46 protein-coding genes and 3 pseudogenes (1 of these 49 running past the window's edge) are annotated in these 57,671 nt (G+C 68.3%); 24 read left to right on the top strand and 25 right to left on the bottom strand.

The window, feature by feature from the left end:
- Both BCD48_RS30610 and BCD48_RS30605 read right to left on the bottom strand, forming a co-directional pair.
- A protein-coding gene (locus BCD48_RS30610) for a hypothetical protein (protein WP_131804129.1) crosses the window boundary here: on the bottom strand, nucleotides 1-604 show its 5' portion. It extends 494 nt beyond the left edge of the window; 604 of the gene's 1,098 nt are visible here — the first part of the coding sequence; the start codon lies at nucleotides 602-604; its stop codon lies beyond the left edge, outside the window.
- On the bottom strand, nucleotides 601-933 hold the full coding sequence (locus BCD48_RS30605) for a PadR family transcriptional regulator (RefSeq protein ID WP_071051860.1): 333 nt from the start codon (nucleotides 931-933) through the stop codon (nucleotides 601-603). Before BCD48_RS30605 ends, BCD48_RS30610 begins: the two co-directional genes overlap by 4 nt.
- A gap of 269 nt (nucleotides 934-1,202) precedes the next feature.
- On the opposite strand from BCD48_RS30605, the gene BCD48_RS51640 reads away from it, so the two are divergent.
- The 3 genes from BCD48_RS51640 (at nucleotide 1,203) to BCD48_RS30595 (ending at nucleotide 4,578) form a co-directional block, all read left to right on the top strand.
- A complete protein-coding gene (locus BCD48_RS51640) occupies nucleotides 1,203-2,252 on the top strand; it encodes a hypothetical protein (RefSeq protein ID WP_157910587.1) in 1,050 nt (349 codons plus the stop codon).
- Between the two features lie 247 nt (nucleotides 2,253-2,499).
- Entirely contained in the window at nucleotides 2,500-3,450 is a 951-nt protein-coding gene (locus tag BCD48_RS30600; protein WP_071051859.1) for a LysR family transcriptional regulator, read from the top strand.
- A gap of 291 nt (nucleotides 3,451-3,741) precedes the next feature.
- Nucleotides 3,742-4,578 carry an MBL fold metallo-hydrolase gene (locus BCD48_RS30595; RefSeq protein WP_071051858.1) on the top strand — a complete coding sequence of 279 codons (837 nt, stop codon included), beginning with the start codon at nucleotides 3,742-3,744 and terminating at the stop codon, nucleotides 4,576-4,578.
- A gap of 122 nt (nucleotides 4,579-4,700) precedes the next feature.
- Here the strand turns inward: BCD48_RS30595 and BCD48_RS30590 are convergent, their stop codons facing one another.
- Nucleotides 4,701-5,285, bottom strand: a complete 585-nt coding sequence (locus BCD48_RS30590) for a dihydrofolate reductase family protein (protein ID WP_071051857.1) — start codon at nucleotides 5,283-5,285, stop codon at nucleotides 4,701-4,703.
- A 264-nt stretch (nucleotides 5,286-5,549) separates the two neighbouring features.
- Between BCD48_RS30590 and BCD48_RS30585 the strand changes: the two genes are divergently transcribed.
- Entirely contained in the window at nucleotides 5,550-6,788 is a 1,239-nt protein-coding gene (locus tag BCD48_RS30585) for a sensor domain-containing phosphodiesterase (RefSeq protein ID WP_071051856.1), read from the top strand.
- A gap of 103 nt (nucleotides 6,789-6,891) precedes the next feature.
- Here BCD48_RS30585 and BCD48_RS30580 read toward each other — a convergent pair whose 3' ends face one another.
- Nucleotides 6,892-8,424 (bottom strand): MFS transporter, encoded by a 1,533-nt coding sequence (locus BCD48_RS30580; protein ID WP_071051855.1) that lies wholly within the window; start codon nucleotides 8,422-8,424, stop codon nucleotides 6,892-6,894.
- Between the two features lie 91 nt (nucleotides 8,425-8,515).
- On the opposite strand from BCD48_RS30580, the gene BCD48_RS30575 reads away from it, so the two are divergent.
- Together BCD48_RS30575 and BCD48_RS30570 are read left to right on the top strand one after the other, a co-directional pair.
- A complete protein-coding gene (locus BCD48_RS30575) occupies nucleotides 8,516-9,106 on the top strand; it encodes a TetR/AcrR family transcriptional regulator (RefSeq protein WP_071051854.1) in 591 nt (196 codons plus the stop codon).
- Between the two features lie 115 nt (nucleotides 9,107-9,221).
- On the top strand, nucleotides 9,222-9,458 hold the full coding sequence (locus BCD48_RS30570) for a VOC family protein (protein ID WP_071051853.1): 237 nt from the start codon (nucleotides 9,222-9,224) through the stop codon (nucleotides 9,456-9,458).
- A gap of 44 nt (nucleotides 9,459-9,502) precedes the next feature.
- Here BCD48_RS30570 and BCD48_RS30565 read toward each other — a convergent pair whose 3' ends face one another.
- Nucleotides 9,503-10,693, bottom strand: a complete 1,191-nt coding sequence (locus BCD48_RS30565; protein ID WP_071051852.1) for a cytochrome P450 — start codon at nucleotides 10,691-10,693, stop codon at nucleotides 9,503-9,505.
- 216 nt (nucleotides 10,694-10,909) lie between these two features.
- Here BCD48_RS30565 and BCD48_RS30560 point away from each other — a divergent pair, with 216 nt between their 5' ends.
- On the top strand, nucleotides 10,910-11,746 hold the full coding sequence (locus BCD48_RS30560) for a TetR/AcrR family transcriptional regulator (protein ID WP_241842121.1): 837 nt from the start codon (nucleotides 10,910-10,912) through the stop codon (nucleotides 11,744-11,746).
- 66 nt (nucleotides 11,747-11,812) lie between these two features.
- On the opposite strand, the gene BCD48_RS30555 is transcribed toward BCD48_RS30560, so the two are convergent.
- The 6 genes from BCD48_RS30555 to BCD48_RS49840 all read right to left on the bottom strand — a co-directional run bounded on the left by BCD48_RS30555 (nucleotide 11,813) and on the right by BCD48_RS49840 (nucleotide 18,498).
- The gene (locus BCD48_RS30555; protein WP_083419446.1) at nucleotides 11,813-13,177 is read right to left on the bottom strand and encodes a low temperature requirement protein A; all 1,365 of its coding nucleotides are present in this window, start codon (nucleotides 13,175-13,177) and stop codon (nucleotides 11,813-11,815) included.
- 645 nt (nucleotides 13,178-13,822) lie between these two features.
- On the bottom strand, nucleotides 13,823-15,094 hold the full coding sequence (locus BCD48_RS30550) for a YhgE/Pip domain-containing protein (RefSeq protein WP_241842120.1): 1,272 nt from the start codon (nucleotides 15,092-15,094) through the stop codon (nucleotides 13,823-13,825).
- A 396-nt stretch (nucleotides 15,095-15,490) separates the two neighbouring features.
- Nucleotides 15,491-15,643, bottom strand: a complete 153-nt coding sequence (locus BCD48_RS49845; protein ID WP_349308061.1) for a hypothetical protein — start codon at nucleotides 15,641-15,643, stop codon at nucleotides 15,491-15,493.
- Between the two features lie 74 nt (nucleotides 15,644-15,717).
- Nucleotides 15,718-16,227, bottom strand: a complete 510-nt coding sequence (locus BCD48_RS30545) for a MarR family winged helix-turn-helix transcriptional regulator (protein WP_241842119.1) — start codon at nucleotides 16,225-16,227, stop codon at nucleotides 15,718-15,720.
- Between the two features lie 77 nt (nucleotides 16,228-16,304).
- Complete coding sequence (locus tag BCD48_RS30540; protein ID WP_083419445.1) at nucleotides 16,305-17,765, bottom strand: MFS transporter; 1,461 nt, start codon at nucleotides 17,763-17,765, stop codon at nucleotides 16,305-16,307.
- Between the two features lie 364 nt (nucleotides 17,766-18,129).
- Entirely contained in the window at nucleotides 18,130-18,498 is a 369-nt protein-coding gene (locus BCD48_RS49840) for a DUF4345 family protein (protein WP_071051848.1), read from the bottom strand.
- Between the two features lie 136 nt (nucleotides 18,499-18,634).
- Here BCD48_RS49840 and BCD48_RS30530 point away from each other — a divergent pair, with 136 nt between their 5' ends.
- Nucleotides 18,635-19,471 (top strand): SMP-30/gluconolactonase/LRE family protein, encoded by an 837-nt coding sequence (locus BCD48_RS30530; RefSeq protein WP_071051847.1) that lies wholly within the window; start codon nucleotides 18,635-18,637, stop codon nucleotides 19,469-19,471.
- A 57-nt stretch (nucleotides 19,472-19,528) separates the two neighbouring features.
- Here the strand turns inward: BCD48_RS30530 and BCD48_RS30525 are convergent, their stop codons facing one another.
- The 6 genes from BCD48_RS30525 to BCD48_RS30505 all read right to left on the bottom strand — a co-directional run bounded on the left by BCD48_RS30525 (nucleotide 19,529) and on the right by BCD48_RS30505 (nucleotide 31,433).
- A complete protein-coding gene (locus BCD48_RS30525; protein WP_071051846.1) occupies nucleotides 19,529-26,113 on the bottom strand; it encodes a wHTH domain-containing protein in 6,585 nt (2,194 codons plus the stop codon).
- Nucleotides 26,114-26,536: 423 nt separating this feature from the next.
- The gene (locus BCD48_RS55075) at nucleotides 26,537-26,947 is read right to left on the bottom strand and encodes an alcohol dehydrogenase catalytic domain-containing protein (protein WP_083419443.1); all 411 of its coding nucleotides are present in this window, start codon (nucleotides 26,945-26,947) and stop codon (nucleotides 26,537-26,539) included.
- Between the two features lie 293 nt (nucleotides 26,948-27,240).
- A complete protein-coding gene (locus tag BCD48_RS30520; RefSeq protein ID WP_071051957.1) occupies nucleotides 27,241-27,906 on the bottom strand; it encodes a nitroreductase family protein in 666 nt (221 codons plus the stop codon).
- Nucleotides 27,907-28,042: 136 nt separating this feature from the next.
- Entirely contained in the window at nucleotides 28,043-29,224 is a 1,182-nt protein-coding gene (locus tag BCD48_RS30515) for a DUF1214 domain-containing protein (RefSeq protein WP_071051845.1), read from the bottom strand.
- 88 nt (nucleotides 29,225-29,312) lie between these two features.
- On the bottom strand, nucleotides 29,313-30,467 hold the full coding sequence (locus BCD48_RS30510) for a sulfotransferase family protein (protein WP_071051844.1): 1,155 nt from the start codon (nucleotides 30,465-30,467) through the stop codon (nucleotides 29,313-29,315).
- A 3-nt stretch (nucleotides 30,468-30,470) separates the two neighbouring features.
- On the bottom strand, nucleotides 30,471-31,433 hold the full coding sequence (locus BCD48_RS30505; RefSeq protein WP_241842118.1) for an NAD-dependent epimerase/dehydratase family protein: 963 nt from the start codon (nucleotides 31,431-31,433) through the stop codon (nucleotides 30,471-30,473).
- Between the two features lie 111 nt (nucleotides 31,434-31,544).
- On the opposite strand from BCD48_RS30505, the gene BCD48_RS30500 reads away from it, so the two are divergent.
- Both BCD48_RS30500 and BCD48_RS30495 read left to right on the top strand, forming a co-directional pair.
- Complete coding sequence (locus BCD48_RS30500) at nucleotides 31,545-32,525, top strand: acyl-CoA thioesterase (RefSeq protein ID WP_071051843.1); 981 nt, start codon at nucleotides 31,545-31,547, stop codon at nucleotides 32,523-32,525.
- Complete coding sequence (locus tag BCD48_RS30495) at nucleotides 32,522-33,130, top strand: VOC family protein (RefSeq protein ID WP_071051842.1); 609 nt, start codon at nucleotides 32,522-32,524, stop codon at nucleotides 33,128-33,130. The genes BCD48_RS30500 and BCD48_RS30495 overlap by 4 nt, the downstream gene beginning before the upstream one ends.
- Nucleotides 33,131-33,138: 8 nt before the next feature.
- Here BCD48_RS30495 and BCD48_RS30490 read toward each other — a convergent pair whose 3' ends face one another.
- Together BCD48_RS30490 and BCD48_RS30485 are read right to left on the bottom strand one after the other, a co-directional pair.
- Nucleotides 33,139-34,500, bottom strand: a complete 1,362-nt coding sequence (locus tag BCD48_RS30490; RefSeq protein ID WP_241842117.1) for a recombinase family protein — start codon at nucleotides 34,498-34,500, stop codon at nucleotides 33,139-33,141.
- Between the two features lie 93 nt (nucleotides 34,501-34,593).
- Nucleotides 34,594-34,884: a MazG nucleotide pyrophosphohydrolase domain-containing protein gene (locus BCD48_RS30485; RefSeq protein WP_071051841.1), complete on the bottom strand. Its 291-nt coding sequence runs from the start codon at nucleotides 34,882-34,884 to the stop codon at nucleotides 34,594-34,596.
- A gap of 11 nt (nucleotides 34,885-34,895) precedes the next feature.
- Here BCD48_RS30485 and BCD48_RS55995 point away from each other — a divergent pair.
- From BCD48_RS55995 to BCD48_RS30465, 5 genes and pseudogenes are all read left to right on the top strand, one after another.
- Nucleotides 34,896-35,387, top strand: a pseudogene (locus BCD48_RS55995) (tyrosine-type recombinase/integrase); the annotation flags it as partial.
- Between the two features lie 468 nt (nucleotides 35,388-35,855).
- On the top strand, nucleotides 35,856-36,167 hold the full coding sequence (locus BCD48_RS54235) for a DUF6262 family protein (RefSeq protein ID WP_071051839.1): 312 nt from the start codon (nucleotides 35,856-35,858) through the stop codon (nucleotides 36,165-36,167).
- Between the two features lie 69 nt (nucleotides 36,168-36,236).
- Nucleotides 36,237-36,437: pseudogene (locus tag BCD48_RS47500) on the top strand (IS3 family transposase); the annotation flags it as partial.
- 9 nt (nucleotides 36,438-36,446) lie between these two features.
- Nucleotides 36,447-36,644 carry an AMP-binding enzyme gene (locus BCD48_RS55070; protein WP_198543464.1) on the top strand — a complete coding sequence of 66 codons (198 nt, stop codon included), beginning with the start codon at nucleotides 36,447-36,449 and terminating at the stop codon, nucleotides 36,642-36,644.
- A 700-nt stretch (nucleotides 36,645-37,344) separates the two neighbouring features.
- Nucleotides 37,345-38,226 carry a helix-turn-helix transcriptional regulator gene (locus BCD48_RS30465; RefSeq protein ID WP_071051837.1) on the top strand — a complete coding sequence of 294 codons (882 nt, stop codon included), beginning with the start codon at nucleotides 37,345-37,347 and terminating at the stop codon, nucleotides 38,224-38,226.
- A gap of 95 nt (nucleotides 38,227-38,321) precedes the next feature.
- Here BCD48_RS30465 and BCD48_RS47490 read toward each other — a convergent pair.
- The 4 genes and pseudogenes from BCD48_RS47490 to BCD48_RS30455 form a co-directional block, all read right to left on the bottom strand.
- Nucleotides 38,322-38,474, bottom strand: a pseudogene (locus BCD48_RS47490) (DDE-type integrase/transposase/recombinase); the annotation flags it as partial.
- Nucleotides 38,458-38,622: a hypothetical protein gene (locus BCD48_RS52565; protein ID WP_198543470.1), complete on the bottom strand. Its 165-nt coding sequence runs from the start codon at nucleotides 38,620-38,622 to the stop codon at nucleotides 38,458-38,460. The gene BCD48_RS52565 and the pseudogene BCD48_RS47490, both read right to left, overlap by 17 nt.
- A complete protein-coding gene (locus BCD48_RS30460) occupies nucleotides 38,606-38,914 on the bottom strand; it encodes a transposase (RefSeq protein WP_071051836.1) in 309 nt (102 codons plus the stop codon). Before BCD48_RS30460 ends, BCD48_RS52565 begins: the two co-directional genes overlap by 17 nt.
- A 116-nt stretch (nucleotides 38,915-39,030) precedes the next feature.
- Nucleotides 39,031-39,258, bottom strand: a complete 228-nt coding sequence (locus BCD48_RS30455) for a hypothetical protein (protein ID WP_131804126.1) — start codon at nucleotides 39,256-39,258, stop codon at nucleotides 39,031-39,033.
- A 735-nt stretch (nucleotides 39,259-39,993) separates the two neighbouring features.
- On the opposite strand from BCD48_RS30455, the gene BCD48_RS30450 reads away from it, so the two are divergent.
- From BCD48_RS30450 to BCD48_RS30435, 4 genes are all read left to right on the top strand, one after another.
- A complete protein-coding gene (locus BCD48_RS30450; protein ID WP_071051834.1) occupies nucleotides 39,994-41,148 on the top strand; it encodes a sugar ABC transporter substrate-binding protein in 1,155 nt (384 codons plus the stop codon).
- An 85-nt stretch (nucleotides 41,149-41,233) separates the two neighbouring features.
- A complete protein-coding gene (locus BCD48_RS30445; protein WP_083419439.1) occupies nucleotides 41,234-42,688 on the top strand; it encodes an ATP-binding cassette domain-containing protein in 1,455 nt (484 codons plus the stop codon).
- Entirely contained in the window at nucleotides 42,688-43,899 is a 1,212-nt protein-coding gene (locus tag BCD48_RS30440) for an ABC transporter permease (RefSeq protein WP_071051832.1), read from the top strand. Before BCD48_RS30445 ends, BCD48_RS30440 begins: the two co-directional genes overlap by 1 nt.
- Before the next feature lie 283 nt (nucleotides 43,900-44,182).
- The gene (locus BCD48_RS30435; RefSeq protein ID WP_071051831.1) at nucleotides 44,183-44,374 is read left to right on the top strand and encodes a hypothetical protein; all 192 of its coding nucleotides are present in this window, start codon (nucleotides 44,183-44,185) and stop codon (nucleotides 44,372-44,374) included.
- 200 nt (nucleotides 44,375-44,574) lie between these two features.
- Here the strand turns inward: BCD48_RS30435 and BCD48_RS30430 are convergent, their stop codons facing one another.
- Both BCD48_RS30430 and BCD48_RS30425 read right to left on the bottom strand, forming a co-directional pair.
- Nucleotides 44,575-49,917, bottom strand: a complete 5,343-nt coding sequence (locus BCD48_RS30430; RefSeq protein ID WP_071051830.1) for a diguanylate cyclase — start codon at nucleotides 49,915-49,917, stop codon at nucleotides 44,575-44,577.
- A gap of 253 nt (nucleotides 49,918-50,170) precedes the next feature.
- Entirely contained in the window at nucleotides 50,171-51,652 is a 1,482-nt protein-coding gene (locus BCD48_RS30425; protein ID WP_071051829.1) for an MFS transporter, read from the bottom strand.
- A gap of 298 nt (nucleotides 51,653-51,950) precedes the next feature.
- Here BCD48_RS30425 and BCD48_RS30420 point away from each other — a divergent pair, with 298 nt between their 5' ends.
- From BCD48_RS30420 to BCD48_RS30400, 5 genes are all read left to right on the top strand, one after another.
- Nucleotides 51,951-52,676, top strand: a complete 726-nt coding sequence (locus BCD48_RS30420) for a TetR family transcriptional regulator (RefSeq protein WP_198543457.1) — start codon at nucleotides 51,951-51,953, stop codon at nucleotides 52,674-52,676.
- A 477-nt stretch (nucleotides 52,677-53,153) separates the two neighbouring features.
- Complete coding sequence (locus BCD48_RS30415) at nucleotides 53,154-53,858, top strand: GntR family transcriptional regulator (RefSeq protein ID WP_083419437.1); 705 nt, start codon at nucleotides 53,154-53,156, stop codon at nucleotides 53,856-53,858.
- A gap of 369 nt (nucleotides 53,859-54,227) precedes the next feature.
- Nucleotides 54,228-55,139 carry an LLM class flavin-dependent oxidoreductase gene (locus BCD48_RS30410; protein WP_071051828.1) on the top strand — a complete coding sequence of 304 codons (912 nt, stop codon included), beginning with the start codon at nucleotides 54,228-54,230 and terminating at the stop codon, nucleotides 55,137-55,139.
- Nucleotides 55,140-55,194: 55 nt separating this feature from the next.
- Nucleotides 55,195-55,884, top strand: a complete 690-nt coding sequence (locus BCD48_RS30405; protein WP_083419436.1) for a GntR family transcriptional regulator — start codon at nucleotides 55,195-55,197, stop codon at nucleotides 55,882-55,884.
- A gap of 288 nt (nucleotides 55,885-56,172) precedes the next feature.
- On the top strand, nucleotides 56,173-57,330 hold the full coding sequence (locus tag BCD48_RS30400) for an NDMA-dependent alcohol dehydrogenase (protein WP_312628323.1): 1,158 nt from the start codon (nucleotides 56,173-56,175) through the stop codon (nucleotides 57,328-57,330).
- Nucleotides 57,331-57,671 lie beyond the last annotated feature (341 nt).

The following is a 57,671-nucleotide window of genomic DNA, read 5'->3' as shown; positions in this document are numbered from 1 at the left end:
GCACCTCTGCGGCGAGCCCGCTTACCTGGACGGCGACCGGCGGCGAGCTGTCGATGAGTGCCGAGACGTTCGCGACGGCGTTCAGCAGCGCGGGCACGACGGCGACCACGGCCAGGCCTTGAGCCACCCGTCGATACCCGAGCAGGAGAGCGACGAAGGCCGGTATCCAGACGAACCCGCTGGTCCACAGGTCGCGCCAGCCGGTATGGAAACCGAACGCGACGGCGAAATCGGGCGGTGCGAGCCCGGGGATTCGCCCATTCAGCCACAGCATGTTCGCCACGGCGAGCGTCGCCGCCACCGAGTGGACGAGCAGCCCGGCGAGAGCGATCAGCCGGACCGCGTCCCCCCAGACCAGATCCCTGGGCGAGGCGCCCGCCCCGCCCAGGTGGGAACGGACCGCGTCGAGACGCAGGCGCACGGCCAGGGCGACCACACTGGCGATCTCGGGCCAGCTCGGCCGCGCGATCTCGGCGAACTCGGGATCGTCGGACTCCGGCACACCGGATAGGAAGGTGTCCACCATGTCGTCCTCCCACGCCTGCCGGTAGGCACGGGGCAGGAGCCTCAGGACGGCGCGGTAACGCTGTTCGAGCATGTTCACGCGGAACCGCCGGCGCTCGCGGCGCGCAGCGCGCGCAGCCGCCGCGAGGCGACGTCGGCGTTGGCGGTCTGGCGCGCCACCTCCGCGGCCAGGGCATCGGCTCCCTGCTCGGTAAGCCGGTAGTACCGACGCAGCCTGCCCTGTTGGATCTCTTCCCGATCCAGCCCGACCAGGCCGTCGGCGACGAGGCGATCCAGCACCCCGTAGAGCGTTCCGACCTTGAGATGCACCCTGCCCTGGGAGAGCTCGCGGACCTCGGCGACGATGCCGTAGCCGTGACACGGCGCACCCACCAGCGCGGTCAGGATGAAGAACGCGGGTTCGGTCATGGTCCGTCCGGTTACCATGCCCGATATATATCGGATTACAGGATATTAGGCAAGGCAGGGGTTCGACGGGAGCCCGTCGGCCTTCTGCGCGAGAACAGCGCCCCGGCCGTCAGGCCTCGGCTTCGAGAATCACCACGCGAGCCCACGCGGGCGGATCTCCAGGACCGCCGGTCTGGGCGCCGTCGCGCAGGAGGCCGGCGATGACGCGCACTGACGCCGTCCTGGTAGTCCGGACCCACACCTCGAGACATGGCTCACGTCAACGCCACGTGGCGGCTGCGCGACGCCGGCACGCGACGCTCTCCGGCGAGCCACCACATCAGAAATATTGGTTAACTGCCATCCGCCGACGCAGCTCCGAATATGTTTGTGCCAGCGATGCTCAGAACGGGGATGCGATGAGCGGTGGCGGCCCTTCCGGCGGAGGCACTCCGCCCGGCGACAGCGGAGACGGCCCTTCCGGCGGAGACGGCCCTTCCGGCGGAGGCGCTCCGCCTGGCGACAGCGGAGACGGCCCTTCCGGGGGAGGCGCTCCGTCCGGCGGGGGCTTTATCCGTCGACTGTCTCGGTCCGAGCAAATTATTGCGGCCATTGCCGGCGCGGTCATTTCGGGCATCTTCGCGCTCATTGCTCTGCGCTTTGCCGGTGGCCAATCCGAAAGTCCGCAGCCAACGGGAACCGCTCAGATATCTCCGGTCAAACTGACCCACGCGCGCGGCAGCTCAGGTATTCTTATTACCCGAACGCCGATTCCCGCAGGATCGCGACCCTCCCTTCCGACATCGATTTGCGACTCAGAAGAGACGGTCCACGCACCTTCGGCTGTCGATGCGATCTCCAATGTCGAATACGTTAACATTCAAGTACTGGACGATGTCGTCGTCAATTTTGGCCGAACGAATGTCAATCTGATCTCCCGGCAACCACCACTGGACGGTTCAGAGGTCGTCTGCAGCGGCGGGGCCATATTTCCAGTCGTATTGAGAATAAATCTGGACGCGAACCCTCCCACCACAGAATACACGAGAAGCAACTCCGACGGGGGAGAGATATCCACCTCGCCGTCACTTCAATTGAATCTCAGCAAGGGCGACACCCTGTCCCTCCTCATCTCGGCCACCACGGATCAGTACGTCAAATGGAGTGGCTCTATCAGCTACTTCGTAGACGGGAAGCCGGAGAACTTCACTCTCGGGGTGCACGAGGTAAGTGGCACTTCGGCGGCAAAGAACAGAGATTCTTACCTCGTGAAAAACGGGGCCTGGGTAACCGAAAAAGAATTCGAGGAAGATCTTGTTTCGCAGAATTCCTCCGGGTAGGTCGTTCGCCGATTGGCCGCCCGCGGCCGGCCAGCACGCACCGGCATCGACGCCTGGAGGACGAATGGGGCTCCGCCCATGCCCCGGCCCTCTCGTCTCAGGAGGAGGTGGCCCGACCGCGGCGTCACCGTGTGCCGGGCGTCATCCAACGGGGTGAGCCACCCGGCGCGCCAGGCGGCCAGCCCGCCTCCACGTCCGATTCATCCGCTGTTGCCGCGGCCCGCCTACAGTGGCCCGGGGAGGCGCGATGGACACCCGGCTGGAGCTCAAGCAGCTGATGTACTTCCTGGCGGTCGCGGACGAAAGGCACTTCGGGCGGGCCGCCGCCAAGCTGTTCATCGGCCAGCCCACGCTGAGCCAGCAGCTGCAGCGCCTCGAGCGCCAGCTCGGCGTGATGTTGCTGGCCAGGACCTCGCACTCGGTGCGCCTCACGCCGGCCGGGGAGGCATTCCGCGTCGAGGCCGAGCAGGTACTGGAACACGCGCAGAAGGCCGTGGACGCGGCGCGCGAGGCCGCGTCCGGCCGGCTGGGCAAGATCACGATCGGCTTCAACTTCGCCGCCGGCCAGCAGGTCCTCCGGCCGACCCTCCGGCGGCTCAACAAGGACTATCCGGAGTTGTCGACGATCCTGTGGGAAGGCCTGAGCGGCCCGCAGCTCACGGCCGTGTCCGACGGCAAGATCGACATAGCGCTCATCTACGCCGCCACGCCGCCCAGGCCGCTGCTGGCCCAGCGGGTCTCGACCGCCTCGCTCGTCGCAATGGTGTCCCGTCACCATCCCTGGGCCGACCGCGAGCAGGTCGACTTCGGCGAGCTCGCCGACCAGCCGATCGTGCTCCTGCGCCGGGAACGCAGCCCCGCCATGCACGACACCGTGTTCGCGGCGGCCGAGCGCCGCGGAATCTCCCTGACGGTCGCGGCCGAGGTCGAGGACAGCGGGGCGACGGCGATGATGGTGGAGACGCTGCAGGCGGTCGCCTTCGTCTCGGATACCCGGCCCCGGCGGCCCACCGACGACCTGGTCGCGATGCCGATCGTCAACCCGGTCCCCCGGGTCGACGTGCGAGCCATCTGGCGCCAGGATTCGCGGCCGGCCGTCGGTGCCTTCCTCGCCAGCCTGGCCGCGGTGGCGCCGTTCCCCTCGCCGCTCGGTGAACGGGAAGGGCACGCCTTCGCCCCGGCGCCCGAAGGCGAGTAGCGCGAGCGGCGCTCGCCTTCGGGCGCCGGCACCGGTCCGGCTCGGGCTCGACCGAACACCTCGGCCGCGTCAACCGTGGGCCGCCAGTTCGTGCGTGGCCGTCCAACCGTCGCACATCGTCGCGACCAGGTTCGTCGAACCGACGGCGCGGAGGTTAACAACTCGAAATCTGGTTCGCGATCGACCGATCGTCGATCTGTGATTGAAGGCCGGTTTCCCCGCTGACACCATTTCCCCGGAACCGACCGGCCGAGGTCGGCTTGAACCCGATCGGGAGAAATGGGACCACACATGCGGTTGACCGTTTTGGGCTGCCGTCAGGGAATGCCCGCGGACGGCCAGGCCAGCTCCGGTTACCTCGTCTCGACGGGGAGGACCAAGCTCCTGCTGGACTGCGGCCCCGGCGCGGCCACTGCGCTCAGCGCGCTCACGCACCCGAGCGAGCTGGACGCGATCATAATCAGCCATCTTCACGCGGATCACTGCTACGACCTGCTGACCCTGGGCAAGACGTTGCTTTCCGGCCGCCTCCGCGACCCGAGACTTCTTCCCACCCTGCGCGGCGCGGCGCAGGTCGAGTGGCCTCCGGTTCCGCTGTACGTGCCGAAAGGCGGCCGGGCCAGGCTCGATATCCTCGCCTCGGCCTTCCCGGTCCCGTCGTTTCCCATGCTGGACCGGTCTTTCGATGTCGCGTTCGTGGTCCACGAGTACGAGCCGGCCGACGCGTTCACCGTCGGCGACTGCGCGATCAGCATGCACGGGTTGAACCACTCACTGCCCAACTGCGGGACGCGCATCGAGAGCCCGGAAGGATCGTTCGCCTTCACCGGGGACACCGCCTACACGCCCGATCTCGTCCCGCTCGCCCAGAACGTCGATCTGCTCCTGTCCGAGGCGACCCTCGAGGAGCCCGACGTGACCTCGCACGGCCACCTCTGCGCGGCCGAGGCAGGCGACGTGGCCGCCGCCGCCGACGTGCGGCAGCTCGTTCTGACCCACTTCGTCACCGCCGACGAGACCTGGCTGAAAGCGCGCAAGGCGGACGCCGAGCGCGCCTTCCGGGGACCGGTCCACCTCGCCGCCCCCGGCCGCACCTTCGATGTTCGTCCCTCGGGAGGGGTTCGTTGATGAGGGGCCAGCCGATGAACGCGGAGCACGCGACCGGCGGCCGGCGGCGGTCGCTGACCGCCGCGGTCGCCCTGATCGCCGCGGCCACGGTGGCCCCCCGCCCATGCTCCCCGTCGCCGGGCTCAGGCCCCGGTCATCGGCGAGGTCTGGCTGGCCGGCCGCGGGGGGAGCGTGGCGCGGTCGGCGTGGCATGAATAGACGATCTCGACCGAACCGCCGGGCAGGGGCCTGGTGCTCTCGAACGTCAGCCCGGCGTCGGGCGAGAGCGCCGGAGTGAGTCGGAGACCGGCTCCGAACAGCAGCGGGACAACGACCAGTTCCAGCGTGTCGAGCGCGCCGAGGACGCGGAACGCATTGATCGTGCGCGGTCCGCCGATGAGGTGGACGTCCCCGCCGCGGTTCGTCGCCCGGATCCGCTCGAGCAGCCGCGCCGGGTCGCTGTCGGCGACGACATCGCTGGGCGTGCCGGGCGGTAGCTGCGAGCCGAGTACGAAGACGTCGAGGCCCGGCCAGGGCCACCGGTCGTTGCTCAGCGCCGGCTCGAAGGTCGTCCGCCCCATCAGCGCCGCCTCGCAGCCGACGAGGAACTCCCTGATCCCGTGGCTTTCCCCGCTGACGAACGCCGGGTCGGCCGTGTGCGCCGGCCACCCGGTCGGCGTCGTCACGAATCCGTCGACACTGATCGCCAACCGCGCCCGAATCCTCATCCGCGTCTCCATTCTGGATCGACTCCGGCCGCCCGCCGCGGCCGTCCCATCCTCTGGTCGGAGCCAACCTCACGATCTCGACACGCCGCGGACGCGGTCGAGGTCCTGGTCGACCCCGCGGACGCGTCACCCGCGGACGCATCGCCCCGCGGACGCTTGGCCAGGGCACAGCGGATGCCGCCAGCACGACCGGTCAGCGCTCACTCAGCGTGGCCGTGTGTGGGGATTGCGTGGTCGGGTAGTTCTGGCATCGAGGGGAGACGGATGTCGAGCTGCCCGACCTGTCTGGGACCGCACACCGAGGTTCGTGAACCGAGCGCGGCCGTCATAGACCTGCTCGAGCTGCTGCGGCGGCGGATGCGGATGGATTTGGCCGGTCTCGGCCGGCTCGACGGGAACCTGCTCATCATGCAGGAGGCCAGCGGCAACGCCCGCATGTTCGGGCTGGCGCCGGGGTGCAGCATGCGCCGCGAACAGGGGCTGTTCGGCCGTGTCCTGACCGGCGAGCTGCCGTCGCTGATCCCGGACACCCACCGCGACCCGCGGACGGCCAACGCCGCCTCTGTCCTCGAACTCGGCATCGGCGCATACGCGGCGATGCCGGTATTCGACGCCGATGGGGCCGTCTACGGTGCGGTCGGGTGCCTGAGCCGGGAGCCGCTGCCCTTCCTCGGGCCCCGCGACATCCGGTTCCTGGGCCTCCTGGCGGATTTCCTCACCGAGTATGTGAGCGACCTGCACGGCATGTGGGAGGCGCGCAGCCGGATGTGGCGCCGCGTCCATGACCTGATCGACGGCGGCGGCCCGCAGATCCACCTTCAGCCCATCGTCGACCTGCACTCCGGCCAGGCCGTCGCGGTGGAGGCACTGTCCCGGTTCCCGGACTCCACCCGCCCGGGATCGCTGTTCGCCGACGCCGCGGCGGTCGGTCTCGGCCCCGAGCTGGAGACGACCGCCGTGCACCGCGCCCTGGCTTTGCTCCCGGATCTCCCTCCCTACGTGCGGCTGGAGGTGAACGCCTCGCCCACGACCGTGACCAGTGGGCTGATCGACGTCCTCCTCTCCACCGGCGCCCCGAGGCGCCTCGCCCTGGAGATCACAGAACATGAGTACGTCGACGAGAACCACGACCTGCTCGCCGCCCTCGCCATCCTGCGGGGTCATGGGGTGCACATCGTCATCGACGACATGGGCACCTGCTACTCGGGCCTCCAGCTCCTGCTCCAGCTACGCCCAGACGTGATCAAAATCGACCGGTACATCGTCCGCGGCATGGCCACCGATCCCGCCCACTGGGCCGTCGCCGAAGGCCTCGCCAGAATCGCCCATGGCATCGGCGCGCAGGTCGTCGCGGAAGGCATCGAATCCGCCGCCGATCTCACCGCCGCACGCACCGCCGGCATCGACTACGGCCAGGGATTCTTCCTCGGCCGCCCCACCGCCGACCTCGACACCGCCTGCCTGGTGACCCGGCCGGCCCTCGTGTCCGCCGGCCAGAGCTGACAGCCCGGCAGGGACTGTTCTGTCAGGACCCGGTGACGCGGACGGCGCCGTCACGCGAACGGCGCCGTCGCGTGGACGGCGCCGGTCACGCGGGAACTGCCGGTCACGCGGGCACGGAGCTGGGCGTCGCCTCCGGCTCAGCGACCAGCGGCAGCGGCCGCGGCCGTCCCGGCAGGGCGGACGCCGCGAGGGCACCGGCCCAGCAGACGGCGGCGCCGACGATGCACCCGATGTGGAACGCCGACAGGAACGAGCTGTGGACGGCGTCGACGAGCGGCCCGCCGCCGGCCCGCGTGGCCACGTCAAGGGCCGCGCCCACCGACGAGGTCGCCTGGGCGAGGAGCCCGGCGGGCAGCTGCGCGAGGCTGGAGTCGCTGAGGTGGCTGACGAAGATCGAGGTGTAGACGCTACCCACCACGGCCACGCCGAGGGTGCCGCCCGCTTCCCGGGTGGCGTCGTTGATCGCCGAACCGACGCCGGCCTTCGCGGGTGGGAGGACGGAGAGGATGGACTCGGTGGCCGGGACCTGGGTGAGGCCGAGACCGAGGCCCATCAGCACCATCTGTCCGACGATCAGCAGGTAGCTCACATCCAGCGGCGACGCGGCGATCCAGGCGAACGAGCCGCCGAGCAGGGTGAGCCCGGTCATCACGACGGGGCGGGTGCCGAACCGGGCCACCAGCACCGGTCCGGCCGCGGAGCCGGCGGCGATGGTGCCCGCGACCGGCAGGATGCGCACACCCGTGGACAGCGGGCCATAACCGCGCACGAACTGGAAGTACTGCGTCACCAGGAAGATGAAGCCGAACAGGGCGAAGAAAGCCACCGTGACCGACATGCTCGCGGCGGTGAACGCCCGGGTGGCGAACACCGACACGTCGAGCATCGGGTGCGCCACGCGGCGCTCGATCATCACGAACACGGCGGCGAGCACGGCGGTCGCGGCGAAGCCGGCGATCGTGAGCGGGGCATGCCAGCCCCGGTGCGGCGCTTCGATGATCGTGTAGACGAGCAGGCCGATCGTCGCGGAGCCGGCGAGCACGCCGGGCACGTCGATGCCGGGAGCCGCCGGGTCGCGCGACTCGGGAACCAGCCAGACCGCGAGCCCCGCGGTGACGATCGCGACGGGTACGAGCGCGACGAACACGCTGCCCCACCAGAAGTTCTCGAGCAGCAGGCCGCCGATGACGGGGCCGGTGGCGACGGCGACGCCGGTGACGGCGCCCCAGATCCCGATGGCCTTGGCCCGCTCGCGCCGGACGGGGAAGGCGTTGGTGATGATCGACAGCGTGGTCGGGAAGATCAACGCCGCGAACACGCCCATCACCGCCCGCGCGGCGGTGAGCTGCCCGGACCCGGTACACAACGCGCCGAGGCCGCTGGCGGCGCCGAAGCCGAGCAGGCCGATGATCAGCGCGGGGCGCCGCCCGAACCGGTCACCAAGGCTGCCAGCGCCCAGCACCAGCGCGGCGAAGGCGAGGTTGTAGGCGTCGACGACCCACTGCAGGTCCCGCGTGCTGGCGCCGATCTCTCGGGTCAGGGACGGCAGCGCGACGTTCACGAGGTTGGTGTCGAGATTGATCGCGAAGGTTGCGAGACACGCGACCGTCAGTACGGCGTATCGGTTGCTCGCCATCCCAGATCCTTAGTGTCGACAGCCTCAATGTTGACAGTGGGTACTTCCGGCATGGTGGACCAAGGAAGTTACCTGTGTCAACATCTAGGTGATGCCTTACCACCACGGGAACCTGCGCGAGGCGCTCATCGCCGCCGCCGCGGAGCTCGCCGCCGAGCACGGCCCCGACGCGGTCGTGCTGCGCGAGGCCGCGCGCCGGGTAGGCGTCTCGCACAACGCCGCGTACCGGCACTTCGCCGACCGCGACGCCCTGCTGCGCGCCGTGTCCGCGAGGGCCATGACCGAGTTCGGCCGGCTGGTGGCCGACCGGGTCACCGAGGCGGCCACCGGCGACAGCATGGAGGCCGCGATGGCCCGGCTCGAGGCATCGGGGCGGGCCTACGTCGAGTTCGCCACGACGCGCCCCGGGCTGTTCCGCATGGTCTGCATCTGGTCGCTTGGCAGCATCACCCCGGACGATGACGTCCGCCATCCCTACGTCCAGCTCTCGGAACGCCTCGACGAGCTCGTCGCCACCGGGGCGATCACCCCTGCCCGGCGCCAGAACGCCGAGATCGGGGCCTGGTCGGCGGTGCACGGCTTCGCCATGCTCGTCCTCGACGGCCCGCTGAGCGCTGCCTCACCCGCCGAGCGAGAGGTCGGCCTCGCCGAGGTCCTCCGCATGGTGCGCGAGGGGATCTAGTGCCGCTTCAACGAACGTTCGCCCCGCGGCCTGCTCCAGCAAGTCAAAGATCAGTCAGAGGGGGCTGCATCCCGTCGAGGTCACCGGCAACCCACACGGCGCCGCGGTCCCCGCCATGTTCGACCGCGGGCACCTGGATCACCTCGCGCTCACCGCCGCGTCGCCGGAGGCCTTCCGCGCCGCCCGCGACCGCCTCGTCGCGCGCGGAATGAGCGACGGCACGGTCGAGGACCTCGGCGCGTTCCACAGCTTCTGGTTCCGTGACCCGGACGGCATGCGGGGCGAGCTAACCCTCATCACCGACCCGGAACTGCGGGACATCCACGAACCTCGCCCCCTGGTGGCGGGCTAGCCGACCCCACCGGTGACCGGACGTGGCCTGACCTCTACGCGGGCTCAGGTCACGATGGGGAGCTTCTCGTAGCCGCGGACCGTGCTGGTGTGCAGGCGCACGGCGTTCTCGTGGTCGACCTCCCAGGTCGGGAAACGCCTCAGGGTCTCCTCGATCGCTACCCGGCTCTCCAGGCGGGCGAGCCCGGCGCCGAGGCAGAAGTGGATGCCGTGGCCGAGGGAGACGTGGCTGTCGACGCGGCGGTGGATGTCGTAGACGTCGGGGCTGTCGTACTCGCGGTCATCGCGGTTGGCCGAGCCGGTCAGCAGAAGGATCTTGGACTTGGCCGGGATCGTGATCCCGTGCAGTTCGACGTCGCGGGTGGTGACCCGGCCCTGGACGGGCGAGGGCGCCTCGTAGCGCAGCGTCTCCTCGACCGCGTTCCGGACGAGGGACGGGTCGGCGGCCAGCTCGGCCCGCTGGTCAGGGTGGGCAGCGAGGATGTCGGCGGCCCAGCCGAGGAGGCGGGCGACGGTCTCTGTGCCAGCCGCGGTGAGCAGGACGGTGAAGTCGGCGGCCTCCCGCGTGGACAGCCGCCGGGTGCCGCCGTCGGCGGCGCGGACCTCGGCCTGGACGAGGGCGGTCATCAGGTCGTCGCGAGGTGCGGCACGCCGGGCCTCGATCTGCTCGGTGAAGTACTCGTGCAGCTTCCTGGCGGCGGCGACGGCGATCTCGTTGGCCATCCCGGCGGTCTCGTCGTGGTAGAAGGTCCCGTCGATCATGTGACGGACCTCTTCGCGGTCCCGCGGGTCGACCCCGATGAGCCGGGAGATGACGATGGAAGGCAGCTGCGCGGCGAAGTCCTGCACGTAGTCGAACCCATCGCCGCCGACCCGAGGATCGAGCAGCTCCGCGCAGGTCTCGCGGATGACACCTTCCAGGCCGCCGACTCGGCGCGGGGTGAAGGCCCGGGAGACCAGCACCCGCAGGGTCGTGTGGGCCGGCGGATCCATGAAGATCATCTGCCCGGTGTCCCAGGGCTCCGGGGTCATGACCTCCAGCACGGTGCCGTAGCGGGAACTGTAGGTGGCCGGGTCCAGGTGGGCGCCGTCGACGTCCTCGAACCGCGCTAACGCGTAGAAGTCGAACTTGTCGTTCCGGTAGACGGGCCGCTCGTCGCGCATCCGCCGCCACAGCGGGTGCGGATCCAGGTCGATCGCCTTGTCGTACGGATCCCAGTACAGATCCTCGGTCACGCTGGCCTTCCTTCGCTCGCGGTGGTCACAGCACGGCGGAGATGGCGAGGCAGCGGTGAGACACCGCCGCTCGACACGGGCACGACTCCCGGTCGGCGGTCGCGAGACCGCGTCCAGGACCGCACACCTCACCCAAGATGCGATCGACGATCGCCTTCCGTGGATGGAGTATGCGATCGCCGATCGCGCACCGTCAAGATGGGTTTGAATAGTGGAATGGAGCGGCGATCACTCGCGGAGACCGGCGGCGACACCCGGCTCGACGCGCCTGAGCGCGAGGCCAGCACACACGCGTGCGACATCGGTTCTTCCACCCCTGGGCCGGCAGCCCCCCGACGCGGGATCGCACCGCCCGAGGCGGGATCGGCCCGCTGGTGGGCCCAGCGGGCGGCATCCGCGAGCAGGCGACGCCCGCGTCCGGGAGGGCTGTCCTCGGACCGCATCGTCGAGGCGGCGCTGGACGTCCTGCGGGAGGGCGGGTTCGACGCGTTGACCCTGCGCTGCGTCGCCGAGCGGCTCGACACCACCATCGCCTCGCTCTACCGGCACATCGCCAGCCGCGACGAGCTGATCGCGCTGATCGCCGACCACGTCATGGGCGACATCCGGCTCGACCGCACCGGCCGAGGCTGGCGGGCCGACGTCGAGGCGTTGATGCGCGACTTCCGCCGGATCAGTCTCGACCAGCCGTTGCCGCCCTCGGCGCGGAGCAGATCGGGCTACGGGCCGAACATGCTGCGCGTCGTCGACGCGGCCCTCGGCCTGTTCCTCGAGGCCGGGCTGAGCGCCGAACAGGCGGGCTACGCGACCATCACGATGCTGGAGCTCATGGCCAGCGCCGTGATCCTGCGGGCCCACCGCGGCCAGGGCCCGGGTGGGGCGATGGGATCCGACGGGTTCGACGAGCTGCTCGACCGGCTACCGGCCGACCAGTTCACCGCCCTGCGCGCGTCCGGGAGCACCTACGTCTCCGCGGGGGCTGACGACGTCTTCGACCACAGCATGGCCATCTTTCTCGACGGCGTGGCCAGCCAGCTCCCCGGAACCCGGTGACGGCGACACCGGAATACCCCTCGACGCCGGTTCCAGCCACTGTGGTGATGGTGCCGGTGTCGGCCCCTATCGGCTGGGTTCCTGGCGGGGTTGCGGGACTGGTTCGGCGAGGTCCGCCGGGGTGAGGTGCGCGAGGCCATCATGGTGGCGGATGACGTCCCGCGATTTGGCAAGGCGGATGTCGTCGAACGCGGTCACGCCGGCCATCGTCACCGCGACCAGCCCGAGTGCGGCGAGCGCGGGCAGATGGCTCAGCGCGGGGATGATCGCGAGCAGCAGCACAGCGACGACCAGCCTCGGCAGATTCGGCTTTCCGACGTTGCGCCACCGGATGGAACTGACACCAATGAGATACAGCGCCGGTCCCAGCCCGAGCGTCACGGCGGCGAGACCCTTGACCGGATCGGTCAGGTCATGGTCGGTCGTGTCCGCGACATAGCCGGCCACCTTCTTTATGCCGAGCGCGGTCGTCAGGATCCCGAGGACCAACAGGAAATGCAGGTAGGTGTAGGTGTCGCGGGCCATCGCCGTCCGGGCTGCGCCGGTTCGTCGGCGCAGGATCCGCTCACCGACGAGCGCGACCACGTCGAAGTACAGCCACCACATCGTCGCCGACACCGCGATCGCCAGCGCCATCGTGGCGAGAACGGCCCAGCTCACCGGATACGCCGCGGCGCCGGCGCCGAGGGCGACGACGGACTCGCCCAGTGCCACGATCACGATCAGCCCGTGCCGCTCGGAGAAGTGCCCCGGGGCATGCACCCGCCAGCCCTCGCCCGCGGTCACGAAGATGCCGCCGTAGTCGACGGCGAGCGCGGCGAGCCAGATCAAGGTCCGAGTCCCGTCGTCGGCGAACGCGCCGACGACGAGCAGGACCGCGGCCACGGCGACGGGCACGGCCGCAACCACGATCTGGCGCAACAGCACGGCATCCCCACGCGCCGCTACCGCGTAAACCAGGAGATGCTCGACGCGGACGACGACGATCGCCAGCGCGAGCACCACCGGGGCGTCAAGGCCGCCGGGCAGGTCGTTCCACGCCTCCGGCACCGCCAGCGACGCCGCGGACATCGCCACCATGGCGGCGATCAACGCCGCCCGCAGCACACCTTCGTCTGCCCGCGCCTGATTGCCCAGCCAGGCGTAGCTGATCCAGGCGAACCACAGGATCGCGAGGAGCAGCAGGCCGCGCAGGGCGCCGCGCGCTGTCGGGTCGTCGGCGACCAGCGCGGTCACCTGGGTGAAGGCGAAGACGAAGACGAGGTCGAAGAAGAGCTCGAGGGTGGTGACCCGGTGCGTGGAGTCGGTCGGGACGATCCGGCCCGTCATCCTCACCGGCGCCCGGCGCCGGCCGGCCGGCGGGGCCGGGACGTCCGGGCTGTCGCCACCGGCGGGGCCAGCGGGCGTGGGTGCCTGGTCCGATGCGGTCACGGGTGGAGTCCTCCCACTGCGGTCACCGACCGTCGTCGGCCGCCGGGAAACGATCCGCCCGCGGCCGGCGGGCGGGCCAGAGGATCGGTCCGCCGAGATAGGCCGCTGTTCATCGGATCTTCCAACCCGGCCCGGCTACTGATCACGTCCGTTTGCGGTCGGCGGCGGCTCGCTTGCCGGCTGTTTCGGCACGCGATCGGTCTCATCGGGGGCGCCGTGTGGTCAGGTCGGGGCTGGGTCGTCCTCCCGGTTGATCGTGAGGTGCTACTGAAGCTGCCTCGTTCGACCACTCCCGAACGGTGCCGCGCGTCGTCACGAGCCGATCATCCCACAACCGCAGCAGGATCGCGGCGGCCCGCCAGCGACCCCGCCGTCCAGCCCGGCCAGCAGCTCCATGTTCCGACGGCCCGACAGATACGGGTAGAACAGAACCTCGGGCTCTCGACGAACCCGCCGACCCCGTCCGGCATGGCCGAGCCCGCGCCGGCCCAGGTCCGGCCGAACAGCACTGAACGAGGAAAGAGCGCACGTCGGCGCCAGATCCACAACATTCAACCGGCCATCAAGTACGCCGATCTAGTCTGCGGCAATGACAGCGAACAAACCGGGCCGGTATTGAGGGTCACCACGACGGGCCCCGTGCTCTCATTCGGTCCGTTCCTGGGCGCGGTAGTCCTGGACGGCGCGGTCGACGTGTGCCAGGAGCTCCGGAGTCATCCGGTGCATGGCCCGGCGGTCGTACCAGCGGACGATCAGGGTGCCCGCGGCGAGCCAGCAGAGCAGGCCGATCGCGGCCGCGACGAGGCCACGGGCCAGGCCCGCGTCGGCCTGGGCATCGAAGTACAGGATGGCCCGGTCGCCGGCGAGGATCTGCCGCAACGGCTCGGCCTCGCTGAGCAGCCGGAAGAAGTCGGGTAGTGCCTCGATGGGCACGGTCCCGCCGGCCGAGGCCAGGCCTGCGTAGACGAACAGCAGGATGGCGACCAGCTGCCCGGGGGTGCCGAGCACCGCGAAGAGCACGATCGTTCCGGCGGCGACGCTGGCCGAGCACAGCCACGCGTAAAGCCACAACAGCAGCGGATTCGGAGCGTCCATGCCCACAGCGCCGGCCGCCACCACGAGCATCAGACCAGTCACCACCGCGGTCAGGACCGCCGCCATCGCCCATTTCGTCAGCAGGGTCCGCCACCGGCTGATCGCTTTCGGCTGGAGCTGGGTCCACCGGGGACCGACCTCGGAGGTGCCGTAGCCGAGCGCCGCGTCCACGGTGGCGTGCAGGATGGTCCCGGTCAGGAACCCGCACATGAGGGTCAGCAGGGCCAGGTAGAAGGCGCTCAGGCCCAGCGCGCTGTTCTGCGGCGGGGGGTGGAACTGGCTGGTCGTGACCGTCACCGGGTGGGCCAGGAACGCCGTCGTCGCGGCGTCCCGGGTCCCCGCACCGGCGGCCGCCGTGAGCTGGCCGCTGATCGTCCGCGAGGCGGCGGCGACAGCGGGTTGCAGGATGCCGGTGGCCAGGCTCGCGCCCAGCGTGCCGGCGCGCGGGTTGGTCAGCAGTTGGATTGCCCCGCCACCCGTCGTCCCGGCCGTCGGCAGACCGGCCGCCGCCAGGAGCGAGGCGGTGAAGTCAGGCGGGATCACGATGGTCGCGTACGCACGCCCGCGGTTCATGGCTCGTTCGGCCTCGGACAGGGTCACGGGCTCCAGGCGCAGCCGGTGGGACACCGCGGGGCTCGCCCGCAGGCCGGCCTCGACCTGCCCGCCGATGTCGAGGTGTTCTGTTCCCAGCGTGGCCCCGCGGTCGCTGTTCACCACCTCGACCGGCAGGCCGCGCACATGAGCCAGCGGGTCTACCGCTGACCCGAGGTACAGCGCGGTCATCGCCGTGACGACGACCGAGGCCAGGATTAGCGGCAGCACCCACACCGGGCGTTGCCGAAGAAGGTCGCGCGCGCGGACCGGAAATTCATCCCGCGGTGTCCCGTTCTCCGGACTCAACAGGCCGTCTCGTTTCACTCAGACCCTCTGGGCCGCTCGGTCTGTGGGCCGACCAAAGGCCGCCAGCCCACCACGGGACGCGCGGACAAGGGTGTTCGCGTGCTCGGCGGGCGCTGCGAGCACCGTGCCGGTCGATACCGCCGCCAGTCCGGTGGGCAACGTCTGTGAGTCACCGTCACCAATGCGGACCCTCCAACATCGAGCTTCGATGTTTGTTGTTCTCAACCTCGAACAAGGGTCAGCGTAGAGCCGGGTTCTTGACGAGCGCTGGACGAAGGCGGGTGCACGCCGGCGACAGATCCACAAGTATTTCACTCTTCATCCAGAACTCCGGGTCCACACCTGGTCCGCGGAACCCCGGGCGACGAGCGCGTCAACGAGCCGGCCGCTGCCGTCACCCGCCACGTCGTCGTCGGTGAAGCCGAGCGCGAGCAGGCTGTTGACGCGCCGAGCACAGAGCCTGCGGCACACCGAGGCCTGCTCGCGCTGGTCCTCGCCGAGCTGCCCTCGACCGCCGACGAGCGGTAACGACCGGAACCGGCGGGTCAGCTGCCGGCTGGCGGCACGTCGGCGGTCGTCGCGGTGGTGGCGGTCGCGTGGTCGAGGGCGTCGTTGAGGGCGCCCAGCTCGGCCGCGAGCGCCTGGACGCGGTCGCGCCCGAACTCGGCGAGCGCCTTCCTGAAGACCTCGCCCCGCAGGGTGCCTTCGTGCAGGTAGGCGCTCTCGCCCTGGGGGGTCGGCCTCAGCAGGCGGCGCCGGGTGCCGGGCACGGGGTGGAGCTCGATGAGCCCACGGCTGATCGCGGACTTCACCTGGCGGCTGACCGTGGACTGCTCCAGCTGCAGCACGTTCTCCAGATCCCCCATCGACGAGGGGCCCATCTCCGTCAGCGCCCACAGGATCCGGAAGCTGGACCGGTCGAGTATCGACCCCTCGGGCGTCTGGACCCGACGCCGGCTGAGCCGCAGGACCTCGCGCCCGATGGCCCGCAGCAGCGTCTCCTCGATGGGCGGCTGCTCCCCCGGCGCGCCGTCCGCTCTGACCTTCGCGCTCACCTGTCCCACCTCGCCTGCGCCCCGTCCGACGTGCCCCGATCATGCTCTCCGCGAGCCGCGGGGCGGGATACGGCGGTTCACACGGCGGAGGGGACGTCCTCCTTGCCGGCGGCCACGACCGCCGCGGCGGTGCCGGCCCTGTCCGGCCGACGGCGGGGGATGAACGCGGCGAGCCCGGCACCGAGGAGGGCCGCGGCGGCGCCGACACCGAAGCACAGCGTGAACGCGCGCTGACTGGGCAGCTCCGTCGGCCCGAAAGCGGTGGTGTTGCTGGTCAGCAGGGTACCCATGAGCGCGGCGGCCACGCTGCTGCCCACCGAGCGGGACAGGGAGTTGAGGCCGACCGCGGCGGCGGCCTTGGCCGCCGGCGTGGCGTCCAGGATGAGGGTGGGCATGGCGGCGTAGCCGATGCCGACGCCGGCCGACGCGACGCACGTGACGATGAGCAGCTGCCACGAGGCGTCCATGAGGAGGGTTCCGAGGCCGTAGCCGGCGGCGATGACGAGGGCGCCGATCATGAGGGTGATCCTGGGGCCGATGCCACCGATCAGCGCGCTGGAGATCGGCGCGAACAGCAGCATCATCAGGCCGGCGGGCGCCATCCACAGCCCGACCGCCTGGATGGACTGCCCAAGACCGTAGCCGGTGCCCTTGGGCAGCCCGAGCAGCTGCGGAATCACGATGGACTGCGCCATCATGCCGAAGCCGACGGCCATGGCGGCGACGTTGGTCATCAGCACCGGCAGCTTCGCGGTGGACCTCAGGTCGACCAGCGGCTCGGGCTGGCGCAGCTCGAAGGCGCCCCAGGCCACCAGCACGACCAGGCCGCCGGCGATGGCGCCGAGCGTGCGGGCACTGCCCCAGCCCCAGTCGGTGGCCTTCGAGATGCCGATCAGGAACACGACCAGTCCCACCGCGAGGCCGAGCGCGCCGACCAGGTCGAAACGGCCGCCGTGGCTGTCGTGGACGTGCGGGATCGCGACGATCGTGAGCACGAGTATGACGGCGGCCACGACCGTCGAGACCCAGAACAGGGTGTGCCAGCTGCCGACATGGACGATCCACGCGGCCAGCGGGAGGCCGATCGCGCCGCCGACACCCAGCGTGGCGCTCATCGTGGCCAGGGCGGTAGGGGCCATACGCGGCGGGGTGATCTCGCGGATGAGCGAGATTCCCACCGGAATGAAGCCCAACGAAACGCCCTGCAGGGCGCGGCCGACCAACATCGGCGTAAGCGTGCTCGAGAGCGCGCACACCAACGACCCCGCGACGAGGAGGGCCGCGCTCACGACGAGGACCCGTTGCTTGCCGAACAGGTCGGCGAGGCGGCCCGCGACGACCATGGCCACCGCGGCGGCCAGCAAGGTGATGGTGACGACCCAGGGGGCGTTGGACGGCGAGGTGCCGAGCAGTTGCGGCAGCTCCGACTGGATCGGGATGACGAGCGTCTGCGTGAAGGAGACCGTCATCCCGCCGGCGCACAGCACGGCTACCGAGACGGCCGGCGGCGTGCTCCTGGCTCCTGCAGCAAGAATCATGGTCTTCCTTCCGCGGGCGTCGACATGCATGCTACATGCATGTAGAGGCGGTGATGTCGCGCACTAGCCACAAGCGGATGGAAATCCTCCACACAGAAAAGATGATCACCTGGGGAGATGTCAGGCCACAACGGAAGGCCGACACGGAACCGGGCGACGGCGACGCGAGCAACGCCAACGCGTGCGGGGACCAAGCCACGTTCCCGGCAGGTCGGCCTTGCCCGGCCGCGGACGGATCTGGGCGGGGGATCTACACGGGAGGATCTCGGCCCGTGGCCGAGGTCCTCACCGCGACGCCGCCTTGTCCCGGGCGCCGGACACGGTCACGCGGGTCGCGCGCCCGCGCCGCGCCGGCCCGTGAGCGTCAGTCGGCCGGTAGCTCCCCCGCCTCGGGCCTGGATACCAGCGCCGCCGTCCCCAGCCCGACCTCCATGGCGAGGGAGAGCCAGAAGATCCAGTCGGTGCGCGGGCGGTCGACCTTCAACGAGACCAGCCGGGCCGCGGCCGCGCCCAGCCAGGTCACGCCGACGGCGGTGCGGGCGGCCGGGGCGCGGCTGACGAGCGCCCATCCGCCGAGAGCCGCGTAGGTACCGCCCAGGCCGGCTCTCGTCTCGGCGCGGCCACGGCCGGTCGTGGCCGGCAGGTCGAGCGCGGTGGCAAACCGAACCGGCATCACGACCCCGGCCGCCCCCGACACCATCAGCGCCGCACTACTGACCCGGCCCGCGTTCATGGCCGAACGCTAGCACGCGCGACACCCCGCCGCGATCATGGCTGAGGAACGGGCACTGAACAACGAGCGATGAGTTCCGGCGCCCCGCTCGGTCTGTCCCAGAACCGAAGAAAGGAAAGGGAGAGGGAGGGACGGCATGAGCGCGCCCGAGGTGCTGATGGACGGCGTCGTGTTCGGTGAGTCACCGCGCTGGCACGATGGACGGATCTGGTTCTCCGACTGGGGAGCGAACCAGGTGATCGCGCTCGGCGCCGGCGGCGGCCACGAGGTGGTGGTGTCCGTCCCCTCGTTCCCGATGTGCATCGACTTCCTGCCCGACGGGCGGCTGCTCGTCGTGGACTCGGCGCGGCGGCGGATCCTGCGCCATGAGCCGGACGGATCCCTGGTCGAGCATGCCGACCTTTCCAAGGTCTCGGAGAAGCCGTGGAACGAGATCGTGGTCGACGACCGGGGCAACGCCTACGTCAACACCATCGGTTTCGACTTTCCCGGCGGGGACTTCGCCCCGGGCCTGGTCGTGCTCGTCACGCCGGAGGGCTGCGTCGACGAGGTCGCCGACGGTCTCGCGTTCCCCAACGGCATGGCGATCAGCCCGGACGGCGCGACGCTCATCGTCGCCGAGTCGTACGCGAACCAGCTCACCGCCTACGACATCGGCGCCGACGGCGGCCTCGGCGACCGGCGCGTGTGGGCGCCGACGCCCGGTGACCACCCCGACGGCATCTGCATGGATGCCGAGGGCGCCGTCTGGTACGCCGACGTCGGCAACCAGCACTGCGTCCGGGTCCGCGAGGGCGGCGAGGTGCTGGCCACGATCGACCTGGACCACGGCGCGTTCGCCTGCGCGCTCAGCCGCGGCGAGGACCCTCGCCTGTTCGTCGTCGGCCAGGCCTGGGGTGGGCCCGGGCCGGCGCAGCCCACCGGGCGGGTCGTGGCGTTCCCTGCGCCCGCGCCCGGCGCTGGGAGGCCCTGACCGGGCCGCTTTAACAGACAAAGGACTATGCACCCAGCACGCGTCCGGCGCGGAACGCTAGCTCCCGCCCGTCCGGTGCTCATCGGCTGCGTCCTGGGACGGCAACGAGCTGGCACAGGGAACGGCGAAGCCAAGCTCGATCATGCGCTGGGCGATCCGCGCTGGGGTCCAACGGAACCGGAACGATGAGGCCAGCACCTCGGCGCGTGAGACCGGCCGGTCCACGAATGCCTCGGCCGAATCGATGAGCAGGTCGGCGAGCCGGCGGTCCACGCCGTCCACGAAGGTTTCGAGTGCGGAGTCGACCAGACTGGGCACGGCGCAGCCAAGCTCAGCCAGCCTGTCGACGACACGACGGGGCGACCAGCGGAGGTAACCGGCCGCGGCGATGACGTGGGCGACCGGCGCGACGCCCGCGCGCAGCCAAGGGCCCCGTCCATCGAGGCGGGAACTGAGCAGGATGACGTCCCGGGCAGTCAGCGCGCTTGCCGGCAAATCGGGAAGGGTGCCCGAGGCCGGCACGGACAGACCGAGGTCGGCGAACGAGGTGCGGACAGTCTCGATGTCACACCCAGTAAACTGGGCCACAGCCAGGATCTGGGCTGGACAGAGCTGGTCAGCGTCCGGCCCGGCGGTGTCCATCGCATGGAATACGACCGTCGCGTGCTCACGCCCCATCCGGTCCAGTTCCCTCGGCACTCCCACCAAGTCAAGACCGAGCCGCTCGTACCGTTCCCGGACCTCGGCCACGTCGCAGGCTAGGACGCACGCCGCGTGGTAAACGTGCGCCAACGGCACCCGTGGGTCCGTCAGGCGGGGCGCCTTCCCGTCAAGATGCTTACTCAGGAGCACGACGTCGACGGCGTCCACGTCGTCCGGCGTCTTGGCAGGAAGCTCGGCGAGGGTGAAGCCGAGGCTCCCGAGTCGGCTGGCTATGTCGCTTGGCGACCGGCCGGTGATCCCGGCCGCAGCCAGGACGTGTCCGAGGCCGATGTCGTCGTCCGCCAGCCACGGCGGCTCGCCGTCCAGCGCCCAGGTCAGGAGGTCGATGTCGTCAAAGCTCAACTCATCCGGGAAGTTCGCTCCTGCGTAGACGGCGAGGCCTGCTCCCAGCCCACCGATCCACGCCGCCAGCTCCGCCGGACCGCGCGACTGGCGCCGAGCCGCGTCGCGGAACGCGGTCGCTAAGATGCTGGCCCGACTGAGCCCCGCCCAGCCCTGCTTGAGCAAGGGATCATTCGTTACATCGAGCAGGTCAACGACCGTGCGCTCCTCCGCCGCGGTCAGCTCCGTATCCCTCACCGCGTCGACGTCAAAGCCGAGCTCGCTGAGCCTGCCGGCGGCGGCGCGCGGTTCCTGCCCCGACTGCGCCGCTGCGCGCAGGACGTGCGCGCCAGGCACACGCGCATCGAGAACAAAAGCGTCCTGGTCGTCGAAGTCTCGCGCCAGCAGGACGATGTCGGTCGGGCGAATAGGCGATGCCATCAGCCCTGCTGGGTCGGCCGCCGCCAGCCCGAGTTGGCGCAAACGAGACGCGACCTCCCCAGGAGGTCGACGCAGGCGATTCGCAGCAGCGTGTACCTGCGCTGCGGGAATGAAATTTCCCACGTGGGCAAGATCCGCCCAGCCAGTAAATGACGAGCTCAGCACTACGCCGTCGTCGTGCGTGATCTCCATGCCACCAAGTTCCGGGAACGCGATTCCAGTCTCCTCCAACAGCGCGAGAACGTCGCCTATCGAAATTCCATCCGCACCAACCATATACAGCAAATCATTAATTTCACACCTGCCTCCGGCGAACATTTTTTCAAGACTGAACGAGCTGATCTCGGCGAGCCGCGCGACACGAGATCCTCTCGGCTCGGCAACGCGAGCCACGGTGTAGCCTTCCGCGCGCAGCATTTCGATCAACGCCGGATAAGCGACCTTGGTGACGCCCGCAAGGCCGAGGAGGTGAACCCGATTTACGGCGCTCCCCATCGTCCACAGTGGGTGGCTCTTCCCGACTTGCGGAAAATGATCCGCAAAATCTGGTGACGGATCTTTCGGTAGACGAATTGTTCTCGCGACCGGAAATCCAAGCTCGCGGAGCCTGTCAACGTTGTGACTACGAGATCCCCGCTCCTCAGGTAGCAGGCTGCGGAGATAGCTCGTAGGAACCGGGGTCTCGCCCAGCCCGTCAGACGTGTCCCGACTCACGATGAGTGCATCGCCTTCACCGAGGACGATGCCTTCCAGGCCCTCAGCTCTTGGCACCCGATAGCCGAACCTATGCAAACGGTCGGAGACCTCGGCCGGGCTGAGTTCTGTGTAGAGGGCGGATCGCAGCACATGTGCTCGGCTCACTCTGCCCGGCGAGAGCCAGGGACCTCGTCCGTCCAGCTTGGCGCTCTGCAGAACGAGGTCCATTGGGACTACGGCGACAGGACCGACAAGGGGCGGCCACACCGCGACTCCCAGGAGATCGAGACGATTGCATATCTCCTCGGGCGGTAGCATCAGGCGACTCGCAGCTGCGAGGACGTGGCCGGGACTCACGCCATCGTCGCGCCATCTCCAGCCCAGCAAGGGAGATTGACCGTCAAGGTCCCTACTCAATACTGTCTTTTCAAGCTCGGAGATGTCCGCTGTTTCCATGCCCTTCAGGCTGGGTACTTGGAAGCCAAGTCGACGAATTCGCCGACCGACCGCCTGCGGCGTCGTTCGCAGACTACCGGCTAGGAAGCCGACATCCGATCTTATAACTACAGGCGCGAGCTTATTGCGGTAACTCGCAATCAGAATTACTTCCAGGTCGCTTGGCACTACCCGTTCGCGACGTCCGTGATCGCGTTCGCTGTCTCCGCCCGGTTCGCCGTGCGCCCAGATAGCAAGGCGCGAAAAGAAAATGGTGTCAGGGACTCTGAATGGATAGATCGCGCTAACACCCGATCGGGCGGCAGGGCGATTAAGGGGATTGAAGAGCCAGAGTGCACTGTCCGTGGCGAGTAGACCGCTTCGACTAACAGGCACACGTCCTTTCCCGACTCCCGCCCAAGATTCGCCATCCGCAGCCATCAATTCGACCAAGGCATCGGCCACCAGAGGGAACGAATAGGCGAATGCTGTCAACCATTCGACCGTCACTTCTAATGCATTGGACGACCGCAGGACGGTAAGTGCGGCCGTAAGCACGACATCGACCGCTGGTTCGTCCAACAATTTTCGGATCTTGTTGCGGTCGACCGACAACTCTGGGACCAAAGGACCGGTCAGATCCAGCACAACGCCGAAGATAGCCTCGCCGGCCCATAGCCCATCGGCGAGGATGGCGCCAACACCGTTGCACCACCATACGCCACCACCGGCCGCGACGATCTGCGTCGTCATGCGACGCAGTAGTTCCTGGAACGGGTCAAGAGTCCCCACGGGTGCCGAAGGAGCGAGCCGACCGGCGGGCCATTTTTCGAGCGCCGCGCCCTCGGCGGCATACGTGTCGAATTCGGCAACCCAAAGAATCCGTCGCAGGATGTCCACGCACGAGATCGACGGCCGTTTGGGATCCCGGCTCAGATAGAGTCTGACCGTGGTGCCGCTCTCCCGCCCCGGGCCCAGCGGCTCGATGCGGAAGAGATTGCCCGGGCCGGCGATCGTGACGCGCAATAGCTCACCCGGACGCCCGTCGGGGCCCAGGCGGCACGTCTCGACCCGGATCTCGTCGGCAATCATGAAATAGCTCAGCACACCGACGCCGAAACGGCTGTTCGGGTGGAACTCGATTGGCGGGTCGCAGGCCGCCCAGCGGCCCATCTCCTCGACGACCTCGGGAAGGTCGACGGTCCGTGTACCGGCTTCGGCGAAGACGTCGGAGATCTCCCGGTAGCCCATACCGATGCCGTTGTCACGGCACTCAACGTAGGGCGTGCCGTCGGGCTCAAACCCCTGCCGGAAGTCGATCCGGCCGGTCCAGGAAGACGGCCGGCCGGTGGTCCTGGCCAGATACTCGGTGCGGGCGCGACGGTAGCGGCAGGCGTCAAGCGCGTTCTGGTAAAGCTCGCGTACCGCGAGCGCGCGGTTCTCATAGAGCTGTTCGCCCATGAGCAGTTCCTGCACCCGGTCCTCCGCGAGGCGGAACTGCGCGCCGGCGGAAGTGTAGCTGGGGTGGCCATCGATCTCGGTGGCGCGGACGCCATCGGCCGTGGCATGGGTGGGCAGCCCTGCAAGCGCCGGGATCTCGGCGGTCGCGCGATGGGCCTCCGCGAGGAGGGCGTCGAGTCCCGCGGTGTGCCGTTCCAGGGCGACCTGCAGCGCCGGGTGGCGGCACTCGACCGCGAGGGCGCGGGTGGAGCGGCCTCTGCCCTGCCACTGAGCGCGCCGCAGCGCCGTTTGGACGTCCGTCAGGTCGACAGCGTCCGCGACGCCGAGGTGCTCGACAAGGACGGCCGGCAGCGCCGCCAGCTCCAGCGCCATCTTCTGCCCGATCGCGAGGAGGTAGCCGACGAGCCGCTCCCGTAGCGGCATCTCCTCACTCGTCGCCGGAGCGACCATCACCACGTCCCGCAGCGCCCCGACCCGCCCCGACTGGTTCAGGAACGTGGCCGTCGCGCGCAGCGCGGTAAGGATCTCTGCCAGCCGTTCCGTCCGGAACACCTCGGCCGCGAGGCTCTCCTGGCCGCCTTCAGCGGTTACGCCGGGGAGCAGCTCTAGTAGTACGTTCTCCCAGCGGGCAGTCACATGAGACTCGCACCATTTGTGCGCGAGCCACCAGGTGACGGCCGAGGCCGCGGGCTGGTCACCCGCTAGCCCGGCCCTCTCGATCCGGCGGACAAGCCGGGGGTGGCCGGTCGTGAACGCGTCAAAGTCGGCGCGTTCGGCTCGGCCGGTCAGATCATCGGTCCAGCCAGGATGAGCGACCGTTGCCTGGGCGACGAGAACCGTCCAGACGGTCTGATGCAGGTAGGGCCCGACCACGAGCAACGCCGCCTCAGCGGCGGACAGCTCCTCGGGCCCGGCGGGCAGTTTGCCTATGAGGAACTCGACGCGGCGCGCCATCCGACGGGCGAGATCGGGATCGTGCCAAGGATCGCCGGCGAGAACCTCGGCCGCAGTGTGGTGTGCCCGGCCAAGCCGGTCCACGAGGTCGCCGGTGGCAGCCCGAAGCGCGGCGGTCGCGAGGGTGTCGGCTGTGCGCTCCCAGGCGCGATGGTGTTCGGCGGCCGTAGTCCAGGCGTGTGGAGGAGGATCCGCGGCGTCTTCGTCGGGCAGCGCGGGGAAGGGGAGGAAGCGGAGCGGGTCGCAGGGTGACAGTGGACGGAGCAGACAGCACTGATCTGTGCCCGCGCCGTCGTCCCTGCCCGAGGCAGGTCTACCCTGCGCGTTCGGCTGGTCAAAGACGGCGAGCCGACCATCCGATGCGCTACCGGCCCCAGAACCCGGCGCGGGACTCGCCATGACGCCTTCGAGCGCCGCGTGCAAATCCGCTAGTGTCCGAGGCAGCGGGCGGGTCGCGAGCACGTCGATCAGCGCGCGCGTGAGCGAGGGGCGAGCCGCAGGATCGGGAGCGTCGTCGCCCCCACCGCCGGCGGCCCGGCTGCGGTAGACGTAAGCGACGTCGACTCCGGGCGCGGGCTCGATGCGGCCGGTTGCCCAGCCCAGGTCCGTGACCGCACCGCAGACGACGTCGTCGTACTCGGTGATGCCGTCGACGAGCACCAGCACCCGAGCGGCTGCGGTGTGGGCGAGCGGTCCGGACCAGTCGACAGGCACGCACAGGTCCCAGAAGGGCTGGTATCCCACGGTGGCGTCCGCAGGAACAAGGAAGTCGCGGCCAACGTCCGCGCCCCGCGCAGCGCGATGGACCGCGTTTCCCGCAAGAAGGAGAAGCAGGGTGGAGCCGGCCGCGGCGCTGCGAAGAAAACCGTGGACAGCCGCTTTCACGGCGCTCGCGCCCGACCGGGAGCGATCGTGGATTTCGGTGCGGTAGCCGACGGACTCCAAACGCTCCGCCGCGCTGTCGAGCATGCCCGACAGCCACGGCAGTGCGGGGAGCCGTTCGTCCTCGTAGGAGCCGATGCCAATGAGCAGGGCCTGAAATTCCGCCGGCCGGTCCTGTGTCGACGCGCTGTGATAGCTCTCGGCGCCGGGGAAGGCCGGCGAGGTCACGCCCGGTCCAGACAAGACAGACACACCGGGAAAGACGGGCTCATGGGTCGGCTTGGCGCGGCCCGCGATCACTTCGCGGACCCTCATCAGCAGCTCGCCGCGGGCGCGGTGCTCGGCCATACCGAACAAATCGAACGAGATAACCTGCCCGAGCAGACCAGGGCGGTCGCAGTCCTCGATTCGGACCGGAATCAGCCGTCGGCGGGCGCTGTCCGGGTCCGCAGCGACGGCTGCCTGCCATTCCTGCGTTCCATAGGCCGAGTCGAGGTATGCAGCCGACAACACGGCCAGGGTGCGGGCTGAGTCTCGGATGGCGTCCTGCATGGCATGCGTCCAGTTGGTCCCGGCCACCATGTCCCATGCTTGGAGATGGACGCGGAAGCCTGCCGCCTCGAGCTGCCAGGAGATCCACTCGGCCCAGGCACGATCCGCCTGGGTGTAGGAGACAAAGAAGTCCCACCGATCAGCGGATCCTGTGGTGTGGTGACCCCCGTCGAACACAGGGTAAGTATGGCAGCTCGCATACGATTCCCGGCTGAAAGTGCGACCTTGCCGACGGCGGTACGCCGCCGACCCGTCAGCAGCGGTCGCGGACTGTTCTCATCCACGCCACGCAGCGACCGCGGTCCTCAGACCGCCCGGGCGCCGCCCGGGCGCCGACCGGGTGGATCGTGATCTCAACTCCTACAAGCACGATCAATCGGATCGGATGCTGATAGGCAAGGTCCACCCGCTGGCAGCTTCTGACCTGCGTGTTCCCGAACTGTACGTAGCGCCGCTCGGGCGACGCGAGCCGCCCGCACCCCGTTGCCGCACACGTCGCCGACGACCAATGCGCAGCTCGCCTCGTCGAGTCGTGCCCGGCCGAACAGGTGACGTCCTGAGCGGCCACGGCCGGCGCCGGACCGAAACAGGCCGAAGAAATCACCGGGAACACCGTCCCGGCCGGCCCGGCAGCGTGCCGCGACCTCGACGCCCGGTGGCCACGGCAACCCCACGAGCGAGCCGGCCGTCGAGCCGGCGCCGGGATCCGATGGGTGTGGAACTCGCTGTCGCGGCGGGCCGAAGGCCAGATACGTCTTGATCGTGCTGTCGACCGCGAACACGGCGAGTACCCCCAGCTGACAATGTGGTGATGGGGAGGCCGACTCGGTCACCTACCTTGCGCGTTGTGACGCTTTCGCCGACCGCGACGACCTCGCCGACGCCTTCGTGCCCGAGAACGAACGGAAAATCCCAGAACGACAGGACCATCTGCGCCAGGAGCCCATCGGTGTAGCAGATGCCGCTGGCATGGATTCTGACGAGCACCTGGTGAGGTTCTGCCACGGGCATTGGGACGTCCTCTAATACCCCGCCGGGATCACCGCAGCCTTCATAGTTGCCATCTCGACACTCCTCATCTCTCGTTGACCGCACCCAGGCTCACAGCAACCAGGGGTCTTGTCGGTGCGACCATGCGGGATTTTCGGTCGGCGACGCGCGCGCAGGAGGCCTCGTCCACCAGACAGGACAGCATCAAACGGCGATCCGTGGCACGCGGCGAGCCTCCACGCCATCTGCCAAATATCACGGAGAGCTATCGTCGGCGCCTCGGCGAGATCGGCGAACTCCGTGGAGGTGGCTGGTTACTCGCTCGGCGGCCAGAGCGGCGACGGCACCTCGAAGCCCAGCGGGCCGTCCCAGCGGTTGCGCGCCGCCACCTCGTGCACCGGCCGCCGCCCGGCGACACCCCAGCGCCCGGTCGGGTAGCCGAAACTGACGCAGCAGGCGTTGATCCAACCCTCGCCCGGAGGAACCTCCAGGATCTCCAGCACCTCCTCCTTCGCGAACGCCCCCAGCACGCTGGTAAGCGAGCTCCCGATGCCTTCCGCCCTGGCGGCGAGCTGGGCGTTCCAGACGGCCGGGTAGATCGAGCCACCGGTCGGGTCGTGCCGCACGAACGCGAAGAGGAAGAGCGGCACCTCGGCGAAGTGGTCGGCCAGCCAGTCCGACGAGCGCTGGATCCGCAGCAGCGTGGCGCTGTCCTCGGAGCCCGGATCGGCTCGGGCGGCCGCCAGGCGGTCGGCGTAGAAGGTCTCCCACAAGGTCGTCAGGGCACGGCGGTACAGCGGCGCCAGCTGGCCCTTGACCGCGGGGTCGTCGACGAGGAGGAAACGCCACCCCTGTGTGTTGCCACCGCTCGGGGCCCGGATGGCCGCATCGAGAATGCGGGCCTGGGCATCGGCCGGGATCTGGTCGGGACGCACCCGCCGCATCGCCCTCGTCGTGTAGAGCGCCTCGTGGATCTCCATGCCGATCTCTCCGATCTCTTCAAGCCTCTTCAAGGCCGCCGGTCGGCCTCCGGCGATTCTCGCCGCCGGCCCGGCGGCATGGCCGATCATGATTCTGGTCGGTGGCCGATCATTGACCCGGAGGGCGGCGGGCCGGTCACCAGATCCGGCGGAGCTGTGCGCCCTCCCGGCGAGCACGCAGCTGTGCCGCGCGCTCGGCCAGGGTGACCTGGGGCGTGTCGGCGGGCAGGTGTTCGCGAATGCCGGCGAACGGCACCTTCATGATGGTGGGGTCGGGATGGTCGCTGGCGTGGTTCCAGCGCAGCTGGATGACCCCCCAGGGATAGTCCGCCTTGTCGAGCCAGTTGGGCACGCCCGGGTCGAGCCGCGAGATGACGGCGCGGAACTTCCCGTCCCCGTCGAGGCGGGCCTGCGCGTCGTTGAGACTGGACTGCCTGTTCACCCAGTCGACGGTGCAGAAGCGGTCGTCGGCGACAAGTGCCTGCCAGTAGCGGCTCTGCCTTGGCACCTCGGTCTCGATGATCAGGACCTCGTCATCGTTGATCTCGTGGATGCCGTCGTAGTAGACCTGCTTCGGCAGCCCGCCCATCTCGTCGATCTTCTTCGAGCGCAGCAGCGTGTTGATGCCGTGGTGCTCGCGGTAGTAACGCACCAGCTTCATGTCGAAGGCGATCATGCCTTCGACCCAGGCGGCCAGGTCCGAGAAACGCCGGGCAGTCTCCGCCGGCGACATGTCGGCTCCCCCGTCGTCCAGCCGGTTGATGGCCACCCGGGCGTCGTCCTCCCGGATCCAGTCACAAGAGCACTTCCGCATGAGCAGGCGGCGGGTGGTCGGCTCCAGCCGCCACCAGTCCCCGGTGTGGCCGTCCGGGCGCTCGGCGCTGAGCAGGACGCGGAAGGAGCCGTCGTCGCCGAGCCGGAGCTCGTCCAGGTCGTGGGTGGACGGGACCGGTCCCCCGCTCATGTCCGCCGGGCTCATGATGTCGAAGCTCTGCTGCGTGATCTCGACGAACCGCGTCGTGCCGCGGTAGCCGGAGATCTCGTACACGCCGTCGACGTCGACCTCGGCCGTCGAGTAGACGTAGTCGGGGTCAGGGCCGCCCTGGTTGAAGGCGTAGTTCCACAGCGGCATGAACACGGGTCGGCGGGCGTCGGTGTAGACCCGGCACAGGTAGCCGCCGGCCAGGATCGACAGCGCGAGCTTGTTCATGTCCTGTGTCTCGGCCTCGGAGGCGCCGCCCGGCCGCCACTGGGCGATCAGGTTGTCGGCGACGCCGTCGAGCGCCTTCAGCTGCTCGGACCAGGTGGGCAGGCTCATCGTCCGTATCCCCTCAGCATTCGACTTCTCAGCATTCGACTTCTCGACACTCGACTTCTCGGCGCTCGGCTTCTCGACACCCGGCTTCTCAGCGCTCGACCTTCTTGCGCTCGACCTCGATGCCGAAGCGGCGGATGTAGAACTCGTAGTCGGCGCGGATCTGCTCTTCGTCCAGGCCGAACTGCTCGGCGGTGTACCGGTGGACCCCGTGGGCGCCGGACCGGTTGGCCTCGTGCCAGTCGGCCATCGCCCGCTCGACCTCCGGTCGCAGGTCCAGGCCGAGGAAGTCGTAGACCCGGTACACGGTCCCGATCGGGTCCCTGACCAGCTCGCGATGGTGGACGTCGAAGAACCGGTCCTCGCCCAGGCGGGCGCGCGACGCGATGGCGTTCTCCATGCCGACGCGCAGGTGCTCGCTGATCTCCCGGCCGAGCCGCCGGTGGTCCCGCTCCCCCGTCGGCGGCGGGAGGATCGCGGACACGATGCTCGCGTAGGACGGAACCACCTTCGCGGGGTCGCGGTGTGTCATGACGAACCGCGCGTCCGGGTAGGCGGCGGCCAGCGGCTCCAGGTGGAACTTGTGGTGCGGCGCCTTGAACAGCCACAGGTTCGGCGGCCGGCGCGACTGCAGGAGCTGGATGACGCGCCGGTGGTACGCGAACGTGTCCGTCAGGTCGGCGCCGCGCCACCAGGCGTGATAGCCGTACACCGGCAACGTCATCTGCTGGCCGTGGAACGACATGCCGAGGACCTCGCTGTCCTCCATCGTCGCGTCCGCGTCGTAAAGATGCATCGCCTTCAGGTGGGCGGGGACCTCTTCGTACTCCTTCACCAGCTCCAACCGCCGCGGGTCCGTCAGCTCGGTGTCGAACTCCGGGGGCGGGCAGGGCTTCGACTGCTCCCAGCCGCGCAGCCCGCGGAACTGCGGGTCAAGCGACAGGATGTTCGCGAGCGCCGTGGTGCCGGTTCTCGGCAGGCCGTTGACGTCCACCGGCCCGCGCACTGGCAGGTCCGCGGTCTCGGGGTGCTCGCGGTACCACGCCTCCAGTTCGAGGCGGTTGACCAGCCGGCGGTGGAAGACCCCGACGACGGTGGCGTCGGTGCCTGGGCTCAGGTCCCCGTCCCGTTCGAGGCTGTCGAGCAGGACGTCGAGGCCCGCGCGGAAGTCGCCGGGGCCGAAGTCGGCGAGGCCGGTCGCCGCGGCCGCCGCGTCGAGCAGCTGCTCGCTGGTCGGGTAGCGCATCGCTCAGCTCCTCGGCTCGCCCGCGGACAGCCCGCCGACGGTCAGCTCGCCGGCGGTCAGCCGGTCTGGGAGCAGCTGTTCGGCGACCCGGCGGAAGCCCTCCCGCCAGCCGACCTGGCAGGGACCGGTGATCGAGGCGCGCCTGGTGCGGTCGCCGACGGAGCCGACGGACGCGCCCGGGATCGGCTCGACGTCCACCACCGCCGGGCCTCCGAGGAGCTCACCGAAGTACGCCGCCCACTGCTGGACGCTCACGGCCTGGTCGCCGGCCCAGTTCACGATCGTCGCCGGCACGCTCGCGGCGGCCAGCAGGGGCTCGACCTGCGCGCAGATGTCGTCGTCGTGGATCGGGCTGTACGGCATCGGGTCCCAGCGAGTCCGGATGTGCTGCCCAGCCGCGACGGCTTCCAGGTGCCAGACCGGGAGGCCGCCCTGGTCGCTGTAGGCGCAGCCCATCCGGGCGATGGTCACCGGGAGGCCGAACGAGCGGGCGCAGTACCGGGCGACCGCCTCTTGGGCGATCTTGGAGACCGAGTACGGCGCCGACGGGGGCGCCATCGCGTCCCCGAGGGGATCGTTCTCCTGGAAGGCGTGCCATGGGTCGGGGTGCGGCTTGTATGTCGAGACCGTCGACATCACGAGCGCGGCCTTCGCGGACCGGCAGTGCTCCAGCAGGCGGCCGGTCGCCTCGGCGTTCACCCGGATCGCCCGGTCGTAGTCGTCCGCGCTGAAGTCGGCCGCGAGGTGCAGCAGGTGGGTGAAGTCCGTGGGCAGCGCGTCGAGCGGGCCGTCGGCGATGTCGACCGCCCTGGTCGTCACGCCGAGCGCCTCGACCTTCGCCCGAGAGGACGGATCGGTGAAGCGGGCGATGCCCCAGACCTCGTTTTCGCGAGCCAGCGAGCGGGCCAGCCCGTAGGCGATGCGGCCAGCCGGTCCCGTGATCAGGATCTTCTCGCCGGTCAACACGGCAATCGTCCTTCTTGGCATCTCACGGGACGTGGAGCCTAGTTTGGAGCCATCACTGTGACCAGTCACGGATATTTGATCCAAACCGTGGGCGGATGGTGTGATGGCCGTATGAGCATCGACCCCGCCCTACGCCGGGCGATCCTCGGGTCGCTCGACGGGCTGCTCGCGGCCTTCGACCTCGAGCCGCTCAGCCTCGGGCCGCCCGGCACCGAGCCAGCCGGCACCGACCTGTTCCGGGTCCGCTCCGAGCCGGCCCGGTTCAACCGCATCTTCGGCGGGCAGTCGCTCGCCCAGGCACTCGTGGCGGCGCACGTGACCGTCACCGGCCAGGAGCCGTGCTCCCTGCACGCGTCCTTCGTCCAGGCGGGGAAGCCAGGCGTCCCGGTGGAGCTGGTGGTCGACCGGATACGCGACGGCCGGACGATGTCGACGCGGCGGGTGACGGTCCAGCAGGGCGATCGCGTGCTCCTGGTCGCGATCGTCACGTTCCACGCGGACGGCGCCGGCCCCGAGCCCCCGGCCGACCCCTCCGTCCCGGCGGCGGACCCGGAGCGGCTGCCACTGCTGCAGGACTGGGCGGAAAAGGCTCCGCCGGAGCTGCGGCCGCAGGCGCTGGCCTGGGTCGACCGCCCGCCGCCGCTCGAGATGCGGTTGGCCGAACCGGTCGTCTTCATGGGCGGCTCCCCGGCCGCCGGGGAACGTTCGCACTGGATGCGCCTGCCCCGCGACGTCGGCGCCGACCCGGGCCTGCACGCGGCACTGCTCACCTACGCGAGCGACTACTTCCTGCTCGACATGGCCTTCCGGTCCTACCCCGGCGGCGCAGACCCGGACTACGTGCCGGACTACGCGTCGGCCTGCAGCCTCGACCACGCCATCTGGCTGCACCGCCCGGTACGGTTCGATCGCTGGCATCGGCACACCCAGGAGACGGTCGTCGTCGCGGGCCACCGCGGCCTCGTGCGCGGAGCGATCCACGACGCCGACGGGCACCTGGTGGCCACCGTCGCTCAGGAGGTGCTCGTGCGCCCGAAGATCCTGAAGGGCCCGAACGGCGAGAGCGGCCAGCACGGAGCGTTGACGCAATGACCAGCATTCCGGCTGGCCCGCCCGCGCCACTCGCGTTCCAGCACCATCTCTTCCAACAGCCCTGGCCGGAGGGCGAGTACAGGCTGTTCCAGCTCGGCTTCGTCGTCGACGATCTCGTCGCCGCCGCCCGCCGATGGGCGACGGTGTTCGGCGTCGGCCCGTTTCATGTGCTGCCACCCATCGAGCAGGCCTGCACGTATCGGGGCGCCGCCACCGGGGTGAACCTCCAGGTCGGCGTGGCCCAGGCCGGCCCGGTGCAGATCGAGCTCATCACCCAGCGCTGTGACCGCGACAGCATCTTCCGCGAGCAGGCCCTTACCGGCCGGGCGGGCTTCCACCAGCTCTGCACCGTGACGCCCGATTACGACAGCAAGCGGGCGTTATACCTGGGCCACGGCTACGAGCTCGCCTGCGAGCTCACCTCCGCGGACGGCATCCGGGTCGGCTACTTCGACACGCTCGACGACTTCGGGTTCATCACCGAGGTCGTCGAACAGTCACCGGGATTCCTCGAGCAGCTGGCGCGCATCGCCGCCACCTGCGCCCAGTGGGACGGCACCGACCCCGTCCGCCTCCTCACCCGCAACGGCTACCGGGTCCCCTGACCAGAGGCTCACAGTCCTCCGGTCGTGGGTTCGAGCCCCACCCGCCCCACCATGTTTGGCATTGTACGAACCGTCCCCTTCGAGGGTGTTGTGGCTGGTAGGGCGGCTGTGGCGGCCTCTGTCGGTTCGGGTCTTGGGACTCGGAAGATCGGTTGGAGCCGCCCGGGGCCGAGGATCTTGACTTCGTCTATGAGGGCTTCGACGAGGGCCTTACGCTGAAGATCGGTGCCGACTTCGATGATCGTATCGATGTGGTTCGCGATCTTGCGGAGGGTCGCGCGTGGGGGCATGACGGGTTCGTCGCCGATCTGGGCGGTGAGTTCGGTGTGGCGGCGGCGGAGCTGCTTCTGCTTGATGCGCAGGGCGGCGAGTCGGGTGGCGAGGGTTTCTTCGTCGAGGGTGCCACGCTCGAATGCTGACAGGTAGCGGTCGATGGCCTGGTCGGTCTGGGTCAGGTCGGTCTGGACGGTGGTGAGTTCGCCGGCGCGGTCGGAGTGGGCGTCATCGTGGCGTTGACGGGCGTGCTGGACGGCGTCGGCGATGAGCTGGTGGTGGTCGCGGTAGAAGCCGGCGAGCGCGGTGAGGACGGCCTGGTCGAGGGCGTCGGCGTCGAGGCGGGGGGCGTCGCAGCGGTCGCGGCTGTAGCGCAGCCGGGTGAAGCAGGTGTAGTAGCGGTAGGTGCGGTTGCGGCCTTTGGCGTTGGAGCCGAGCATCGCCTTGGTGCATTGTGGGCAGCGCATGCGGCCGGTGAGGTAGTAGTCAGAGTCGCTGGCGGCCCGGTGGGCGTGTCCGTCGGTGCGGATGATGAGGATCTTCTCGGCTTCGGCGAACAGGGCCTGGTCGATGATCGGTTCGTGGGTGTCGATGACGGTGATCTCGCGGAAAGTCAGCTCGCCGAGGTAGACGCGGTGGTCCAGGACGCGGATGACCTGGTGGCCGGACCAGTGGCCGCCGGTGGTGGTGCGGTGGCCGCGCTCGTTGAGGGTCTTGGCGATGGCGCGGGTGCCGAGCCGGTCGCGGACGTAGAGGTTGAAGATCAGGCGGACGATGGCCGCTTCCTTCTCGTCGACGAGCAGTTTCCAGTTGGCGCGGTCGACCTGGTAGCCGAAGGGACGGTTGCCGCCCATCCAAAGACCCTTGGCGGCTTTGCGTTCCATGCCGCCGATGACCCGGTCGATGATCGTGTCGCGCTCGAACTGCGCGAACATCGCGAGCATCTGGAGCAGCATGCGGCCCATCGGGGTCGCGGTGTCGAACGGCTCGGTCGCCGAGCGGAACACGACGCCGGCCTGGTCGAGTTCTTCGAGCAGGGTGACGGTGCCGGAGACCGACGTGTTGCCCAGGCATTCGAGGATTTCTATCAAGCCCACACGGTTCCTGATCCCGCGTGAGTGTGCGCGAACCGCGAGCCGGACGCTGGCGAAGCCGCCGTGGGTCGCCGCAGCAGTGAGGGACCGTGACGTTCAGTGTGCCGGGGGACCTCCTGGGGCTTGGGTCGTGGTGGGCCAGGTGCGGGTTTCGTTGAGGGCTTCTTTGGCACGGAGCGCGTCAGCGAGGTCGAGGTCGAGGCGGTTGGCGATGGAGCAGGCGAAGATCAGGATGTCGACGAGTTCTTCGTCGATGCTGCCCGTGACCTCTCCAGCCGGGGCGCGTTGACCGTCGTTTTTGCGGACGGCGCGGGCGAGTTCGCCGGCCTCTTCGAGGAGGCGCCAGGTCTGGTCGTGGACGCTGCGGGTGGGGCTGGGAGCAGACACCGCCCCGCCGCCTGCTGTTCCGTTCCGACCTGCCCCGCCTGCCCCGGCCCCTGCCGCGTTACCTGCCACTCGACACCGACCGGCGCCTTACCGACGAGCTCGCCAGCTCACCCAACCGGCTCGCGGCCGACGCGCTGCTGCTCCAGCGTGCCTGCGGCCTGCGCATCGGCGAACTGCTCGACCTCGAGCTCGACTGCGTCCACGAGGTCCCCGCCCAGGGAAGCTGGCTGAAGGTCCCGCTCGGCAAGCTCGACACCGAGCGGATGGTCCCCCTCGACGACGACACCCTCGACCTGCTCGACCGCATCGCCGAGACCCGCTCGCCTGGCCGGCCGCTCCCGCATCCGCGCACCGGCCGGCCCGCCGATTTCCTTTTCACCCACCACGGCCGCCGGCTTTCCCAGAACGCGGTGCGCGCGGAACTCGCCCGCGCCGCGGACACCGCCGGACTCGGCCACATCACGACCCACCAGCTCCGGCACACCTATGCCACCGCTCTCGTCAACGCAGGCGTGTCGCTCCAGGCACTCATGGCCCTCCTCGGACACGTCTCCGCGGAAATGAGCTGCGCTACGGCCGGCTGTTCGACACCACCGTCCGCGCCGAATACCAGCGCGCCCTCGACCTCGCGAAAAGCCAGCTCGGAACCCTGCCCGCCGGGCGCCCCGGCCTCCCGCTGCTCGACATCACCCGCGGAGCGGACTGGAAAGACGCCCCGCGCTCAAAACCCGGTTCGCCGGCGGCTTCTGCCTGCGCGCCCCAGCCCAGGGAGCCTGCACCTACGCGAACATCTGCGAGCACTGCCCAAGCTTCCACACCGACACCGCCCACCTACAGATCCTCTCCGCCCAGCGCGCCGACGCCGACGCCCTTGCCCACGACGCCGCTGCCCGCGGCTGGGTCACCGAGGTCGACCGGCACCGCCAACTCGTCGCCCGTCTCGACGCCCTCATCGCCCAGGCACAGGCCGGATGACCGACGAGCCGATCCACGGCCAGGTCGAGCGCGCTCTCGCCGCGCTGACCAGCACCAACCGACAGATCACCTTCACCGCCGTCGCGGCGGCCACCGGGATCTCGCGCACCACCCTCTACCGCAACGCCCAGCTACGCGCCCTCGTCGAGGAGCACCGCAACCACGCGAGCAACGCACGCACCCTCACCAGCGTCGCCACCGAGATCGCACACCTCACCGACACCCTCAACGCCCTGGCCACACGCGTCCGCCAGCACGAAGAACGACTCCGCCGCCTCGAAAAAAGGCCCACCAGCATCACCAACTGATCCCGAAAGCCCAGCCACAAAATCAGACAAAAGCACACGTTATTAGCCGGATAATGCTACGACAACGCCGCCGCCGAGTCCTTCTGGGCGACGTTGAAGAAGGAGTTCATTCACCTCCACGCCTTCACCGGCCTAGGGCACCTCCGCGCCGGCGTCTTCGATTACATCGAGACGTACTACAACCGCAGACGGCTACATTCCACCATCGGCTACCTGACTCCCGTCGAGTACGAGGAGAAATTTGACAGAAAGGCCGCATTGGCGGCATAGTTTAGATGGCTGTCTACAAAACTGGGAACGCTTCACCTGCGCGAATACTGCGCCGGCAGGCTCGCCCACTACAAAATCCCCCGCTACGTCCACATCGTGGACCAGTTCCCCATGACCATCACCGGCAAGATCCGCAAAATCCAGATGCGCGAAGAGGCCATCAACCTCCTCAACGCCGCGAACACCACCGAAACAGGCCACGCCTGATGCGGCAGCGGCCCTTTCGTGATCTGACGGTGCCGCCGCCGGCGGCAGTGGCCTGGAGGCGCGGCGCCAGCGTGACCAGCGCAGGACGTGGTGGAGTAGTACCCGCGGCCGGCGGGCTGGTGATCGCGTTGAGCGGTCTTCGGGGTCTCGCTGACGATCAGGCGCAGCAGTCCGTCGTCGGGGCCAGCTGGGCTGTCGTTTTGACGCATGTCGCCCCCAGCATGCTGGGCGCGACATCGCTGCACTCGTGTTGATCACCAGGCTCCGCGGGACCGGCCATTCAGCTAGTGCAATCTTTCCGATCCGGCTGCGGAGATACCTTCGCAGCGCGTGACGAGCATGCGCGGTGGGAGGCTCAGAAGGTAAGACCCTCGTAGATCAAGTTGTCGATGAGCCGCTGGCCCTCGTAGCCGGCGCGTGTGATCGCGCCCGTGTCCAGCCTGCGGCAGGAGGCCGCCTGCCATGGAACGGCGAGCCCGTGGGATTGATGCGCGACGCCGGTCCGGCGGCTCTGGTTACGGATCTCTGACTTGTTGTGCGAACCCAGCTCGGTCGCGACGCGGACTCGTAGTCTCCCCGTGCCCCGGCCCGCGGCGGTGGACACCATGCAACCGGGTGCCGGCAACGCGAAGAAGCCACTGCTGGGAGGTGTACTGACAGGGCATCCCTCCTCCAGCGGGCCCGACCTAGCCTGGGGGCTGTGGACAACCGCGACGAGGTCAAGGCCTTCCTCAGCTCCCGCCGGGCCAGGATCACCCCTGGGCAGGCTGGCCTGCCGACTCACGGCCGCAGCAGGCGCGTGCCGGGACTGCGCCGCAGCGAGGTGGCCGACCTGGCCGGAGTCAGCGTCGAGTACTACGCCCGACTCGAGCGGGGCAACCTCGGCGGCGTCTCCGAGAGCGTGCTGGTTGCCCTGGCCCGCGCGCTGCGACTGGACGAGGCCGAACGGGCGCACCTGGTCGACCTCGCCCGGGCCGCCGGCCCGGCCGCACGCACCCGGCGCAAGCCCACGGCCCACCAGATCCGGCCCAGCGTGGCGCGCATCCTCGACGGGATGACCGAGCTACCGGCCCTCGTCAACAACGGGCGCCTCGACGTCCTCGCCGCCAACCCCCTGGCGGAGGCACTGTTCGCGCCCGTGTTTGCCGACCCGGCCCGACCGGTCAACCACGCCCGGTTCACCTTCCTCAACCCCCGCGCGCGTGACTTCTGGATCGACTGGGAACGCGCCGCCGATGACAGCGTGGCCATGCTGCGCCTCGAAGCCGGCCGCGACCCCTACGACAAGGCACTGTCCGACCTCGTCGGCGAACTGTGCACCCGCAGCGACGCCTTCCGCGTCCGCTGGGCCGCCCACGATGTCCGCCTGCACCGCACAGGACTCAAGCACTTCCACCACCCCCTCGTCGGCGACCTGCACCTGTCCTACGAGGTCCTGGAACTACCCGCCGACCCCGGCCTGGCCCTAATCGCCTTCAGCGCCGAAGCGGGCTCACCCAACGACGACGCCCTCAAGTTCCTCGCCAGCTGGGCCGCCACCCACAACCCAGCCGACGCCCTGCGAGCACCGAACCAGAAGTGAGCCCGGGGGTAACGCACTACAGCCTCGCGAGGTAGCGCCGTTCGCGCATCACCTCGACCGTCCGCATCGACGGGGTCCACAGCAACGCCTCGACATCAGATGCCGAGTTCGTAATGACAGCGGCGGATGTTCCGTACGAAATCGCGCCCGGCGCCGAGGGTCTGGGCGGAGCGGCGGCGTTTGGGACCACGCGTCGGCCGCAGTCTGGCTTTCAGTCGGCTGTGGTCGGATTCAACCCGGTTGTCCTCCCACCGCGCTTTCCGGCCGTGACTTCCACTCGTAGTACCCGGATTTCGAGACGTCCAGCCACTCGCACATCTGAATGATCGTGGGAGCGTAGCGCTCCGTGAGAATGTCGGCGTACTCGGCATCGATGAACTCACATCTTTCCGTCACCGATGCTCCCTTGCGAAGTACGCCGCCGCTTTTTCAGGAAGGTGTTCTCGGTCTCCAGTTCGCGGACGCGGCGCTCCAGATCTCGTACCCGATCACTTTCGGGGATTCCCGAGGGCGGGGGGTCGGTTGCGCGCTTCGCTCGGTACGCCTTCGCCCAGAATCCGAGCGTGGTCTCGTTGATCCCGAGTTCCCTGGCTACCTGAGCGATCGGCCGTGGAGGCGAGGAGTCGACCACCATCTTGACGGCCTGTTCCTTGAACTCCGGGGTAAAATTCTTCGACTTTCCCGACACTCGATCCCGTTCCCTTCCAGTAAGAATCCTAGTGGATCCCCTGTCCGGAAACTCCGGGGCACCTCAGTCAGCTGGCTGCTGCCGTGTCTTCCGGAGGCCCGGCATCGCCGCGGGGTCTAGGGAAACCAGCCGACGCTGGTCGCCCAGCTCACCGCCCTGCCCTGGTCCCAGGTCCGCACCGCAGCCCGCACGACCAGCCGCGGCCAAGGCCGCGTCGAGCGCCGGACCGTGAAGGCCACCGAGATCCGCGCCGGGATCGGCTTCGCCATGCTGTCCAGGCCATCCAGATCACCCGCCACCGCCAGCCGATCGCCGGCGGCCCGGCCAAGACCGAGACCATCCACACGGACACCAGCCTGCCGACCCACCAGGCCAACCCCGCCCTGCTCGCTGAGATCGCCCGTGGCCACTGGACGGTCAGAACCAGCTCCACTGGGTCCGCGACGTTATTTACGACGAGGACCGCCACCAGGCCCGCACCGGCCACGTCCCAAGGGTCATGGCCAGCCTCCGCAACCTCGCGATCACGATCCTGCGCCAGGCCGGCACTACCAACATCGCCCAGGCCCTACGCCACCGCGCTCGCCACCCGAACGGCCCCACAAACGATCAAGAATCTGAATCGCTAACGAGCAACTTTGCCAGCGCCCTGGATCCAGGGGTCACGCACGAGGGCCGCTCCTCGTTACGGATGTCGTACCTGGCGGCGATCGGGTCGATCTTTACCGAATCGAGCGCTCCGTCCCGTGAGGACCGTCGGCCCTGCCTCGAAGAAGGACCCTGGAAAACTCCGATACGCCGTCACCGTCACACCACTCGAAAGGACAGGGACTAGCGGGCGGCCCGTTGGAAGTCCGTGTTGAACCATGGCGATCACCTTGAAGGCCGCCTGGCCGCGACCACCACCAACTAGCCGATCACCTATAGCCACGATTCAGTTACGCCGGGCATCGAGCACTCCCATGCGTCGGCGGGAGTGTCGCGTTGTAGGACAGTCGCGGCGGCCGAACTGGGCTTATCGTCACGGATCCGGCTGGTGAGACGTCCCTAGGGACCTATATAGCTAGGAGACCCGTCGTATGAAGTTCAGATGGCTTGCCGCGGTCACGGCCGGGTTAGTCGTGGCCCTCGCCGGCTGCGGGGGGGCCAGCGGAGGCTCGGAGGGGACGCCGGGCTCTGGCGGCACCGCTGCCGCGAACCTGCAGGAAACGGCGAAGGCCAAGGTCGATGGCTACATAGCGGTGCCCGAGAGCTACCCCGGTCCGACGACGCCGTTCGACCCGGGCACCGGCAGGACCGCTGTGATGGCCTGTGGTTTCGGAGCGCCGGTTTGCGCGGAGCAGGCCAGGTTCGCGGTCGATGCAGTCCACAAGATGGGATGGGAAAGCCCACCAGCATTTGACGGCCAGTTCTCGCCGCAGGTTCAGGCCGGCTTCGTCGATCGTGCCGTGCAAGATAAACTCGACGGCATCATCCTCGTCTCGGTCGATGTAAACGGAATCAGGGCCTCGATCGACCGAGCCATCGCCGCGGGTATGCCCATCATGTGCACGATGTGCGTTTCTGGTCCGGATTACGAAGGCAAGGGCGTCACAGACGTCACCGTCGACTTTGAGCAGCAAGGCGAGATCGCGGCCTGGAAGATCCTCGCGGACCGAGGCAAGGACGCGAAGGCCGTGACATATTTCGACCCGGCATTCTCGTCGTCGGTCAACCGCAGCATAGGTATGACGAAGATCTTTAAGGAGAACTGCCCGGGCTGCGCGTTCGCGGCGATGAAGTTCCCTTCCATCGATGTCTCGAAGCCGGGGCCCCCTCAGTTCACCTCCCTTCTTGCGTCGCGTCCGAAGGGCACGATCACCAACTTCCAGGCGACGTACGACGGGCTTGCCGTTCCGGCTGCCAATACGGTCCGCCAGATCGGCCGGACGGACGTCACCGTCAGCGGATATGACGGAAGCCCTGAGGCGCTCGCAGCGATCGTCTCACAGAACCCGCCTCTGGAGTTCACCATCGGCGAGCCCTACACATACGCCGAGTGGGCGGCGGCCGACCTCCTGGCTCGTACCAAGGCGGGTGAGAAACTGTGGTCCAACGCCGACAAGCTTCCGAGCACACTGATCGTCCGGTCAACCGCTCAAAAGTACCTTGACGGCAACCCGGCAGGATCGTCCTACCCCGCTCCCGCGGGCGCCTGGCAGGGTAATTTCCTGAAGCTCTGGGGCAAGCCCTAAGCAAGCCGGTTGGAGTGGGTGTGCGCCGAGACCTCGGTGCGCACCCACTCCCGTCACTCCGAAGCGCACGAAGTAAGGAAGCGGCATGAATGACGACGGCTCACACAGTCTCGAAATCTCCCAAATGCGGAAATCCTTCGGACCTAACCAGGTTCTGAAGGGAATCGACCTGACCGTTGGAAAGGGTGAGTTCGTCGGGTTGATGGGTCCGAACGGGGCTGGGAAGTCGACGCTTATCAAGATTCTCGCCGGCGTGTACGAGGCCTCTAGCGGTACGATCCGGCTAGGAGGGTCAGCCGTCCGTTCCCTGGCAGACAGCCCGGACGTAGGTTTCATCCACCAAGACCTCGGACTGGTCGACTGGCTCTCGATCGTCGAGAACCTGAGCCTCGGGACGCCGCCGAAGCGGCTTTTCGGTCCAATTCTCAACAAGCGGGCCGAGCGCGAGGAGGCCCGGCGAGCACTTAATCGTGTCGGACTGAAGCTGCCCGTCGACATGCTAGTCGGAGACCTGACCCCGGGCGAGAAGACCCTCGTGGCGGTCGCGAGAGTGTTCGACCGGGGTGCCAAGATCCTGGTGATCGACGAGACTACATCGACGCTTCCCCCCGCCGAGGCGAACCGCGTGATCCGGTCGCTTTCGGCCGCAGCCGAGAGCGGCGCGACGGTGATCATGGTGACGCACAAACTGTCCGAGATCTTGGACGCGTCGAACCGCGTCCTGGTGCTGATCGACGGCGAGCTCGTGCACGACACTCCTACCCGAGGCCTCGACCGCGCATCACTTGTGCGGATGCTGATGCAACACGAGGCGGCTGGCCCAGGCGCCGACTCGCTGGCGGCCGGTCGCTCGGCGGGCGAAGGCATCATCGAACTGCGTGACGTGTGGCTCGGCAAACTCGGCCCGGTCAACCTGAGGCTCAACGCCGAAGAGGTGGTGGGTCTCAGCGGTCTGCCGGGCTCAGGTCTGCACGACATCGCCTTCGCCGTGAACGGCAACCTTGCGCCGGACAGCGGGGAGGTCATACCTCTCCGACCTGGTCTCAAGCGGGCGCTGGTGCCTCCCCACCGCGAGAGCCAGGGTGGCTTCAGCACCCTGACCGTTCGGGAGAACATGTCGGTGTCGGCTTTACCCCGGTGGCGCCGGATCGGGCGCCTCATCGACCCACGTCGCGAGAGGAGCGAATGTGCGGACATCGCAGGCGAGCTGTCGGTCAAGCCCCGCTCCATCGACACACCGTTCGACGTCCTTTCCGGCGGTAACAAGCAGAAGGTTATATTCGGCCGCGCACTGCTCCGCCAGCCCGACGTCTTCGTCCTGTGCGAGCCGACTCGCGGGGTCGACGTCCAGACCCGCTCCGAGATCTACCGCTTGATCCGGGAGCTCACGGCGAAGGGCGCGGCCGTCCTCGTGGCGAGCTCGGACGCAGAGGATCTCTTCTCCGTGTGCGACCGAGTCGCGCTGGTTGAGGACGGACGGCTGCAACCACTTCGGCACGTCTCTGAACTCACAGCATCTGAATTGGAGCTGATGGTCTGATGGTGAACACCGCTACCGCCACGAAGCCTCCGGCCAGCGAGGAGACGGCGGAGGTCGCGAGCCAGCAGTCCAGTCTCGTTCGACGGAAGCTCATCGACAGCTCGATTACCGTCGTTGTCTTCCTTGGCCTCTTCGTCGCCTTCGGGCTTTGGCTCGGCAAAGTCTTCCTCAATGTCGATGGGCGGATGCTGGACGTTCACCAGAACGTGCCCATCATGCTGCTAGGCGTTGCGGTGCTCGTCACGCTCGTGCCAGGGATGTTCGACCTCTCGGTCGCCGGCGTCGCGACGCTCTCGTGCTTCCTGACCATCGGTCTGACCGTTCGCGAGGGATGGCCGTTCCCGGTCGTCTTACTGGTGGCGCTGGGACTCGGTATGGCCGTAGGTCTGGTCAACGGCTTCCTGATCGAGCGGTTCAAGGTCAACGCCTTCATCGCGACCCTCGGTACGGGCGGCATCTGCACCGGCGCGTCGGCTGTGTACTCTGGCGGCACATACGTCGGCCCGCTTCCCGGCGGGCCTCAGCTTCCGCACTGGTTCGTGAACCTCGCAGCCTTCAGTTCTAAGGCACCCAGCTGGCTGATGGCCGTATGTATCTTACTCGCAGGCGTTACGCTCTTCTTGAGGCTCGACTCGGTGCGCCCACCTTCATGGCCTCAAAACCGATGGATCGCCGTGAAGACCGTCGCGCTGGCGGTCATTGCAGTAGTGCTTGTGTTTGGCTTTCAGGCCCATCAGTGGCTCTCGGCAGTGTCGTGGATCATCTTCTTCTTGCTCGTCATGGCGTTGGTGCTGTCGGTCCTGCTTCAGCACACGACCTTCGGACGGCACCTTCAGGCCATCGGTTCCAACCGATCGGCGGCCCTTCTGGCGGGTGTGAAGGTGCGGCGCCAGGTCATGAAGAGTTTCGTGCTGGGCGGATTCATCGCGTCGGTCTCAGGGGTCGTCCTGGCAGCCGGCCAGGGCTCGGCCGCCCCTGACGTGGCCGCGAGCTTCCTGCTTCCGGCGTTCGCTGCTGCGTTCCTCTCGACGGTCGTGCTCTCCGAGGGGCGCTTCACGGTTCCAGGCACGATCATCGGAGGAATCTTCGTGGTCTGGGTGGGCCAAGCGTTCGTCCTCGGGGGCGTCGACCCTACGTGGATCCCCGTCGTCAATGGGGTCGTGCTCGTCGGTGCGGTCGCACTTTCCACCGCAATGAGGGCGAGAAGGTAGCGCCCCACTCGCTGACGACCTCGGGGTTCAACAGAGGGTCGGTCACGGAGAGACGCCGTCAGTTTCAGGGAGCTTTCGGAGACATGACCCCCGGACGCTGACCATCCTGGACATGGCCGGCGTCCGGCAGCGCTGCTGGGGTTGTTCGCCCGGTTTCCGATCCGGGTACGCCGTCGGCTGGGCGTGCTACTCACGCTGGCGACGTGTGCGGTGCTGGCGGACGCCTGCTTGTCCAACGGCGACCGGCGAGTGTGCCGCGGACTGTGACAAGGCCGCTCAGGCTGTGCTGGGAACCGTCAGACGGGCGCTGGGCAAGTCGATGTTCCGCCTGGTGTTCAAGAAGATCGACGCCGGCCGGCTGGGCGAGGCGCCCGGCGACTCGGCCCGCCGCCCGCATGACTCCGCCGGCCGACTCGGGCACTCTCGCGCCTGTCCGGTGGTGGTGAGATCGAGCGGCGGCCGACCAGAGCTGTAGACGGCGAATTCCGGCGGCGGGCCGTCTCTTCGCCGGGCCCATGCCGTCCCTGCCTTCGACTTGCAGCGACTGGTGGTCACGGCGAACGGGTAAGGGGTCAGGAGACATTCGATTCATTTCGGCGCACAGTCACCATCGACAGCTCGACAGTGCGACAGAACCGCGCGTCGGACACTCTCGACCGAACGTCGGACACTCCCCTACGGTCGGGTCTCGATGACGACGCGGTCGCGGCCGGCGCGTTTGGCTGTGTAGAGCGCGCGGTCGGCGCGGTCAAGAAGGTCGGCCAGGCCGTTGTCGTGGGGGGACAGCGGGGTCAGGCCGATACTCAGGCGCACGGTGAGTGGCCCTGCCACGGTGTCGATCGGGCTGTTGGAAACCGTGTACCGTAGTCGTGCAGTGATCATCTCAGCAACGGGCAGGGATCCGGGCAGCAGGGCTGCGAACTCCTCGCCGCCGACCCGGCCGATGATGTCGTCGGCGCGCAGGGAGGTTCGGATGCGCTGGGTGACCTTGGTGAGGACCTCGTCGCCGATGGAGTGCCCGTAGGTGTCGTTGACCCGCTTAAAGTGGTCGATGTCGATCATTGCCGCGTTCGTCGGCAGGCCGGCGGCGGTACGGCGAGCAAGGGCTCGTTCGGCCTGTTCAAAAAATTGCCGCCGGTTCGCGAGACCGGTAAGCGGGTCGGTGGCGGCGTGGTGGCGCAGTTCCTCGATCAGTTGTGCGTTTCGGTAGGCAATCATTGACTGGTCGATGACGGTGCGAGCGGTCTGGATGCGTGTGTCGCCGTAGCAGCCCGGTGCGCGGGAGGCCAGGACGATGATGATCTCGGTGTTGCGGCGGAGCGGTAAAGGCGCGACCAGCCAACTCTCCGCGGGGTAACGCTGGCCGGGCAGTTCAGTGGCGTTGTCGTCGGCGGCGAGGATCTGTCCGCTGAGGAGGGCTCCCCACAGTGGCGAGCCCTCGGGGATGGCGGGTTCGGCGTCGGCGTCGGCGACGTCGTCGACGTCACCGTGGGTGGAGTCGACGCGGATGGTGCCAGAGGCGCGGGTCAGCACCCATGCGGCGTCGAAGGGAAGGATCCTCCGAGCGGCGGTGAGCACGCGGCCGGGGATGTCCCGGGTGTCCAGTGTCGACGTCGCCTGGACCGTGACCGCTCGTAGGGTCTCGGCGAACTCGCGTTGGTGTCGTTCCGCCGCGATGACGGCCTGTAGCCGGGAGGTTTCGGCGGTTCGCAGAACTTGTCCGACCTGTTTTGCCAATGTGATCAGAATTTGCGCGTCCTCCTCGGTGAACAGGCCTCGGGCGACGCGGCTGTCGACGTATATGACGCCGCTGCGATGCCCGTCGAACGGGACCGGTGCGGCGAGGATGCTGCGCAGGCCGTACTGGACGGCGCTGTGCGAGCCGAGGGCGGCCCCCTCATCCGTGCCTGTCACCACCAGCGGTCGCTGTTCGGCGTGGACGTGTTCGACGACCGTCGTGGCGAACTGCGTGAGCTCACAATCGAGCGGCTCCGATTCGTGCTGTTCGTTGCCGCGATTCCTTGTGCGGCTCGCATAGAGCTGCAGCGGGCCGGGATCGGGCTCGCTTCCGGACGAGTCGGGAAGGTGACCGGAGGCGGGCGTGCCTTCGGGCAGGGCGGGGAACAGCAGCAGGGCCCGGTCCGCACCCAGAATGCTGATGATCTCGTCGAGGGCGACGGTGGCCACGGCTTCCGGAGCTGTCTGCCGGCCAGCCGCGGCACTGACCCGTAGGACCGCGTCGAGGCGACGTCGATCCCGGCTGGATGTTGGCAACGCTTCGGCCGGTTCCTTAGGAGACGCTCGACGCTCGAGGCCTTTGAACTCGTGTAGCACCCTGCGTTCCCGGCCGACCCAGCCGTGCTGCCGGGCGAACTGGGCGGCGAGGTCCGCTTCGGTCTCCGCGCGCTCGGTCTCGCCCTGCGCACTCAGACATCGGGCCCGCTCGAGGAGCGCGTCGAAACGGACGCGAGGCAGGTCGAGATCGCGCGCTCTCCGCTCCGCGGCGTCCAGCAGATCCAGCGCGGCGTCGTGGTCGCCGATGAGTTGGCGGTCGACAGCACGTAGGACCCGCAGGTCGGCCGCACACGGCGGATAGGCCGCCGCCCAGCGCGCCGCACGCAGGGCCTGCCGGGCGGCGCGGTGGCGCCGTGCCCGCTCCGGTCCTGGCGGCGCGGCCCGCGCCTGTTCGAGACGGCCACGCGCCTTCGCGATCCAAAAAGACCGGAAGAACTTCGGTACCTGAGAAGGACGAAGACCGACAGCGTCTCCGGCGGAGATCACAGCGTCGAAGGCCGGACCGAACTCGCCGTCTTCCACCTCAAGCTCGGCGACGTCATGACAGATCATGTAGCGACGAAACCGTTCGGACTCCGGGTAGGCGTCGAGGGCGGCCAGGCCGGCGTGCTTAACCGGTGGGAAGCCGAGTATCCTAGCGATCCGCGCCCGCATAATCGCGAAATCGGCCTGGAGGCGGTCACCTCCGGCTGCCCCCGCCTGGGCCTCGAAGACATCCCACGCCTCCTGGAAACATCCACGGACGACAAGACTCCGCACATAGGTTGAGTAGCAGTTCAGGAAGTGCGCGGTCTCGATGAACCGAGCTCCCCGGCGAAACGCTCTCGCGAACGCCCGCTCCCCCTCGACATTGCGGCCGATGAACACCAGCGTCGAGGCCGTGTAGAAGAACATCTTTGTCTGCAGCGCTGGATCGTTGCTCTCTTCCCCGAGCCGGTGCAGCCAGCCGATGTCACGCTGCACGGTTCGCCTTCGGCCGAATTCCGCCGCCATGTGGTGCGCGCAGAGGTGACCGCGCAGGTACTCCGCTCCCGAGCCAAGTCGGTTACTGGGTGCGACAGCCGACATCAGAAAGGCCAACGCCGGCCCCATCCGCCCGCAGTACCATTCGCTCAGGGCACCGACCTCGTAGAGACGGCAGCGGATCTCATGAAGCTTCTTCGTGTCACCGGCCGCCCGGCCGAAGCCGGTCGACCGCCACCGGCAGGCCATGCCGACCACCCACCGGCCCACACTGACCGCCGCCATCGCCCCGGGGTTGGCCGGTAGTCCCCGGCCGATCTCCGCCAGACCCCGGTGGACGTACTCCCGCGCGGCGGCGACGTGGAACTCGCCATACTCGACCCAGGCGAGCTCCTCGAAAATCCACGCCCGCCGCCGTGGATCACTCTGCTCACAAAGCGCGCGGAGGAAGTGTCTCCGAGCGTCCAGGGATTGGACCGTGCGGGTGCAGGCGAGCGCGAAACCCTCCTCATAGTCGGCGTCCGGCTCGATGCCGGCCTCAGCCGCCGCTGTCGACGCGGCGCGGTAGAAAGCCACTGCCTCGTGGGGCGCCGGCGCGACGAGCGCTGCCGCTGCGGCGGCGGCCGCCAGCCGGAAACGACGCTCCGGGGCCACCTCCCCGGCGACCGCGTGCCGGGCGAGTTCGTAGGGACGGCGGGATGACTCCACTGCCTCCACTCCGCCGAGGACATCTGTCCCTGGGGCCTCGAGGACATCGACGATGCGCCGGTGGACCGTTGTCCGTGCCTGCTCGTTCATGGTCGACAGCAAGGCCTCGTGCACACAGTCGTGCACGAACGACCACGTCCCGCCGCCGCTCGATATGACCAGCTGATGGGCTTCGGCCTCGGCGGTCGCCCTGGCCACCACGGCGGTGCTGCTGGCGCTCGCATCCGCCAGCAGCGCGGGATGGAAACGCCGGCCGATCACCGCGGCCGCACCAAGAACCGACGCCGCGACTGGGCTGAGCCCGTCCAACCGATGACGGATCAGATTGAGCACCGCGACCGGCAACGGCAGGGAGTCGAGGCTGGCCCGGTCCAGTACGAACCGCCCCCAGTCAGGACGGATCAGACCCGCGTCGATCACCGCCCGCATGTACTCGACCACGGCCAGCGGATTTCCGGATGATCGGACGGCGACCTCGTCCGCAAATGCCTCGTCGGCGATCTCACCGAGGTAGTAGCCGATTATCTGGGTGACCTCGTTGGTATCCAACGGCCCAAGGGTGACTTCCCAACTCGTCGCGAGCCCGGCCGCGACGCGCAACGAGGCATCCCGGGTCGAATTGATGATCATTAGCCCTGGCGTGTTGATGGACGCGGTGAGATCCTCCAGCACCTGTTGGTCCGCCGGTCCCAGCCAGTGGGCGTCGTCAATCCAGATGATCATTCCTTTGGACAGCTCTGTCAGCCGGCTGAGAAAACCGACCACGGCCGAACGGAATTGCATCTCATCGGCGGCCGACTCGCCCACCGCCGTCTCCACGCTCGACGTGTGCACTCCGAGCGCGCGGGCGAGCATGGGATGCAGGCGGGCGAGATGTCCGGCATCGGCTCCGGCCGCCGCCACGATCCTGTCGGACAACTGCCGCCGACCGGGCTCCGGCACCGACTGAAGGTCATGAAAGTAGCTGTCGATCAGATCGCGCAACAGCGTGAACGGAACGGAGGTGTGCACGGCGCACCGACCACGCAGCACCTGGCGTCCGGCCACCAGGCCCGACGACGAGAGCAGTTCCTGGATAAGGAGCGTCTTTCCAGCGCCGGCTTGTCCAGCGACCGTCACGACGCCAGATCCCCCCGCGAGACATTCCGCCCAGGCTCGCCGGAGCAGTGCACGCTCGCGTCGACGTCCGACCAAGCAGCCGGTGGCCCACGCTCCACCCGCTCCAGCGGGTGGCATCGGCATTTCGGGCCAGTGTGGCGCGAGCGGGGCGAGGGCGACGACGACGTCCCGTGCAGACGGGTACCGATCGTCCGGGTCCTTGGCCAGCAGCCTGGCCACCACAGTGGTGAGCGTCTCCGGAATGTCGGCGCGCACCTGGGCCAAGGGACAGGGCGCCACGACCGCGTGCATGCGCATCAGCTCGGCGGTGTCGGATGCCTGGAATGGTGGCGAACCAGCCAGGCAGTGATATAAAACCGCGCCCAGAGCGTACAGGTCAGCGCGCGCGTCGACCTGTCGGTGCAGCATCCCCGTCTGCTCCGGGGCGCTGTAGAGTACCGTGCCGACGGCGGTGTCACCGTAGAGGCCCCCGGCCCGGGCCATCAGGCCGAAATCCAGCAACGTCGCATCGCCATGTGAACCGATCAGGATGTTCGGCGGTTTGACGTCTTGATGAACCAGGCCCCGCCGGTGCGCCTCGGACAGCGCCGAGGCCACGTTCAGCGCGATCCGCACGGTCTCGGCGACATCCAGCGGCCCCGCCCGGATCCGCGACTCCAACGACTCACCCTCGATGAAATCCAGGATGAGATACGGATAGTCCGCCGTCCGCCCCGCAGCTCGAACTGGGGCTATGTTCGGATGATTCATGCAGGCCAGAATCGTCGCTTCGCGAGCAAAAGCACGATCCGTGCTCTCATCGTAGGCGACCGCCCGAACCGGAACCTTCACCGCATAGTTCCGACCAGCCCGTTCCGCCCGATACACAATGGAATAAGAACCCCGCCCCACCTCTTCCTTGACGACTACGCCGGGTATGACAATCTCTACCATAAACCCACACCTCGTAATTATGCGAACCACATGCACCTGACCGCGCCATCGGCACCTCCCGCACAAATAATGATTCCACAGGCCCGGAGTAGCCGCATGTCAATCTCGAGCCTGCCACCCTGCGATCGCCGGCTGATCGGCCTCGTCCCCAGGGGTCTGCCGGCCGGGCCCCGGACGCGGCCTCCCTAGGAGCAGCGACAGAACGATCGAACAGGCGAGCGATCGAGGACCTGGACGCTGGCCACCTCCTCGCTTACGACCGAGCGCCGCCGCCGGCCGCCACAGATCTGGCGACCGCAGGAGGCACCGAAGTACCAGGCGCTCCGATCCGCAACGCCCGCGCGGGTCTACGCGGAGCCAGGCCCGCCACTATCGCGGCGACGACGAACCCAATCGCCATGACCGTCCAGGCGTTAACGTAGCCGCCTTCGGTCGGGACGCCGCTCGACGTAGCGCCTCCCGCGACGATGCCAGCAGTGACTGTCGTCCCGATCGAACCACCGATCGTCCGGATGTTGTTGTTCATCCCCGACGCGACGCCGGTCTGTTCGGCCGGCACCGCCTCCACGACGAGTTGCGACATCGACGAGAACCCGAGCCCGACCCCAGTCCCGAACAAAGCAGTCGCCACATAAACCAACAAACTGTGGTCATGGTTGACGAGCAGGACGACCGGGCCGAGAGCCGCGATCAGCGCCCCCGCGACCAGGACGGTCTTCCAACCGAAACGGCCCGCGAGATCCGCCGCGACGACGCTCGCGACCAGGATGCACAGCGTCGAAGGCAGCAGGTACGAGCCTGCCTCGCTGACGCTGGCCCCGAAGCCGTAGCCGGCAGACGGCGGCGTCTCCACGAACTGCGGGTTGATCACGACCATGGAGTAGACAGCGAACCCGAACAGCAGCGCCATCACGTTCGTCCGCAAGACCGTCGGGTGGCACAACATCCGCATGTCGACCACTGGATTGGAGGCCCGCCGTTCGGTCGCTACCCAAGCCGCCACGAGCAGGGCGGTGACGACGAACAGCGCGATCACCTGAGGCGAGGTCCATCCCCACCTCGGGCCCTCGCTGGCCCCGAGCAACAGGGCAACGAGCCAGCTCGCCAGCAACAGTCCGCCGAACCAGGAGACACGGCGGTCGGCTCGCACGCCGGAATCCGGCACCGCCAAGACCGCCGCCATCGTGACAACTCCGATCAGCCCGGCTGGCAGCCAGAACAACCACTGGTAGCCGAGGTGGTCGACGATCGGGCCGGCGAGCGTGACGCCGAGGCCGGCGCCCCCGCCGAGCATCGCGGAGAGTACGCCGATCCGGCTGCCGACCTGCTCTCGCGGGAAGGTCTCACGGATGATGCCGAAGGCAATCGGAAAGATGGCACCGGCCGTACCCTGCACCAATCGCCCAACAATCATGACGGACAGTGACGTGGCCAGTGCGGCGATCAGACTTCCGACGGCGAAGGCGGCCAGAGCGCAGACCAGCATCCGCTTGCGGCCGCAAGCGTCACCCAGGCGGCCGAGCAGAGGCGTCGCCACAGAGGAACTCAACAGGAAGGACGTCATGATCCACGATCGGCCGACCGGACTGAGATGGAGTTCGCTTCCTATCTGGGGGAGGGCAGGGGACACCATCGACGCCTGCAGTGCATAAGTCAGCGCAGCCAGCACCAGGACGCCGAAGACTACCGCCGTCGACGCACCGTAGGCGGGTGCCGAAGCCTGCTGCACGATCATCGACTTCGCTGCCCGCGTCAAGCGCACTCCTCAAGCAGACCCGGCCGGCTCGTCGACGCGAGCTAGGCCCCGAATGCCTGGGTCGTCAGGCGCGGACCGGGGCGGAAGCCGTCGAGATGCGAAGGCGGACTGAGTACCTATCTGAGACTCAGTCTCAGTACTGTATCCCGTCTTGCATGGCATGATTGACGAACACAGTGTGATCTGCGCTTCCCTCCGCGCTTGTTCCCACTGGGCTGCACCAGCGGACGACCGCGAGGGGCACGCCCAGGGAGGATGTACAAGAAGTTGTGCCCTGGTGGCGGCACGCGCGAAAGGAAGGTGGCCGATGACTGCTACGGGCTCGGCTGCAGGAGGCACAGCTGCGGGCTCGCACCCGACGGATACTTCTGGCGCGGCGGCGGTAGGCCTGCGCGAGCGGCTGCGCCAGACCGTTCGGGACGAGCTGTCGACGGTCGCGTTGCAGTTGTTTCTCGACCGCGGATTCGACGCCACGACGGTGGACGAAATCGCGGCTGCGGCCGGGGTCTCGCGTAGCACCTTCTTTCGGTACTTCGCCAAGAAAGACGACGTCATCCTGGCGCAGCTGGAGGCCCGAGCCGACGCGCTGCACGCTACCGCGCTCTCACGCCCGCAGGGTGAACCCCTGATGGTTGTCGCGCGGGCGGCGCTGGACCCGCTCGTGGAGGCGTTCTCGCAGGACCGGGAACGCTCGATCACGTTGGGTCAGCTCGTGGCCTCGACTCCCTCGCTGGGCGCCCAGGAACTGCGCAAGTACCAGTACTGGCGGGCGGTGCTGGCCGAGGCGCTGGGGCACCGGCTCGGCGTCGAGGCCGATGCCGGGATGCGGGCCTCGGTGGTCGCGTCGGTCGCCGTGAGCGCATTCGACGTCGCTGTGCGCGTGTGGCGAACCACCGACACGGGCAGGAGCCTGGCGGCCACCGTGGACGACGCCTTCGCCGGCCTCGCCACCGAATTCGCCTCCGCCGGGGACTGGCCCACCACCACCAGCCCAACTGCGTGAACTGGGCACCATTGTCGGCGTCCTCCGCTCGGTGCCACTCACCGAAGATCGGCACGACTGCGGATTGCGGTCCACGGCCCAATCATCACATCAATCCGCCGTCTTTGGACTTGCCGGCGGACCCGACCGGACTGGAGCAGCTGCCTCCTGGCCAGTTCCGAGAAGACCACCAGGTCGGTGGCTCCCGACCCGGGCGCCTTGAGCAGCACCCGGCCAGACAGGCCCAGCACGTTCGAGGCTACCGACGACAACGTCACTTCCCGCGCCTTCGAGGATCTTGTCCAGGCGTTGGAGCCCCCGGTCTGACATGCCCACCGAGCACGGCGACACGCTCCACGCCCGTTCCGAGACAGGACACGAGATCGCACGCGGCCGGAGGACGCCCGGCACTCCGCGGCGGATCCCCATGGGATCGCGTATCCTGGATAAAATACTGCCGTTCGCTAGAGTAACCGGGAGAAGGGCACAACGAGCGCCATGGTTGGCATCACCCCGGAGCGGAGAACGAAACGAACACAGCTCCCCGACGAAGTCGCATCCTACGTTCGCGAACTGATCGTCTCTGGGACTGTCCGTCCCGGTGAGTATCTTCGGATGGAGCCTATTGCAGAGGCAGTAGGCGTGAGCAACACTCCTGTCCGTGAAGGGCTCCTAACCCTGCAAAGCGAGGGGTTCGTCCGTCTGGTGCCCCACCACGGGTTCGTCGTGGCGCCGTTCACCCAGCGAGACATCCGCGATCTCTTTTGGGCCCAGGCCCAACTCGCCGGCGAACTCGCCGCACGCGCCGCCGAGAATAGGACCGACGAGCAGCTAGACCGGCTGGCGGCGAATCTTGAGCGCTACGACCAGGCAGTGGCGAACAGCGACAGCGAGCAGATCACGATAATCGGGCATTTGTTCCACCGCGAAGTCAACCTCGCTGCAGGCTCACGTCGCCTTGCCCTCTTGCTGGCTTCCGTCGTGAAACACCTGCCGAACAGGTTCTACACCACGATCGAGGGCCAGGTCAAAGGTGCCCACTTCGAGCACCCCATGATCCTGACTGCCCTGCGAAAGCGGGATGCGCGCCAGGCGCGCCTGCTCATGGAGCAGCACATCCTGGAGGGTGGCGAGCACCTCATCGCGAGGCTCGAAGATCAGGGGCTCTGGACAGAAAAAGCGGAAGACGCGTCGGCCTCATGACGCCGGGTGCGGTGTCGACTCTGCGGTCGACTCGGCACCAGGCCCACGGCTCAGGCCGATGAGCGGTGTCCAGTCTGCGACCAGGCTCGCGACACTCGCGCGGGCCGTCCACGCGCCCAAACCGTGACAGCGACAGCGAGCCCTCCCGCAAGCGGCCTCCGTGCACCTCCCCTACCCCTCTGACAAGGCCTCCTTCGCGCCCGAACCGAACCTCGCCTTCCCCAGCCAGCGACCACCCGCTGCAGGGACGACGCGTCTATGGTGTGTACCGGCTGGGGACCAGTCCGGCCGTCTCGGGCACCCTGAACATAGAACATATATGATGCTCGCATTGAGCAGCGTCGGTCACGCCACACCCCCGAGGTTTCCATGGTCAGCAGTCCACCCATCCCTGTCGGCGTCCGACTCCCGCTCGCCAGCGACAGGCTTCCGCCCGCTCAGCTGCTAGGGATGTGCCGGGCCGCCCTGGAGATGGGGTACAGCTCGTTCTGGGTCGGCGACCACGTGCTGCTACCCGAGACCAGCGCCTCGGCTTACCCACACACCGAGGACGGTCAGCGTCCCTTCCGTGCGGACACACCGTGGCTGGATCCGCTTCTCACGCTGACGTGGCTGGCCGCGCAGCTTCCCGAGGCACGTATCGGGACGAGCATCATCATCATGACGCTACGAAAGCCCGCACTGCTCGCCAAGCAGATCGCTAGCGTGTCATGGCTGACCGAGCGCCCGATCTCGCTCGGCGTCGGGACAGGCTGGCTCCGCGACGAGTACGACGCCGTCGGCATGCCCTTCGAGCGACGTGGCACTCGCGCAAGATCCGACATCGCCGAGATCAAGCAGCTGATCAGCGCAGGCAATCGTAGCTACTCCGTGCACGTTGAGGGCGACGAACCCGCCGAAAAGCCCTTCCTCATGAGGCCGACCGCTCCGGCACCGGTCGAGTTCCTGTGGGGAGGTTTCAGCCGGATGGCGATGCGGCTCATCGCGTCGTCGTGCGATGGCTGGCTCCCCGCAAAGCAGAGCCTGGAAGCCCTCGAGCGGTACCGCGGCCATCTTAAAGCAGCCTGTGACGACGTCGGCCGAGACTTCAGCGAGTTGCGGCTCGTCGCAAAGCCGGGGTCAGGTCCGGACCCGAGGTCTGGCCCCATTGACAAGGACAACCTTGCTGGATACGCCGAGCTCGGCTTCCACGAAGTGGTGCTCGAGATGCCGTACGAGCCGAACGGACTGGCTGACGCGGTCGAGACGCTCGAGCGGGTGGCGGCACGGACCTGGTTGTGATGTTGCCGATGCCGAGGGGGGCGTAGTGGCTGCTCGCGGCCGCGGATCCAAGCGGATGCAGTTGCCAGAAGAGGTCGCGACGTACGTCAGGGAGCTGATCATATCCGGGGCCGTTCGCCCAGGTGAGTTCCTACGCATGGAGCGGATCGCCGAGGCTCTGGGCGTAAGCAATACCCCGGTGCGTGAGGGACTGCTTACGCTGAGGAGTGAGGGGTTCGTCCGTCTCGAACCTCGCCGCGGCTTCGTCGTAGCACCCTTCACCCAACAGGACATCCGTGATCTGTTCTGGGCACAGGCAGAACTGGGCAGCGAACTCGCGGCCCGCGCCGCCATGAACATGACACCGGAACGATTGAGGGTTTTCGAAAAAAATCTGGAGGACTATGACCGTGCCATCGCGAGCGACGACAAGGCAGCCATCGCCAAGATTGGCCACCAGTTCCACCGCGAGGTCAATTTGGCAGCAGACTCGCACCGCCTTGCATTGCTTCAGGGTGCAGTCGTCAGGCACCTGCCCAACAGATTCTACGCCACCATCGAGGGCCAGGTCGCGGGTGCCCGTGCCGAGCACCCAATGATCGTTGAGGCATTTCGGCGGGGCGACGCCCGAAGAGCACGATCCTTGATGGCGGTCCACATCCTAGAAGGTGCGGACCGCCTCATCGACACGCTGGAGAAGCAAGGTCTGTGGGATCCGGAAGGCGCGGAGCCGGCTTCCGGAACATCACCCAGCCGAGTTTCTTGACGTCGCGGCGGGATCACGACGCGTAGCAACGTCAGGTGCCCTTTGCTCGGGCCCGCTCCCCGCCAGGTCCGCCGAGGGCGGCTCGGACACTTCCGAGCGCCGGCACCACCGACCTGATCTGTGACGTGCCCTGGCTTGGTCAGGGCCATAGTGCTGGCCGCGTGGGTCGCGAATCCGCACGTCGGTCGACAGCGCTTCCAAGTTGGAGGGCCCGGCGGAACTGCAGGCTCTGGCGCGCTCAGTTGAGCGTTCCACGGTCTCGGTGCCGCCTTCCGACATATATAGAATATGATATGCAATCAACCTCTCACTGAAGGTGACCATCTGATGCTGACCCGTGGAGCCATCCTTCGGCAGGCGCCGGGCGAGTTCGAGGTCGCGGACCTCGAGTTGGACGACCCGCGCCGCGACGAAGTCCAAGTCACACTGGTCGCGTCGGGGATGTGCCATTCGGACGACCACATCGCGACGGGCGACCTACCCGTCGGCACGTATCCGTTCGCCACGGGACACGAGGGCGCAGGCATCGTCACGAAGGCGTTCGCCAACGATAGGGGGATCAACGAAGGCGACCACGTGGTCTTCTCGTCGATGCCCTCGTGCGGACATTGCCGCTACTGCGCTTCCGGAATGCAGACGCTGTGCAATCTCAGTGCCGGCATGCTTGCAGGGGTGCGGTCGAGTGACGGCAGTTACCGGTTGCACCTCACCGACGGCACTCCCGTCGGGCAGATGTGCGGCATCTCGACATTCACAGCGACCACGACGGCGCCAGTGACGTCGGTCATCAAGATCGACAAAGACATCCCCCTGGACAAGGCATGCCTCGCCGGGTGCGCTGTCGGCACCGGCTGGGGATCGGCGGTCAACTCCGCGAATGTCCAGCCGGGCGACATCGTCGTCGTGATGGGGATCGGCGGCATCGGCGCCAATGCACTGCAGGGAGCGGTGCACGCCGGGGCGTCCCAGATCATCGCCGTGGACCCGTTGGCCTTCAAGCGTGAGAAGGCGATGGTGCTCGGCGCCACACATGCGGTCGCGTCGATGGAGGAGGCCAGCGAGATCGCCCGGCAGTTCACGAACGGCCAGGGGGCGGACTCGGTCGTCATCACGGTCGGCGTCCTCAAGCCCGAGCATGTGGGACAGGGGGTTGCTGCCATCCGGAAGGCCGGCACCTGCGTGCTCACCGCGGTCGCCCCGACAGTCGACGTCGGGGCTCAGATCCCGCTGTTCGACTTCGTGCTCTCGGGGAAGCGACTCGTCGGTTCCCTCTTCGGCGAGACGAATCCCACCAGGGACATCCCTCGTCAGCTACGCCTCTACCAGGAGGGCAAGCTCAACCTCGACGCCATGGTCACCAACACCTATACGCTCGACCAGGTGGCGCAGGGCTATCGGGACATGCACGCAGGCAGGAACATTCGCGGAGTGATCCGCTTCGACTGATTCTCTATGGAGGATCGTCTGTCCAGCGGAGGCTGGCGGGTGCGCTGGCTTGACCTGGCCGTGTCGCGGCGCGGCGCGGCGCGGCGCGGCGCGGACGATCGTGGGCGGGGAAGGTCGCCCCGTGTTCGCGTGCTTCGGGCGCGTTGCGTGTCAAGCCCTGTGTGGGCTTGCCGGGGGCCTTCCCCGCTTTCGCTGTCTTGGTGGAGCGTCGTCGGGCGCGGATGTCGGGTAGCACGGTCCACCGCTCGGTCTCGAGGCCTGCGGACAGACAGCGCTGCGGGCACAAGCTTTGTGCCTCACCCGATCACGTGGAAGTCCACTATGCGCGGCGGCGGTGGGAC

Origin of the sequence: Pseudofrankia coriaricola (assembly GCF_001854805.1) — a bacterium.
Classification (GTDB): Bacteria; Actinomycetota; Actinomycetes; order Frankiales; family Frankiaceae; genus Pseudofrankia.
Note: the sequence above shows the minus strand (reverse complement) of the source record. Positions and strands in the feature narration are given on the sequence as shown.

What these genes read in the sequence shown, in the direction of transcription:
- BCD48_RS30605 (WP_071051860.1), bottom strand. Translation starts at nt 933, where the DNA reads ATGACCGAACCCGCGTTCTTCATCCTGACCGCGCTGGTGGGTGCGCCG.
- BCD48_RS30600 (WP_071051859.1), top strand. Translation starts at nt 2,500, where the DNA reads ATGGACACCCGGCTGGAGCTCAAGCAGCTGATGTACTTCCTGGCGGTC.
- BCD48_RS30595 (WP_071051858.1), top strand. Translation starts at nt 3,742, where the DNA reads ATGCGGTTGACCGTTTTGGGCTGCCGTCAGGGAATGCCCGCGGACGGC.
- BCD48_RS30590 (WP_071051857.1), bottom strand. Translation starts at nt 5,285, where the DNA reads ATGAGGATTCGGGCGCGGTTGGCGATCAGTGTCGACGGATTCGTGACG.
- BCD48_RS30585 (WP_071051856.1), top strand. Translation starts at nt 5,550, where the DNA reads ATGTCGAGCTGCCCGACCTGTCTGGGACCGCACACCGAGGTTCGTGAA.
- BCD48_RS30580 (WP_071051855.1), bottom strand. Translation starts at nt 8,424, where the DNA reads ATGGCGAGCAACCGATACGCCGTACTGACGGTCGCGTGTCTCGCAACC.
- BCD48_RS30575 (WP_071051854.1), top strand. Translation starts at nt 8,516, where the DNA reads ATGCCTTACCACCACGGGAACCTGCGCGAGGCGCTCATCGCCGCCGCC.
- BCD48_RS30570 (WP_071051853.1), top strand. Translation starts at nt 9,222, where the DNA reads ATGTTCGACCGCGGGCACCTGGATCACCTCGCGCTCACCGCCGCGTCG.
- BCD48_RS30560 (WP_241842121.1), top strand. Translation starts at nt 10,910, where the DNA reads ATGGAGCGGCGATCACTCGCGGAGACCGGCGGCGACACCCGGCTCGAC.
- BCD48_RS30540 (WP_083419445.1), bottom strand. Translation starts at nt 17,765, where the DNA reads ATGATTCTTGCTGCAGGAGCCAGGAGCACGCCGCCGGCCGTCTCGGTA.
- BCD48_RS49840 (WP_071051848.1), bottom strand. Translation starts at nt 18,498, where the DNA reads ATGAACGCGGGCCGGGTCAGTAGTGCGGCGCTGATGGTGTCGGGGGCG.
- BCD48_RS30530 (WP_071051847.1), top strand. Translation starts at nt 18,635, where the DNA reads ATGAGCGCGCCCGAGGTGCTGATGGACGGCGTCGTGTTCGGTGAGTCA.
- BCD48_RS55075 (WP_083419443.1), bottom strand. Translation starts at nt 26,947, where the DNA reads ATGCCCGTGGCAGAACCTCACCAGGTGCTCGTCAGAATCCATGCCAGC.
- BCD48_RS30520 (WP_071051957.1), bottom strand. Translation starts at nt 27,906, where the DNA reads ATGGAGATCCACGAGGCGCTCTACACGACGAGGGCGATGCGGCGGGTG.
- BCD48_RS30515 (WP_071051845.1), bottom strand. Translation starts at nt 29,224, where the DNA reads ATGAGCCTGCCCACCTGGTCCGAGCAGCTGAAGGCGCTCGACGGCGTC.
- BCD48_RS30510 (WP_071051844.1), bottom strand. Translation starts at nt 30,467, where the DNA reads ATGCGCTACCCGACCAGCGAGCAGCTGCTCGACGCGGCGGCCGCGGCG.
- BCD48_RS30500 (WP_071051843.1), top strand. Translation starts at nt 31,545, where the DNA reads ATGAGCATCGACCCCGCCCTACGCCGGGCGATCCTCGGGTCGCTCGAC.
- BCD48_RS30495 (WP_071051842.1), top strand. Translation starts at nt 32,522, where the DNA reads ATGACCAGCATTCCGGCTGGCCCGCCCGCGCCACTCGCGTTCCAGCAC.
- BCD48_RS54235 (WP_071051839.1), top strand. Translation starts at nt 35,856, where the DNA reads ATGACCGACGAGCCGATCCACGGCCAGGTCGAGCGCGCTCTCGCCGCG.
- BCD48_RS30450 (WP_071051834.1), top strand. Translation starts at nt 39,994, where the DNA reads ATGAAGTTCAGATGGCTTGCCGCGGTCACGGCCGGGTTAGTCGTGGCC.
- BCD48_RS30445 (WP_083419439.1), top strand. Translation starts at nt 41,234, where the DNA reads ATGAATGACGACGGCTCACACAGTCTCGAAATCTCCCAAATGCGGAAA.
- BCD48_RS30440 (WP_071051832.1), top strand. Translation starts at nt 42,688, where the DNA reads ATGGTGAACACCGCTACCGCCACGAAGCCTCCGGCCAGCGAGGAGACG.
- BCD48_RS30430 (WP_071051830.1), bottom strand. Translation starts at nt 49,917, where the DNA reads ATGGTAGAGATTGTCATACCCGGCGTAGTCGTCAAGGAAGAGGTGGGG.
- BCD48_RS30425 (WP_071051829.1), bottom strand. Translation starts at nt 51,652, where the DNA reads ATGATCGTGCAGCAGGCTTCGGCACCCGCCTACGGTGCGTCGACGGCG.
- BCD48_RS30415 (WP_083419437.1), top strand. Translation starts at nt 53,154, where the DNA reads ATGGTTGGCATCACCCCGGAGCGGAGAACGAAACGAACACAGCTCCCC.
- BCD48_RS30410 (WP_071051828.1), top strand. Translation starts at nt 54,228, where the DNA reads ATGGTCAGCAGTCCACCCATCCCTGTCGGCGTCCGACTCCCGCTCGCC.
- BCD48_RS30405 (WP_083419436.1), top strand. Translation starts at nt 55,195, where the DNA reads ATGCAGTTGCCAGAAGAGGTCGCGACGTACGTCAGGGAGCTGATCATA.
- BCD48_RS30400 (WP_312628323.1), top strand. Translation starts at nt 56,173, where the DNA reads ATGATATGCAATCAACCTCTCACTGAAGGTGACCATCTGATGCTGACC.